Consider the following 50,810-nt stretch of genomic DNA (forward strand, 5'->3'; position numbering starts at 1 on the left):
GGACCCGATGTGGGGGTTTGGGGGGACGGTCCCCCCAAGGCCAACACAGCCGCTTTCGCCGCAGGCCCGCGCAGACCGCTAGCAATATCGGGGGTCTACACCGTCCCCAACAACCCCAACCCCGCTTTCGCCGCCCCCAACCACAGACCACAAACCCCCGGGGGGGTCTACACCCAACCCCCCACCCCACCCCCTCTCTAGCCGATCAGCCGGGGGACCGTCGGCTTCGCCGCCGTCTCGTCCCCGGCCGCGCGGCGTGACTCGTTGGCCGCCCACGTGTAGACGCCCCGGGCCATCAGCGACGATTCGGCGGCGGCCCGTGCCGCGTACACCTCGGCGCGGGCCTCGTGCAGGCTGGTGTTCTGCGGGTCGGCCTGCACCGCCAGCTCCACCAGGTGCGCCGCCACCCGCAGATCGCCGGAGTCGACGGAGTCGACGGCGCGGCGCGCGGCGTCGGCGAGCCGGGCGGCGCCGCCCGCCAGGTCCGCCAGCGCGCGGGCCAGGTCGGCGGCGGGGGCGGGCTTGAGGTGGGCGGGGTCGCCGTCGTACCAGCCGCCGTACAGCCGCCACAGGTTCCGCACGATGAACTCGGGCTCGTCGTACCGGGCCCGCAGGTACACCCGGTCGGCCAGCCGGGCGGGCGGCCTGACGGCGTGCACGATGTCGTCGAGGCGGCGGCCGTCGTTGAGCATGGCGAGGGTCTGGTCGACGATGCTCTCCAGCCATTCGGCGGTCTCGGTGAGCGCCTGGTGGACGCGTTCGGCGCCGAAGACCGGCGAGCCGTGCGACGGGATCATGACCTCCGCGCCGAGCGCGGCCATGCGGCGCAGCGCGTGCGTCCACTCCCGGGGGTAGCGCTGCGCCTTCTGCGGGTTGCCGCAGTTGGGCGCGAGCCAGATGAACAGGTCGCCCGGCAGCAGCAGCCGGTGCTCGGGCACCCACGCCACGGCCGCGTCGTCGGTCTCTCCCTTGGCGTGGAAGAGCTCGAACGTCAGCCCGCCCCGCGTCACCGTCAGCCCGTCCCGGAACGTCACGTCGGGGTACCGGTAGTCGGCCGGCCAGGTCAGCTCCGGGGCCTGGAACTGCCGCCGGTTGACGATCGTGTTGTAGCCGCGGGTCAGCAGGTAGCGGTCGAAGCGGGCCGGGACGTTCTCGTGCGCCACGACCTGCGGCCGGGGCCCCGGCTCGGCGTCGAACGGCGCCATCCCCATCACGTGGTCGATGTGCCCGTGCGAGTAGAACGCCGTGGTCAGCGGCGCGTCGCACCACTCCCGGACGTTCCGGTGCAGCTGCCCGGCGGTGTACTGGTTGCCGGTGTCGAACAGCACCAGCCCGTCGTCGGTCCGGAACGCCACCGCACTCCCGAACCCGGGCTGCCAGCCGAGCCCGTCGGCGACGTCGACGACGCCCGCGTCGGCCATGCCGGTGTGGGTGATGCTGTCGTCCTGCTCGCCGCGCCACACTCGGTCGGCGTGGTCGCGGATGTCGATGGTCACGCGAGCATCCTCTCGGGGTTCTCGGGGTTCTCTGGGGCCTCGGGGGCCTCGGGGATTTCGGAGGTTTCGGAGTCCTCGGAGATCTCGGAGGTCTCGGAGGTCTCGGAGGTCTCGGAAGTCTCGGGGGCCTCGGAGGTCTCGGCGATGCCCAGCGCCGCGCGATCGCGGGCCGGGCGGATCAGCGCGGCGGCCAGCAGACCGCCGACGATCATCAGCAGGGCGCACAGGTCGAAGGCGCGGCCGAAGCCCGCGGCGGCGGATCCGGCGCGTTCGACCAGGGCGCCCGACAGGGCGGGCCCGAACGCGCCCGCCGTGGAGGCCACCGCCGTCACGGTGCCCAGCAGCGCCGCGCGCCGCGCCGCCGGGGCGACCTCGGCCAGCGCCGACGACATCAGCCCGAAGAACGCGTTGCCGACGGTGAACGCCACCAGCATCACCGCCACCAGCGCCGCTCCCCCGCCGACGCGGGTGAGCAGCAGCATCGCCAGGCCCGACGTCAGCACGGCCGCGCCGCCGACCAGGCCGCGCGCCACCCGGCTGGACCGTCCGGCCCGCAGCATCCGCTGCGCCGCCTGCCCGATCGCCAGGATGAACACGATCCCGACGATCTGCGTCCCGGCGGCCATCAGGCTCGCGGCCTCCAGGCCGTGGCCGTGGACGCGCTGGAGGTACTGCGGCAGCCACGTCATCGCCACCGCCATCATCCAGAACGCCGCGAACCCGCAGGCCAGCGAGCCCAGGACCGTTCCCCGGGCCAGCAGCCTCCGGAACGGCGGCGCCGCCCCGTCCGCCGCGGCGTCCCGCCGGCGCGCCGCGTACGGCCCCTCGCCGCCCAGCCGCAGCCAGAACGCCAGCCACACCAGCCCGAGCGCGCCGGTCAGCGCGAACGCCGCACGCCATCCCCACTGCCCGATCACCACGGCCAGCAGCGGCCCGCCGACCGCGACCCCGGCCGCGCCGCCGACGGTCAGCACGCTGCCGGGCAGGGTGCGCTCCCGGTCGGGGAACCAGCCGAACGCGGTGTGGTTGGCCAGCGGGAACGCCGGTCCCTCGGCCGCGCCCAGCACGATCCGGGTGACGACCAGTGTGGCGAACCCGGCGGCCGGTAGCGCGACCACCAGCTGCGCCGCGCTCCACAGCACCACCATCGTGGCCAGCAGCCACCGCGCCGGGACCCGGTCGGCCAGGAACCCGACCGCCACGCCCGCCACGCTGAACAGCAGGAAGAAGGCGCTGCCGATCGTCCCGAACGCGGTGTCGCCGATGCCGAGGTCGTCGCGGATGCGCTGCCCGGCCAGGCCGAGCACGGCCTTGTCCATGAAGTTGACGGCCATGAAGAAGAACAGCAGGACGACGACCGTCCAGGCGCGTCGCGCGGGGGGCCGCGCGGAAGGTTCGGGCATGACGGGCCTCTCGGTTCCTCGGCGGATCGGCCCCTCGACGGGGCAATCCCTCGACCGGACAATCCCTCGGCGGGTCGGTCCCTCGGTGGGGACGACGATCACTTTTCCGCCGGGCACGGCGCCGGACAACCGTCCGGGGGACCACCCCGATCCGCCGCGCGTTGTGACATGTCACAATCCCTGCCACGACCGAGGGAGGTGCGCCATCACCGCACGCCGCGCCGCCGCGGAGATCGCCGCGCGCTGTGAGGGGCAGGTCAACCGGCTGGCCCGCGAGCTGGCCGAGCGCCATTTCGCCGTGCTGCCCGACTACGACGAGCTGCCCGGGGACATGCGCGACCTGGAGATCGCGGGCACCGCGCGGGTGGCGATCCGGCAGTTCCTGCACACCGCGATGGGCGCCCCGGTCGGCGAGGACGACCTGCGCCTGTTCCGCGAGCGCGCCGCCCAGCGCGCCGAGGAGGGCGTCGACCTGGCCGTGCTGGTGCGCACCTACCTGATCGGCGCCGAGGTCGTGTGGGACGCGGTGTGCGCGGCGGCCCGTCCCGGCGAGGAGGAGGCGCTGCTGTGGCTGGCCCGCCACCAGCTGCGCGGCCTGCGGCGGGTGGTCGGCGAGGTCGTCGAGGCGTACCAGAACGAGCGCGCCGCGATCCTGGCCGAGCGCCGCGAGGCGCTACGCGAGGTGGCCCGCGCCCTGCTGACCGGCGAGTCGGCGCGCGCCACCGCCGCCCGGTTCGGCATCCCGCTCGCCCCCGCCTACCTGGTGCTGAACCTGCGGCTGCCGGACGGGGCCGGGCCGGTCGTGGAGCGCCGGGTGCTGCGCCGCGTCCGCGCCCGGCTGGAGGGGTTCGCCGAGGGGACGCCGCTGACGCTGCTGGACGCGCGCGGCGCGCACGTGCTGCTGCCGGCGTCGGCGGCCGGGCGGCGCGCGGAGCTGGACCCGCTGCTGACCGACCCGGGGGCGGGCGGCGAACGCGTCATCGTCGGGGCGGCCGGGTCGCGCGGCACCGCCGACGTCCCGCAGGCCGCCGACCGGGCGGCGCGCATCGCCCGCATCGCGCAGGCGACCGGCCGCCCGCCGGGCGTCTACGAGCTGCCCGACGTGCTGCTGGACTACCACCTCAGCGGGTCGCCCGACAGCGCCCCGCAGGTCGCCGGGCTGCTCGCGCCGCTGGAGGGCAGGCCCGAGCTGCTGGCGACGCTGCGCGCGTTCCTGGACTGCGACCTCGACCGGCGGCGCACCGCGCGGGCCCTCGCCGTCCATCCCAACACCGTGGACAACCGGCTCGCGCGGACCGCCGAGCTCACCGGGGTGGATCCGCGCACCACCCGCGGCACGGTGCTGTACGCGGCGGCCCTCACGCTCCGTCAGCTCGACTGATCACCTCACGTTTCCCCCTTCTCCTGGCAAAGTCGCAGGTGATCTCGGGAATCTTCCTTGACCTGGGTTTACACCCACATGGCACGGGGGTACTTTCCGCAACGAGATCGTGACGTTGGGTGATGGAGAAAGTCTGGAGCCGGTAAAGCCGGCCCGGCTCCGGAACCCTCGGGCCGAGAAGGGGGCCGGGCATGGAGTGGACGCGGCGGACGGGACGGGCGGCGACGCGGACCGCCGTTCCCGCACCGGTCCGCGCGGCCACGCCCGGCGCCCGGCACCCCGGCTCCGTCACCGATCCGGTGGGCCGCCCATCCGACGACCCGGCCCGGACGGCCGAGGGCGCTCCCGGCACGCCGCACCGCATCCCGCACCGCCCCCCGACGGTGCCCGCGGTGACGGCGGCGACCGGTGACACACCTCGGGCCCTCGGCCGCCCCGACCCCGGTCCCGCCCCCAGGGGGACCGGGAGGGTCGTTCGCGATGGGCACGCGGCGGGCCTGTCGTCGCAGGAGCGCGGTGCGGCGACAGGTCTGCGGACGTCACCGGGGCGGCGGGCACGCGTCCGCCGCCCCGGCGGCCCCGCCCGCGGGACGGCGGCCTCCGACCACCACGGGGCCCCGGCGCCGTACGCCCCCGCGGCACCGGAGTCCTTCACCGCCGGGCCGGTGGCGGCACCGAGCACCCGCCGCCGGCCCGGCCCTCCCGCCGTCCGTCAGCGCCGCCAACGCCGGCCCGCGCGTCGGGGAAGGGAGGTGACGCGCTCTCCGACCCGTCTCCCGGGCGGTCCGTCACCCACGTCCTGACCCCCGTCGAGGACCGCCCGGCAAGAAGCGCAGACCCACGGCCCGCGCCGGTCTCCGGACCGCCGCGGGCCGTGGCGCGCCCGGGAACGGCACGACCCGGGAACGGCACAGCCCAGGAACGACACGGCCCTGGGTCAGAGCACACGGCCCAAGGTCAGAGTGCGCGGCGCCAGATCTGGCCGTGGATCTCGTCGCCGAAGCGGCGGGTGGGCGGCTCCTGCTCGGCGAGGACGAACCCGGCGCGCTCGTACAGGCGGTGGGCGGGTTTCTGGAGCGCCGTCGTCCACAGCATGATCTCTTCGTAGCCGTGGTCGGCGGCGAACCGCACGCACCGGTCCACCAGCGCCTGGCCGACGCCCATGCCGCGCGCGGCGGGCTCGACGTGCAGCAGGCGCAGCTGGGCGACCTTCTCCTCGCGGCGGACGCAGAAGACGCTGCCGACGGGTTCGCCGTCCACCTCGGCGATCCAGGCGTTCTCGCGTTCGGGGTCGTGGTGCTCGACGTAGGCGGCGACCACGGACGCGACCAGGGCCTCGTAGCTGCTGTCCCAGCCGCACTCCTCGTCGTAGAGCACGCCGTTGCGGTGCACCACCCAGCCGAGGTCGCCGGGGCGCGGCTCCCGCAGCGTGTGGGCGGCGGGGCGCGGGGCGTCGCCGAGGATGCCGCGGATGGCCTCCATCGCCCCGAGCAGGCGCCGCCGGTCGGCCTCCGAGAGCCCGGCCAGCAGCGCGCGGATCTCACTGGCGGAGCGTTCGTCCAGCATGGCGAACACCTCGCGGCCGCGCGCGGTGAGGCGGGCGACCTGGCGGCGCGCGTCGCCGGGCGACCGGTCGCGGGTGACCAGGCCGTCGGTCTCGAAGCGGGCCAGCATCCGGCTCAGGTAGCCGGGGTCCAGGCCGAGGGCGCGGCGCAGGTCGGCGACCTCGGTGGCGTCGCGCTGCGCCAGCTCGAACAGCAGCCGGGCCTCGGTCAGGCTGTAGGGCGACTGGACCAGGCTGTCGCCGAGCACCCCGATGACGCCGGTGTAGAAGCGGTTGAACGCGCGGACCGTCGTGATCTGGTCGGCATCCGGTTCGGGCACGGCCTTCCTCCCCGCATATGTTTGACTGAGTCAACGATATGCGGGGCGGCGGTGCCCGGTCCAGGGGTCAGGCGCTGTCGGCCTTCACGTTCCCCCGCGCGGCGGTCTCCCTCGCCTCGGCGACGATCTTGCGCTCGACGAAGAACGCCAGGAACGGGATCAGCCCCGCCGACACCATGACCACCATCTTCTGCAGCGGCCACCCCGCCTTGCGCCACAGGTCGTAGGCGAGCGCCAGGTAGACGATGTAGAGCGCGCCGTGGATCGGGGAGATGATCGCCGACGGGGTGCCGTTGCCCCCGATGTAGCGGATCGGCATCCCCACGAAGACGACCAGCAGCAGCATCACGCCCACGATCAGCGCCAGGATGCGGTACCGGTTGATGGCCGCTTCCACAGATCACACCTTTCTCAGCGCGCCCGGCGGGCGCGGTCCAGTACGGGGTCCGGCGGCTCGGTCGCGCCGGCGGGGTCAGTCGCGCCGGTGGGTCTCGGAGTTGAGCCGCGCGAGGTAGCGGTTGTAGGCCGCCAGCTCGGGATCCTCTTCCTCCTGCCGCCGGATGATCTCCCGCTTGACCGACGCCTCGGCGGGCTCCTCGATGACCTTGGGGCCCTTGGTGGTCTCGGTGCCGTTCAGCTCGTCCCGGATCATCTTGATCCACATCACGACCACGAAGATCGCGAAGATCGGCCACTCGAAGGTGTAGGCCCAGCTGCGGTCGTTGCCGGCCTGCGCGCGGTCGAACTGCCACCAGCCGAAGCCGAGGAAGGCGACGACCAGGAAGATGGCGATCGCGTGGAGGCCGAGCCAGCCGGGGGTGAGGAACCTGCGCACGGCATCGAGCGTACCCCGCCTCCGGCCGAACCCGAGCACACCCCCGCTCCAGCGAACATCCCCGCCCTGACCTGCGACGATCACGCGTCCTCGCAGAATGTCGGTGTCCGCGCCTACCTTGTGCGGTATGGCGACGACCGTGTGGGGACAGGCCCGGGCACTGCTCGACGGTGCCGACGTGCCCGCCCTGGTCGCGTGGATCGGCGGTCTCGACCGGTCCACCCGACAGGACGTGGCCCGGGAGCTGCCCGGATATCTGCGCGCGGCGCGCGACCCCGCCGACCGGGGCCGCGCGCTGGCGCTGCTGGTGGCGGGGGCGGGCGTGTTCGACGACCCCGAGGAGGCGGCGGCCTGGCTGGCCCGGCCCGAGCTGCGGCCGTGGTCGGCCGTGCCCGGCCACGCCGACCTGACCGGCCCGGTCGCGGCGGTCACGGCGTCCCGGCCGGCCGAGTGGCGGACCGAGGTGGCCCACCGCGCCGCCGAACGCCTCCGCGCGACCGACCTGACCTGGCAGGACGCCTCGCTGTGGCACCTGGCCGCCGCGCTGACCGGCGACACGCCCCCGCTGGGCGACGGCTTCGTCGTGAACTGGGTGGTGTGGGGCGGACGGCCCGAGCGGCTGGCCGACGACCCGTTCCTGGACGCCCTGCTGCCCCGGATGTTCCGGGTGGAGGGCCTCGGCCGCCGCCTGGTGTGGGACAAGCCGGGCGACGACCGGCAGGCGTCGTGGGCGGACGCGCTGCTCGGCCTGACGCGGTCGGGCCGCCTGGACCGGGGGACGGTCCTGGACCTGTGCCTGGAGCGCTTCCAGCTCGGCGGCCGCCCCCAGGACCTGTACTGGTTCGTGCGGCTGCACGACGCCCTGGAGCCGACCCCCGACGAGACCGCGGCGCGGCTGCGCGCCTACGTCCTGCTGCTGGCCGACGCCCCCGCGCCGGTGGCGGCGGCCGCGTTCCAGCGGGTCCGCCGGATCGACGAGGCCGGGCGCCTGGACGTCGAGCCGTTCGCCGAGGCGGCCGGGCACCTGCTGGCCCGCCCCGAACGCAAGCTGGCGGGCGCGGCGCTGACCTGGGCGGACCGTTCGGCCCGCAAGCGCGACCGGGTGGACGCGACCCTGCTCGCCCTGACCGCGCCGTTCGGCTCCCCCGCCCTGCGCGACCGCGCGGCGAAGGCCGCCGCCAAGCATCTCGCCCTGGCGTCGCAGGAGACCCGCCGCCTCGTCCGGGACGCCGCCTTGGTCCTCCCCGCCGAGCTGCGCGAGCGCCTGACCGCCCCCGAGCCGGAGGAGCCCGTGCCGCCCGCGCCCCCGGCGTACCGGCCGCGCCCCCTGCCTCCGCCGCTGACCACGCCCGCCGAGGCGGTGGCGCTCCACCTGTCCGGCGACCGCTCCTGGCCCGCCGTGGAACGCCTGATGGCGGCCCTGGTCGAGCTGTCGTTCCGCGCGCCCGACCGGCTGCGGGAGGCGTTCGTCCGCGCGCTGCCCGACGCGGGCCGGCCGGGCACGATCACCGCCACGCTGAACATGGGCACCCCCGAGGAGTGGGTGACCTGCGCCGTGCGGGCCGTGCTGTCCCCGGCGCACCGCCAGGACGGCCTCGCGCCGCTCATGCGGTTCCACCGGAAGGCGGCCTGGTACGAGCGCTCCGACGACGAGCCGGTCCCGCACCGCTTCCTGATCTGGCGGATGCGGGAGATCGTCAGCACGATCGGCCGTTCCCCGGTGCTGCTGGCCACCCCCACCGAGTCCAGCGGCCACCTCGACCCCTCCGTCCTGGTCCGCCGGCTGGAACGCCTCGCCGCCGCGGGCGTCGAGCCGGGCCCGGCCGACCTGGTCCAGGCGCTGCTGCGCCTCCCCCGGGGCGCGGCCGCCCCGACCTCCCATCTGACCTCCCGGGCGGCCCGCGCGGTCCGCGCCTGGATGGCGGCGGGCGGCCTCCCCGACCCGGAGGTCACGGTGACCCTGACGGAGGCGGACCGCCCCGTCCCCCTCCTCCCGGCGGGCGCGCCCACCGGCGAGCGCGACGGCCCCCGGCGCCCCCACCGGGGCGGGCCGCCCGACGCCCTGACGGCGACGGTCACGCTCCCGACGGCCGTCCCGCCCGATATGGAACGGCTGTGCTCGATCCAGCACGACGAGCTCTGGCCGCGCCCGCCCGCGTCGTTCTTCGGCCCGCACGACTGGTGGCCCGCCGTGCTGCCGTCCCACCGCGAGATCGCCGCCGCCCACCTGCTGCCCCACCTGGTGCGGTGGGGCGAGGGCGACCACGGCCAGGGGGCGACGCTGCGCGGGCTGGCCGGGGCGGACGGCCCCGCGGGCCCCGCGACGGCGACGGCCCTGGTGTTCGGGCTGGGGTCCCGCTCCCCCGAGGTGCGCCAGGGCGCGGTCAGGGCGCTGCTGACCCTCAGCGCCCGCAACCAGCCCCCGCCGGACCTGGGCACCGCCCTGGCCACCCTGGTCGCCCACGATCAGGTCGTCCTCGGCCGCGTCACCGACGCCCTGGCCGGAGTGGCGGCCGAGGGCGCGCACGCCCACGTGTGGGCGGCGATCCGCGACGCCCTCCCCCACCTGCTGCCGGTCCCCGGCCGCCGGGCCCCCTCCGGCCTGACGGCCCTGCTCACCCTGGCCGTCCGGACGGTCGAGGCCACGGGAGCGACCGGCTCCCTCCCGGAACTGGACGCCCTGGTCGCCCGCCGCGGGGCCAACCGCCTCACCGCCGAGGCCACCCGCCTCCACCGGGCCCTGACCCTCCGCACGGTCCCCCTGGACATCCGCGTCTCCTAGCGGTGTCACAAAAGCCCTGGCCCACGGCCCGCCCCCAGGGAGCCCACGCCTCACCAGGCCTTGGCAAGCGCGACATCGCTCCGCGATCCGCCCGACGGAGCGGATCCGGACATCGGCGCCCCCGACGCCTGCGACGGCCAGCAAGGGCGCCGGCCACCACGCGCATCCGGTGGAGGTTCGGACTTCCTGCCCCGCGCTCCGCCAACGGCGCCCGCACGACCCCGCCCGCCCGAACGGGGCGAGCACCCGTACGCCCCGGCGCACACAGCGAACCGATGACACGCCGGACACCACGCTCACCCGCTCCCCCTGGACGCTCGGGCCTCCTGCCCCGCACTCCGCCAACGGCACCCGCACGACCCCGCCCCGGACGGGACGAGCACCGGTACACCCCGGCGCACACAGCGAACCGATGACACGCCGGACACCACGCTCACCCGCTCCCCCTGGACGCTCGGGTCTCCCCCGCGCCCCCTGGCGGTGTCCGCGCGATCCTGCCCGGACGGAACGGGCTCGGGCGTGGGCGCGCCTCAACGCCCGGCTCTCCTCCAGCCGCATCTCGCCGGGGCCGCTGCTTGACGTGTGATGATGCCGGTGGCCTCCACGCGCGACCCGCACCGGCGCGTCTCGGTGCGTGACACCGTTCCTCGGCGGGAGGGCCGGGTGGGCGACGCGGATGGACACGTGAACGTGCTCATGAGGAGTGCGCTCCGGCCGTCTCCCTGTTCCTCCACCGGTTCCTCGCGCATCGCGGGGCTCGCCCGGCGGGCCAGCGTGAGCCGGGGGCATACGCGTCACATCCGCTCGTGCCGTGGAATCGGCCGGGGCGAAGCAGCCGGTGCGGCCCGACGCCCTCCGGTCGCGCCTCGCCGCCGCTGCCGCGCCGACCGGCCGGGTCGTCAACGTGTCGGGCGAGCCGGGCTCCATGACGCCCGGTGTCCCCTCCGGCCGAGGTCAACGCCGTCGGCCGCGGCCCCGCCGCCCGCGTGTCTCACCCGGCAGGTCGGGATCCGTCGCTCGATCTCCGGGCCGGGTGCGGAATAGATACCCCGGAGGAGTATCTTTACCCGGCATAACATGATTGATACGGGCATTCGCTGATGACGGGATGGAATGGGATGACGGTCGTGGACGACAGGCCCCTGGCCTCCGGGGAGCGGCACCCGGCGCAGCGGAGGGTGCTGGCCGTGCTGACCGCCACCCAGGTCCTCGGCGGGGTCGGGGTGGCGACCGGGGTGGCGATCAGCACGCTCGCCGCCGTCACGCTGTCGGGGTCGGAGGCGGTCGGCGGGGTCGCCCAGACCAGCGCGATCACGGGGGCGGCCGTGCTGGCGGTGCCGATGGCCCGGCTGGCCGCGGGCCGGGGGCGGCGGCCGGCGCTCGCGCTGGCGTACGGGAGCGCGGCGCTCGGCGGGACGGTCGCCGCCGTCGCCGCCGCGCTGGAGTTCTGGCCGCTGCTGCTGGTCGGGCTGTTCCTGTTCGGGGGCGGGACGGCGGGCGGCCTCGCGGCCCGGTACGCGGCCACGGACCTGTCGGCCCCCGGCCGCACGGCGCGCGACCTGTCGGTGGTGGTGTGGGCGACCACGATCGGGTCCATCGCCGGGCCCAACCTGGCCGGTCCCGCCGACCGGGTCGCCCGCGGTCTAGGGCTGGCCCCCTGGTCGGGGCCCTTCGCGCTGGCCGCGGCGATGTTCGCGGTCTCGGCGCTGGGGGTGCTGTTCCTGCTGCGGCCCGATCCGCTCCGGATCGTCCCGGGGAAGGCGGCCGGGACCCCTGCCCCGAAGGGCGGCGGCTGGCGGGAGCTGCGCCGCAACGGGCGGGCGCGGCTCGCCGTCGCCGCCATCGTGGTCAGCCACATGGTGATGGTCGCGGTGATGATCATGACGCCGGTGCACCTGCACCACGGGCACGCCGACCTCACCGTCGTGGGCGTGGTGATCAGCCTGCACATCGCCGGGATGTACGCGCTGTCGCCGCTGCCGGGGTGGCTGGCCGACCGGTTCGGGCGGGTGCCGGTACTGCTGGGCGGCATGGCGATGCTGGCGACGGCGGCGGGGCTGGCGGCGATGTCGGGCCCGCACGACGTGGTCCTGCTGTCGGTGGCGCTGACGCTGCTCGGCGTCGGGTGGTCGTTCGGGCTGGTGGGCGGTTCGGCGCTGCTGACCGAGTCGGTGCGGGCCGCCGACCGCCCGGCAGTGCAGGGCCTGTCGGACCTGCTGATGAACGGCGGCGGGGCGCTCGCCGGGCTCACCGCGGGCGCGGTCGTCACCGCGCTGTCGTACGCGGCGCTCGGCGTGGTGGCCCTCGCGCTCGTCGTGCCCATGACCCTCGCCCTGCTGCTGTCGCTCCGCAACCGGAACGGCCGCGCCGGGGTTCGTATGGATGACGGGACGCCGGTCGACGGTGAAGGATGAGGGATATGAGCGAGACGGTGGCGTTCGGGTCGGTACGGACCGCCCTCGGGAACATCCTGGTCGGGGTGACCGAGGCCGGGGTCGGGTGGCTGGCGTTCGGTGACGGGCCGGAGGAGCGCGAGCGGGCGGAGGCGGCGTTCCGGCTGCCCGTGGTGACCGATCCGGCGCGCACCGGGCCGGTGCTGGCCCAGATCGCGGACTACTTCGCCGGGAGGCTGACGAGGTTCGAGATGCCGATCGACTGGCGGCTCACCTCGCGGATCCAGCGGCAGGTCCTCGGAACGCTGTTCGACGGCGTCGGCTACGGCGAGGTCGTCACCTACGGCCAGCTCGGCACGCGCAGCGGCGCGGGCGTCCCGGCGCAGGGCATCGGGCAGGTGATGGGCAGCAACCCCATCCCGCTGATCGTGCCGTGCCACCGGGTCGTGGCGTCCAACGGCCTCGGCGGCTACAGCGGCGGCTCGGGCGTGGAGGTCAAGCGCTGGCTGCTGACGCTGGAGGGGTCAATCCCCGCGACGCTGGACTGGGACCCCGAACGGGGGCCGTGACCCGCGCGGGCCCGTCCGGGCCGGCGCGGGTCACGGGCCGGCTCAGCGCTGCTTGCGGAACTTCTCGATCATCTGGTCGTACGGCAGCTCGTAGATGGCGTGGACGTCCCAGTTGACCACGTCCATGTACGGCTCCAGGATGTCGGTCAGCTCCTGCGGGTCGTCGGTCTCCACCAGCATGAAGCCCGCGCCGCCGCCGGCTAGGTTGTACCAGCCGCGGATCTTCTCGGGGCTGTTCAGCCCCTTGTCGTGCTGGTCGAGCACGCGGGAGCGGACCTCGTCCGCGCGCGCCCCGGGCTGGTACCGGAATCGGCAGTACCACAGCATGATCGGCCTCCTTGCCGTCGTGAGCCGTGGCCCCCTTCTAGCCCCCTCAAAGACCGTTAAACCGGACAAAAAGTCCCTTTTCTCTCAGTAACCGTCGCGCAGGAGGCCGTCCTCGATCGAGACGGTGCGGTCGGTCAGGTCGAGGGCCCGCTCGTCGTGGGTGGCCAGCAGGACCGCCGCCCCGGTGTCGCGGGCGTGGGCGGTCAGCAGTTCGGTCACCGCCCGGCCCCGGGCCCGGTCGAGGCTCGCCGTCGGCTCGTCGGCCAGCAGCACCGGGGCCCTGGTGAACAGGGCCTGGGCCACGCAGGCGCGCTGGCGCTCGCCACCGGAGAGCCGGTCGGGATAGCGGCCGGCCTTGGCCGCCAGGTCCACCGCCTCCAGCAGGCACCGGGCCTCGGCGCGGTCGGCCGGGGTCGGGCGGCGGCCGGTCACCACCCGCCGGACCAGCAGGTTCTCCTCGACGGTGAGGTAGGGGATCAACGAGCCCGCCTGGAGGACGTAGGCGACCCGGCGGGCGGCCTCGTCGCGGCGGCCCGTCAGCGGGGTGCCCAGCACCGTCACCTCGCCGGAGGTGGGGCGCAGCAGGCCCCCGGCCACCGCCAGCAGCGTCGTCTTGCCCGAGCCGCTGGGGCCGAGGAGCGCGACCGCCTCTCCCCCGCGCAGGGTCAGGTCGATCCCGTGCAGGACCTCGGCCTCGCCGTAGGAGTGGCGGACGCCGCGCAGCACCAGCGGCGCGGCGGGGGCGACGGCGGGCGCGGCGGTCACGCGTTCCTCCCCAGGGACAGCAGCGGGTCGACGGTGAGCAGGCGGTGCAGGGACGCGGCCGACGCGGCCAGCGCGAGGGCCGCCAGCAGCGCGGCCGACAGGGCGGCGGCGGAGCCGGGCAGCGAGAACGCCCCGGCGGGCATCGCCGCGCCCGCCCCGAGCACCACCGCGAAGCCCGCCGCGACGCCGAGGACCGTGGTGACGGCGACCTGGAGCAGGTAGGAGCCGACCAGCAGGCGGGCGCGGGCGCCGGTCGCGCGCAGCACCGCCAGGCTGGCCTCCTTCTGCATCGTGAAGATCCAGAAGACGGTGCCGACCAGCAGGGCCGAGACCGCCAGCAGGAAGCCGCGGATCATGGCGATGGTGCCGGTCTCGGCGGCGTAGCCGGGGACGGCGTCGATCGCGGCCCGCCGGGTGACCGCCTCGGTGCCCGCGACGGCTCCGGTGATCGCGGCGGCGGTGGCGGCGGGGTCGCGGTCGGTGTCGACCAGGTAGACGCCCGTCGCGGGGTGGGCCGGCTGGGTGCGCCGCCACACCGGAAGGGGGACCCGCGCGACGGCGGTGTGCTGCACCGAGCCCAGGTCGGCGAAGCCCGCGACCCTCACCCGGACGCCGCCCGGTTGCAGGGTCACCGTCTGGCCGATCCCGGCCTCGGGCGTCAGGGTCCGGTCGAGGACGATCCCGTCGGCGGCCCCGTCCGTTCCCGTCAGCGCCACCGGGAACGCGCCGTTCGGGCCCTTGGCCTGCGCCATCGTCTGGCCGAGGGGGCGCACGGCCGTCACGCCGGGAACGGCGGCGATCCGCGCGGCGTCGGCGGCGGGCAGCGCGCTGCGCGACAGCACCCGCTCCGCGCCCGCCGAGTAGACCACGACCGCGCCCGGCAGCCGCCGCAGCCCCGACACCCCGGCGTCCCCGAGGCCGACCGCCAGCCCCGTCAGCATGAAGACCAGGAACGCGACCAGCCCCACCAGCGCGGCGGTCAGCCCGAACCGGACGCGGCCGTGGCGGATCTCCCGCCACGCCAGAAACCACACGGCGAACCCCTCTCTTCCCGACATCGCGTAGGCAAAGATACCTACGAAGCGTCGGAAAGCAAAGTTACCGACACCATGTCGGAAAACGTAGAATGGGCGGGTGCCGAGAATCAGCGAGCCCACCGTCGCCGAGCACCGCGCCCGCCAACTGAGGACCCTGCTGGACGCCGCCCGCGCCCTGGTCGCCGAGGAGGGCATCGAGGCGCTGTCGCTGGCCGCCCTGGCGCGCCGAGTGGGGCTGTCCCGGCCGAGCCTGTACGAGTACTTCCGCTCCAAGGACGACCTGGTCGCCGCCATCGTCGAGGAGGAGCTGCCCCGCTGGGCCGCCCACGTCGAACGCGCCCTGGCCGGCCCGCCCGACCTGGTCGCCAAGGTGGACGCCTACATCCGCGCCCAACTGGAGGTCATGACCGACGGACGGCACGCGGCGGCCGTCCAGCTCGTCGAGCACGCCCTGGCCGAGCCCGCCCGCGAACGCATCCGCGACGGCCACGCGCAGCTGCTGCGTCCCCTGGTCGCCGCGCTCGCCGACAGCGGCATCCCCGAGCCCGAGCTACGCGCCGAACTCATCCAGGGCATCGTGGAGGCGGCCGCCGACGCCGCCCAGCGCCGCGCCGACCGCGCCGCGGCCGTCGTCGAGGCGGCCGTCGCGCAGGCCGTCCACGGTCTGGCGGCGCCCGACCCCGGCCCGCGGGATCAGGACTCGTAGACCACGCCCGTCAGGTCCTCCGACACCCGCCACAGGCGCTCGGCCAGGTCCCGCCGGCCCGAACGCGGCGGCGCCGCCACCTTCACCGGCGCGCCCCGGTACTGGAACCCGCGCGGGCCGTACAGCGCGCCGCCCTCGGCGCCCGGCGCGGTCGCCGCGTACAGGGTCGGCAGGGCGCCCATCGCCGCCGACTGCGCCACGAGCGTGTTGGCGTAGGTCATCAGCCGCTCCTCCAGGCGGCGGCCCGTCATCCTCGCGCCCGCGGCCTGGAGGTTGGTGCTGGCGTAGCCGGGGTGGGCGGCGTTGCTCAGCAGGTCGGCGTAGCGGCGGTCGAGCTCCCTGGCGAACAGGATGTTCGCCAGCTTCGACTGCGCGTACGCCAGCCACTTGTTGTAGCGGCGCTCCCCCTGGAGGTCGTCCCAGCGGACGGCGCCCGCCCACGCGAAACCGCTGGTCACCGTGGTCACGCGGGGGGAGCCCGCGGCGCGCAGCGCGGGCAGCAGCAGGCCCGTGAGCGCGAAGTGGCCGAGATGGTTGGTGCCGAACTGCGTCTCGAAGCCGTCGGCGGTGGTGCGGCGCGGCAGGGCCATCACCCCGGCGTTGTTGACCAGCAGGTCCAGCGGCTCGTCACCGTGGCGCTTGGCGAACGCCCGCACCGAGGACAGGTCGGCCAGGTCCAGCGAGCCGAGGACGGCGTCGGCGTCGGGGGCGGCGGCGCGGATCCGGTCGAGGGCCGCCCGCCCGCGTTCGGCGGAGCGGCAGGCCAGCACGACGGAGGCGCCGCGCCGGGCGAGGCCGAGCGCCGTGTGGTAGCCGAGGCCGCTGTTGGCCCCGGTGACGATCGCCCGCCGACCGGACAGGTCCGGGATGTCGGCCGCGCTCCATCCGCCCATGGCGCACCTCCCACGTCATGCCGCCGACCCCAAGCTAGACGTGCCGTCGAATAGCGACAACCGATCCCCGGCGATGTGTCCGACGACACAGTCCCGCCGGGCGTGGGGGGCGAGCATGGGGGAACGCGGAGACCACACGACCTGTCCCACGAGCCGTCCCGTGTGCGCGCCGCCCGCGAAGGACTCCGCCCGGCGAGCCGGGCGGAGTGCCTCGCCCACGGCGCCCTCCGCGCCGGGTGTCGGGGGGTGTCGGGCGGGCGTCAGGCGGGCGTCAGGCGGGGAGGTGCTTCTCGATCGCGGCCACGACCTCGTCGGACTCGGGCCCGACCTGCGGCGCGAAGCGCGCGACGACCGTGCCGTCCGGCGCGACCAGGAACTTCTCGAAGTTCCAGCGGATGTCGCCGGTGTGACCCTCGGCATCGGGGACGTCGACCAGCTCGCGGTACAGGGGGTGCCGTCCCTCCCCGTTGACCTCGACCTTCTCGGTCAGCGGGAAGGTCACGCCGTAGGTGGTCGAGCAGAACGCCTCGATCTCCTCCGGCGTGCCCGGCTCCTGTCCCAGGAACTGGTTGCAGGGGACGCCGAGCACGGTGAAACCGCGTTCGGCGTAGCGTTCCTGGAGCTGCTCCAGGCCCGTGTACTGGGGCGTCAGGCCGCACTTGGAGGCGACGTTGACGACGAGCACGACCTTGCCCCGGTACCGCGCGAGGTCCGCGGAACCGCCACGCAGACCACCGATCTCCACATCGAAGACAGACATGCGGCCGATCTTAGGCGGCGGGCGCGCGTCCTCCCGCCCGGCGTCAGGTGCCGAGCGTGTTCACGAAGGTGGCGAGCTGCTGCCCCGCCCTGCCGAGCTGGTCGAACGCGTTGTTCACCACCCCGGCCGCGGCTCTCGGGGAGGTGAGAAGGTAGAAGATGACGAAGGCGATGGCCACATAGCGGAGGTTCTTCTTCATCCGAACGCCGTCCCTGTTGTAGCGCAGCGACACAACACTGACCCGATCAGATTGTGCCCATCTGCTCCGACCCGCAAAGCGGGATTTTACTGTGACGGCGCGGCAAGCGGATGGTGCCCGGCGCGCGAAGAAGCCCCGCACCCAAGGGGCACGGGGCGGTCACGGAGCCGTCAGGGAATGGCGCTCACGAACTGTGACAGCGACTCGGCGGCGCCGCCGAGACCCCCCAACGCGCTGTTGACCAGGTTGGCCGCGCCCTCGGGGCGGCTGATGACGTACCAGGCGACGAAGGCGATGGCGCCCAGCTTCAGGTGCTTCTTGTTCACGGTCCCCCACCCTATGCAGTCAGTTGCCTACGCAGGGTAGTTCCCCGAGTGACGGCGATCACATACCAACGCGGGGTAAAAAGGCCGTGTCCGCGCCTCAGTCGGCGCCGCCGCGGCGCGTCAGGTAGTCGATGTAGAGGGGGCGCAGCGCCTCGCCGAGCTCCCCCTCGTCGGCGTGGGCGAACTCGTCCAGCAGCGACAGGCCGTGCAGCATGTCGAACTTCGCGCGGTCGACCTCCCCGAGCGCCGCGGCGGCGGCCGGGATGGCGCGCAGCAGCTCCCACAGGAACCCGACGTCGCGCCGGGCCTTGGCCAGTGCCAGGGCGCGGTCGTGGAGGTCCTTCGTCGACAGGGCGTCCAGGTCGGCACCCGCACCAGGCGTCACATCCGTCATGCGACGACTGTAACCGGCGCCCGCGGCCCGTTCGCGGACCCCCTCGGCGACGGGCCGCGCCCACCACCGGTCACCCGGCCACGGACATCACCCGGCCACGCCGTCACACTGTCCGCCGCCACCCGGTCACGACACCACCCGGTCACGACGTCACTTGGTCACGACGTCGGCGGGCACCCGCTGGTCGTTGCGGAGCGCCTCGAACAGCCGTCCCGCGCGGTTCCGGTCCCAGGTGATGTAGGCGCCGACGCCGGGCGCCGAGCCGTTGCCGCCGATCGGGACGGTCGTGGTGACGCCGTCGCCGCCGGTGACGCCGCGCATCGCCCACATCATCCGCACCAGGTCGTACAGGTGGTCGTTCTCGTCGACGGTGAAGTTCTCGGTGGCGTTGAGCGCCAGCGGGACGCTGCGGAACGGGTTGAACATCACCGAGGGGCTGGTGGCGCGCTTCATCAGCGCCCCGAAGAACTGCCGCTGCCGCTGCACCCGGTCCAGGTCGGCGCGGGCCGAGGCGCGGGTGCGGACGTAGCCGAGGGCCTTGGCGCCGTCGAGCTCCTGGCAACCGGGCCGGAGGTTCAGTCCCGCCTTGGGGTCGCGCATCGGCTCCTTGACGCACATCTCCACGCCGCCGATCGCGTCGACGACGCCGACGAACCCGCCGAACCCGATCTCGGCGTAGTGGTCGATCCGCACGCCGGTGGCCTTCTCGACGGTCTGCACCAGCAGCTTGGGGCCGCCGAACGCGAACGCCGCGTTGAGCTTGTTGCTGCCGCGGCCGGGGATCGGGACGTAGGAGTCGCGCGGCAGGCTGACCAGCGTGGTGCCGCCCGCTCCGTAGTGCAGCAGCATCATCGAGTCGGTCCGGCGGCCCTCGGCGCGGCCGGTCGCCATGCGCCTGCGGTCAGCCCGGCTGAGGCCCTCGCGGCTGTCGGAGCCCACGATCAGCCAGTTGGTGCCGGGGGTGTCCGCGACGCGGCCCGCGTAGTCCTGGAGCACCGCCTCGCGCTTCAGCCGGGAGTCCAGGTAGAAGTAGCCGCCGACGCCGACCAGCAGCACCACGGCCACGAGCCCGGCCAGGACCTTCGGCCAGCGGCGGCCCCGCCGGACCGGCGGGCGCCGCCGGCGCCCGCCGTCGTGGTCGTCGTAGGAGGCGTAGGGGTCCCGGTCGTAGGGGTCGTGCCCCTGGGCCTCGTAACCGTGGGTCTCGTGGCTGTAGGGGTCGCGACCGCGCGCGGCGCCGTAGCCCCGTAGCTGGTCCCCGTCATGGGCATAGGGGTCTTCAGCGGGTACGGGAGCGGGCCTGCGCGCCACGGGTCGTCCTTCCTGTACTCGGCCCGGGCGGGCCGACTGCGTGTCCGTTCCGTAGACCTTAGACAAAAGGGGGTGGTGTTCGCGTCCATCCCGCGCATGACGCCGCCGCCCCCGGCGTCACCGCGGCGGCGGAGGGCGCCCGCCCGTCAGATGTAGCCGAAGCCGATGCGCGCCGGGCGGTCCGGGGCCGGCGGCAGGTCCTCGGGGCGCAGCAGGCACACCTCGGCCGCGGTGATCGTCTCGGGGGCCGCGTCGGCGGCGGCGGTGAGCCGCCGCCCCTGCCGGGAGATGGTCTCCTCCAGCAGGTTGCGGACCAGGCGGGCGTTGCCGAACGACTCGTCGCGCGGCTCGGCCGCCAGCCGCCGCGCCACCGCCTCCAGCACCCCGTCGGACAGCGCGAACCCGTGGCCGGTGGCCATGTGCGCGAAGATCTCGACCAGTTCCTCGTCGGTGTAGTCGGGGAAGTGGATCCGCTTGGGGAACCGGGCGGCCAGGCCGGGGTTGGAGCGCAGGAACGCCTCCATCGGCCGGTCGTACCCGGCGACGATCACCACCAGGTCGGCGCGGTGCTCCTCCATCAGGGCGATCAGCTCGGCGACCGCCTCGTGGCCGAAGTCGCGCTGGTCGCCGCCGCCCATGGTGAGCGCGTACGCCTCGTCGATGAACAGCACCCCGCCGAGGGCGCGTTCGACGGCGGCGCGCACGCGCGGGGCGGTCTGCCCGACGTACTCGGCGACCAGCGCGGCGCGGGTCACCTCGACCAGGTGGCCCGACGACAGCAGGCCGAGGTCGGCGTAGACCTCGGCGACGAGCCGCGCGACGGTGGTCTTGGCGGTGCCGGGGTTGCCGGTGAACACCATGTGCCGGGCGGGCTGCGGGACCGGCTGCCCGGCCTCGCGGCGCAGCTCGCCGGAGCGGGCGTCGGCGACCAGGCCCGCGACCTCGGACTTGACCGCCGCCAGCCCCACCAGCCGGTCGATCTCGGTGAGCGGGTCGCCGGGTCCCCGGCCGGTCTCCCGGTCGGGGACCAGGGAGTCGGGGACGTCGGCGGGCAGGATCTCGTCGAGGCGCTCGGTCTCGTCGACCACGCCGTCGGCCAGCACCCGGCGGCCCTGCAGCGCCACCGCCCACTCCAGCAGGTTCGCCGCCAGGCGGGCGTTGGCGAAGCCGGGCCCGCGCGGCGCGGCCCGCAGCAGCGCCGCGACCTTCTCCGCGACGCCGTCGGCGAGCGTGAGCCCCGACGCGGCGGCGCGCCGCTGGAACACCTCCGCCAGCTCGGCGTCGGTGAGGTCCGGGAAGTGGAGGGTCAGGGGGACGTGCGCGGCCAGCTCGGGGTTGGCGCGCAGCAGGCCGTTCAGCCCGTCCTCCGGCCCGGTCAGCACGATCACCAGGTCCTCGGGGTCGCTCTGCGCGGCGGCGACCAGCGCGTCCAGGGACTCGCGGCCGTAGGGGGCGTCGGGCGCGGCGAGGGTGTGCGGGTCGCGGACCACCAGCACGCCGCCCTGGGCGCGGCCGAGGGCCCGCCGCACCCGCATCGCGCCCTCGCCGGGCAGGTCGCCGAGCAGGTCGGCGCGCTCCACCTCGACCAGGTGGCCCGACGACAGCACGCCGAGGCCCGCGTAGACGCGGCCGAGGATCCCGGCGACGGTGCGGCGGCCGGTGCCGGGGTTCCCGGCGAACGCCAGGTGCCGGGGCCGCGCCCCGGCGCGCATCCCCGCCTCGCGGCGCAGGTGGACGGCGCGGGCCTCGGCGACCAGGGCGTGGATCTCGCGTTTGACCGGCGCGATGCCGACGCAGGCGTCCAGGTCGGCCAGGGGGTCGCCGGTGGCGTGGCCGGGCAGCAGCCGGTGCGGCAGGTCCGCCTCGGTGATCGTCGGCGCGTCGTCGTCGGTGTCGGCGGCAGGGTCGGTGGCAGGGTCGGTGGCAGGGTCGGTGGCAGGGGCGGCGGCGCTCTCCCGGGCCAGGGCGCGTTCGACGGCGGCGCTCGCGCACTGGGCGGCCAGGTGCTCGGCCAGCCGCGCGCCGCGCAGGTTCCGCAGCGCGGGGGTGCGGGCCAGCAGCGCCCCGGCGGCGCGCGCGGCCCCGGCGGTGACGTCCACGCCGCGGTCGGCCGCCGCGCGGCGGAACAGCTCCGCGTGGTCGGCCTCGGTGAAGTCGCGGGTCCGGGCCACCTCGAACGCGCGCACCAGCGCCGGGTTGACGTCGAACAGCCGCCGGTCGCCGTCGGCGTGGCACAGCGCGACCACGTCCAGGCCGGGCGACCGGGCCATCAGCCGCCGCAGCTCCTCCACGGCCGCCAGGCCGCAGCGCTCGTGGGCGGCCAGGCGCTCCAGGTCGTCGACCACCAGCAGCAGGCGGCCCTCGACGCAGTCGCGGACGCGCGCCTGGAGCCACAGGACCGCGTCGCTGACGCCGAGCGAGGCGAACACCTGGTCGGAGATCCACAGCGCGTCGCGGATCGCGCCGCGTTCGACCAGCACGCGCTCGGCGAGCCGGACGGCGGTGCCCCGGCCGGTGCCCTCGGGCCCGGCGACCAGCAGCCGCAGCGGGCGCAGCCCGGCCAGCCGCGCGCCCAGGCCGTCCTGGAGCGTCCGGGTCAGCTCCGGCTGCCCGACCAGGGGCTCGCCCTCGCCCTCGGGCTCGGGCCCGGCGGCGGGCCCGGCGGGGGTGACGGGCTCGGCGGCGGTTTCGGCGGGGGGCTCGGCGGGGCGACGGGCGGCCAGCCGCTCGACGATCGGGTTGACGACGCGGCGGCCCGCGAACAGCCGCCGCAGGTCCGTCTGGAACGCCCGGATCGGCACCAGGCAGCGCGGGCTGGCCGCCGGGTCGGGCAGCCCCTGCGCCGCGCCGGTCACGCGTACCGCCATGTCGAGCCAGGCGCGGCAGGCGTCGGCCTCCCCCGCCACCAGGCCGCGCGCCAGCCAGGCGCGCACCTCCTGCTGCCAGGGCTCCACCGCGAAGTCGTCGCGCAGCGCGCGCAGGCGTTCGGTGAGGGTCTGGTGGCCGTCGGCGCCGAGCGGGACCGCCAGCTCGGCCGGGGCGGTCCGCACCTCGGCGGCCAGCAGCAGCCGGGCCAGCGCGTCGGGGAGGCGGTCGCCCTCCCCGACGGCGGCGACGAGGCGCCCGTGCGCGGCGGTCAGGCCCGCGACCGCCCAGTCCAGGTAGCCGACCGGGCCGGACAGCTCCGGCAGCAGCGCCAGCTCCTCGTCGGTCAGCCCGGCGGACCAGAGCTCGTCCAGGCGGTCCAGCGGGGCGGTCAGGTCCTGCTCGCGCAGCGCCGGGTCGGCGGCCCGCCGGTCGAACAGCCCGGCCAGCGCCCGCCGCCGCGCCGCCACCGGCTCCAGCCCCTCGAACACCTCCAGCCCGGCGCGGGCCAGCTCGTACATCACCGCGCGGCGTTCGGGGTCGTCCCCGGCGGGCTCGGGCAGCCACAGCCCCGGCGGGCGCCACCGGCCGCCCTGGGTGAACCAGGCGAACGGGTCGCGCACCGCCCGTTCCGGGGCGGCCAGGAAGTCGCCCAGCACCTCGTAGTCCACGTCGCCGCGCGACCCCGCCCGCACCGCCGAGGCGCCCAGCAGGAACGTCAGCAGCGACCACTGCTCGGCCCCGGTCACGGAGGTGTCGGGGCCGTAGAAGTCGCTGAGCCGCCGGGAGAGCACGGCCGCGCGCGGGTCGGCGTTGAACGCCACCGCGCGCTCCCGCATCCGCTCGTACAGCCCGTCCGGAACGCGCCAGGGCCCGAACGCGTAGACGTCCAGCACGGGCTCGTCGGTCAGCAGCAGTTCCAGATGGTCCGGCAACCGGGGCGCGCTCACCAGCGAGGGTCCTTGTCGTCAGGGGAACGGGTACCTGATGAGCACCCTACGGCGCGGGCCGATCACGCACATCCCTTCCGGCCCGTCCGGCCCGGCGCGCCGGGAAAAACCTCGATGGAACGCTCCGGTGGGCCGGTACCGCTTGGCAGGGCGGGGACCGTCCGCGATAGTTGCCATATGGAAAGCTTTCGCCGGGGCTCCGGCGAGAGCACCCGGAACGGAGGGGGAACCACCCCGTGCTTCCACTGGAGATCACCGCGCGTCGGCATGGTGAGCGCACGCTCGTGAGCCTGCGCGGCGAGCTCGATCTCGCCAACGCCGACGACCTCCGGAAACGGCTGCGCGCCGCCCGCGCCGCCCACGGAGACCATGTGGTGCTCGACCTGGCCGACCTGGAGTTCATGGACTCCCAGGGACTGTCGGTCCTGGTCAACTGCTACAAGGCCGTCACCGCCGCCGGTGGCAGCCTCACGCTCGCCGGTCCCCGACCCATCGTCCGCCGCACCCTGGAGATCACCGGGCTGCACCGCCGCATGCGGATCGTCCGCTCCCTGGAGGAGGCGCTGCCCCCGGTCCACTGAGCGGCACGGCCTCCGGCCGCCGCGCCCCTGACCGCCGTCCCCGCCGCGCCCCCGCGGCACTTCCGCCGCGGGGGACGGCCGTTCGGCCTGCGGTCACAGCGGCAGCGGGGTCGGGCGCTTGGGCTCGCGGCCGTCGCCGGAGGAACGGCCCCGCACCCGGCGGCCGACCCAGGGCAGGAAGTAGGTCCGCGCCCAGTGGACGTCCTCGCGGCGCATCGTCAGCCAGTCCGCCGCCTCCAGCGGCGGCCACGGCTCCCGCCAGCCACCCTCCGCCGGGACGCCGAGCACCTCGGCCACCCGCAGCGCCAGCCGCCGGTGCCCCTCCGAAGACAGGTGCAGCCGGTCCTCGTGCCAGGCGCGCGGGTCCTTGAACACCGACATCATCGACCACAGGTCCACCACGTCGCAGCCGCGCCGGTCGGCGATGGCCCGCAGGTGCATGTTGTAGGTGGCGGCCCGGCCGCGGATGCGGTGCCCCGAACGCAGGTCGCGGGTGTCGAAGCCCGTGAACAGCACCACCCGCGCGCCGGTGGCGCGCAGCCGCCGCACCGCGTCGTCGAACTCCACGGCGAGGGCGTCGGGGTCGGAGCCGGGACGGATGATGTCGTTGCCGCCCCCGCAGAACGTCACCAGGTCGGGGTCCAGCTCCACGGCCTTCGGCACCTGGTCCTCGACGATCTGGCGCAGCAGCTTGCCGCGCACCGCGAGGTTCGCGTACCGCAGCCCGGAATGGTGGGCGGCCAGATGCTCGGCCAGCCGGTCCGCCCAGCCCCGGTACACGTCGTCCCGGCCGGGGTAGGGGTCGTTCATGCCCTCGGTGAAGCTGTCACCGAGGGCGACGTAGGTGCCGATCCGCCCGGCGGCCGGAGTCCCGTTCTGAGTCTCGGTCATCGCGTTTCCCGGAAGAGAACTCTGCTCGATCACGACGAATTATCATGCATCGTGCACACATCCCTACGCGACCGTAGGGACGCCGGATCGGGCCGAATGTGACGCGCGGAACGTCCACCGGGGCCCGTCGGTGACGGTCGGGTCACCGACGGAGCTCCTCGCGCGCCGGACCGGGGTCGTGGCGGACCGGGGTCGGGTCAGACCGGGGCGGGCCCGCCCGCCATGTGCATCTGCATGGCGTGCTTGACCAGCGTGATCAGTACCGCCTTGGTCGACTCGCGGCTGCGCGCGTCGCACTCGACGATCGGCACGTGCGCGCTGATCGACAGCGCCTCGCGGATGTCCTCGACGTTGTACTGGAACTCGCCGTGGAAGCCGTTGACGCCGACCACGAACGGCAGGCCCAGTTCCTCGAAGTAGTCGACGGCCGCGAAGCAGTCGGCCAGCCGCCGGGTGTCGACCAGCACGACCGCGCCGATGGCGCCCTTGACCAGGTCGTCCCACATGAACCAGAAGCGGTGCTGGCCCGGGGTGCCGAACAGGTACAGGATCAGCTCGCTGTCCAGCGACACGCGGCCGAAGTCCATCGCGACGGTGGTGGTCGTCTTGTCCGGCACCGCCGACAGGTCGTCGACCTCGGCGCTGGCCGCGGTCATGACCGCCTCGGTGGTCAGCGGCATGATCTCCGAGACCGATCCGACGAAGGTGGTCTTGCCGACGCCGAACCCGCCGCCCACCACGATCTTGACCGATGTCAGCTCACCGTCGGTGCCGCCGGGGCCGGTGCCCCGGTCAGAGGTTGCGAAGTCCAACGAGAACCCTTTCCAGCAGGCGGAGATCCGGCTGCGTTCCGGCGGGACGCGACTGGTGCAGCCGCAGCAGTCCCTCGAGCGCCATGTCGGCGATCAGCACGCGGGCCACGCCGAGCGGCAGCTTCAGCAGCGCCGACACCTCGGCCACCGACCGCGCCGAACGGCACAGGTCCATGATCGCCCGGTACTCGGGCGTCAACATCGCCACGTCGCGCGGCGGGTGCGGCGCGGCCGACACCAGCGCCTCGATCGCCAGGTCGTACCGTGGTTTGGTCCGTCCCCCGGTGACGGCGTAGGGCCGCACCAGGGAACTGGAGTCTTCCTCGGGCACAGGCTGCCGGGCGGGCGCCGTGTCGTACCCCCAGGGGGGATTGCCGCCCGGACCGGCACCGTAGGGACCGCCTCGATCCATCTCGCCGACCTCCGTCAGAGTCAGTCAGGTCAGTAGCGGGCCGGTCCGGCGCCCATCTCCGGGACCGGCGGTCCCCCGTAGGGCGACTTGTCGGGGGCCCCTCGCAGCGCCGGGGTGAGCACGCGTCCCACCCGCTCCACCAGCAGGGTCATCTCGTAGGCCACCAGACCCAGGTCGCAGTCGGGCGCGGCCAGCACGGCGAACACCGCGCCGTTGGCGATCGACATCACGAACAGCAGCCCGCGGTCCATCTCGACGACGGTCTGGCTCACGCCGCCCGCGTCGAAGATCTTGGCGGCGCCCTGGGTGAGGCTCATCAGACCCGACGCGATGGCCGACAGCTGGTCGGCGCGCTCCGGCGGAAAGCCCGCCGAGTAGGCCATCGGCAGGCCGTCGGAGGAGACCACCACGGCGTGCGCGACCTTCGGGACGCTGTCCGCGAAGTTCGTCACCAACCAGTTGAGATCCTGCCCGTTCACCGGGTTCCTCCCGTCTCTCCGTCGTTCCACGACGACGGACCCTCACCTGTCGTGTCGGCCGGCCCGGTTCCCCGCACCTGGCTGCGGCCACGGCTGACGCCGCGCTGCAAGCTCGCGAAGCGGTTGCGGACGTTGTCGGCCGACTGTTCCCGGGCCGGTTCCCGCGGCGGCGCCGCGGGAGCGGGGCCGGCCTGGGAGCGCTGGGCGCTGACCGCGCCGGGCACCCGGTTCTTGCCGGGGACCCGCTTGGGCAGCCCGACGGCGGTGCGATCGCCCGCCACCGGTTTGGCGGCCGCCTCGGCGGCCTGGAAGCCCGCGTCGGCGGGCGAGGACCAACCCTTCATCGGATCCTCCGCCACCGCGTCGTCGTCCCGGCGCTGGAACCACTCCGACTGCATCGCGTCGAAGATCGGCGAGCGCTGGGGCCGCTGCGCGGCGGGCCGCTGGCGAGGCGGGGCCGGTTCGGCGGGCCGTGTCTGGTCGTTCCGCCGGGTCGGTTCGGTCTGCTGGACGGGCGGCTCGGGGATCGGTTCCTCCAACGTGAACGGCTGGTTCGCGGGCGGACGCTCCCCCCACCGGTCCTGTGGTTCGGCCGGGACCCGGTCCTGCGGCCCGGTGTCCCAGGACACCTGCCGGGGAGGCTCGGGGCGCTGCGGCGCGGGCCGGGGAACCTCCGGCTGGGCCTCGGGCACGACCGGGGTCGGCCGCTCGGGACGCCGTCCGTCGCCCTGCGGCCGGGATCGGCCGGGCAGGTGCGAGCCGGGCTGCCGCTGGGGCAGCCCGCCGGAGGCGGCCTCGTGGCCGGAAGCGTCGTGGTCGGCGGCCGGGTGGTCCGGGTACTCGGGGTACTCGGCGGTCCCGCCCGCCTGCGGGGTCGGTCCGGTGTCGGCGGGCGCGCGGTGCGCGCCGGTGCCGTTCACCGAGCGGAGCTCGCCGGTGTCGCCGAACGCCCGGTGCGAACCGGTGTCGTTCAGGGCGCGGTGCGAGCCGGTGTCGTTCAGGGCCCGGTGCGAGCCGGTGTCGCCGAACGCGCGGTGCGAGCCGGTGTCGCCGAACGCGCGGTAGGAACCGGACTCGCCCGGCCCGCGGTACGCGCCGGAGTCGTCCGCGGCCCGGTGGGAGCCGGACTCGTCCATGGCGCGGTGGGAACCGGACTCGGCGACGGCCGGGAAGCCCCCGGTGTCGCGGCGCGGCGCCGGCCGCCCGAACTCGTCCTCGCGCTGGTACCGGCCGCCGCCCGGGACGGGTGGCCCGTCCGGCGCGGGGGGCTCGGCCAGCGCGACCGGCGCGGCGGCGGTCGGCAGCGGGCCGGACGACGCCTCGGGGAAGGCGGCCATCTCGTGGGGGCGCTGCTCGGGGCCGCCGAAGGCGCGCGAGCCCACCCCGCCCGCCTCGGTCGGGGTGACCAGGGTGTCGGGCAGGATCACGAACGCGGTCAGGCCGCCGCCCTGCGCGGCGCGCAGCTCGACGCGGATGCCGTGCCGGATCGCCAGGCGGCCGACCACGAACAGGCCCATGCGGCGGGCGGCCGAGAAGTCGATGATCGGCGGGTTGGCCAGGCGCCAGTTGGCCTGCTCCAGCTCCTCGGGCGACATGCCGACGCCGTTGTCGTTGATCTGGAGCATCGCGCCGCCGCCGCTGAGCAGCTGGCCCGACACGGTGACCTTGGTGTTCTCGGCGGAGAACACGGTGGCGTTCTCGATCAGCTCGGCCAGCAGGTGGACCAGGTCGTTGACGACGGGGCCGGAGACCCGCATGTCGCCCTGCACGCGCAGCGCGACGCGCTCGTACTGCTCGACCTCCGACAGCGAGGCGCGCACGACGTCGATCAGCGGCACCGGCTGGGTGCGGCGGCGCACCTGCTCCTGGCCGCCGAGGACCAGCAGGTTCTCGCAGTTGCGGCGCATGCGGGTGGCCAGGTGGTCCAGGCGGAACAGGTTGGCGAGCTGCTCCTCGTCGCGCTCGCTCTGCTCCAGCTCCTCGATGAGGCGCAGCTGGCGTTCGATGAGCGACTGGCTGCGGCGCGACAGGTTGACGAACATCGCGTTGATGTTGCCGCGCAGCACGGCCTCGTCGGCGGCCAGCCGGACCGCCTCGCGGTGGACCTCGTCGAACGCCCGCGCCACTTCACCGATCTCGTCGGTGGAGTCGATGTCGATCGGCTCGACCTCGATGCCGCCGGCGGCGGCCTCGGGGTCGCGCAGCCGGTCGACCAGGCCGGGCAGCCGGGTGCCGGCGACCTCCAGCGCGCCGCCGCGCAGCCGCCGCAGCGGGCGCACCAGCGACCGGGCGACCAGCACGGTGGTGAACAGGACGATGATCAGGACCGCCGCCAGCAGCGCCGCGTCGCGGATCGCGCCGGTGGTGGCCTCGTCGCGCAGCTGGGCGCTGCGGTTGGTCAGCGAGCGCGCCAGCGCCGCCTCGACGGTGCGGGCGCGGTCGGTGCGGGCGCCCATGTCCTGGTTCCAGCTGGCGACCTGGCTGGGGCCGAGCGGACGGATCGACAGGTTGGCGTTGGAGCGGGCCCGGACCATCGCGGTGACCCGGGTGTACTCGGCGCGGTCCAGCTCGGGGCCGGTGACGGTGTCCTCGTACAGCTGCCGCTGGGCGGGCGAGGCCGCCGAGCGGAACGTGGTCAGCGAGCTGTCCCACTCCGAGCGCGCCTTGTCCATGGCCGCCAGGTCACCGGCGTTGAACCGCCTGGTCCACAGCGCGATGTTCAGCAGCGACTGCTCGCGGGAGGCGGCGTCCTTGGCGCGCGCCAGCACCGACAGCGCCAGCGCGTTCTGCGCCAGGTCGGTGCGCGGCGCGCCCTGGGCGAGCTGGATGTGGAAGGAGTTCAGGTCGGTGACGGCGTCGGAGTACTTCTCGTTGATGGCGCTGGCGCCCATGCGCTGGGAGAGCAGGCGCAGCGAGTTGAGCCCGTCGACGCGGGTGACGGTGTTGCCGATCACCAGCTTCAGCCGCGGCGCGTCGGTGGTGTCCACCTCGCGGGCGGCGGCGCGGACCCGGGCGGCGGCCTGGTCGACCGCCTGCTGGCTGCGCTCCACCGCCTCCTCGCCGCTGCGGCCGCCCGAAGCGGCGCGCTCGACGAGCGCGGTGCGCTCGGTCTGCAGCTCGTGCGACATCTGGGCCAGCCGCTCACCGAACGTGGCCAGCTTCTCCATCCGCTGGAAGCTCTGCGCGTCCTGCCAGGCGACCGAGACGCGGTAGCCGGCCAGCAGCGCGGCGACCGTCGTGGGGATCGCGATCAGGGCGAAGAGGCGGACCGACACCCGCCAGTTACGCAGCCGGAACCGGCCCGACCGCGTGCCCCCGGGACCGGGGTCTGCGCTGGTCGGCGGGGACGCCTGGGGTGTCTCTGGGGACTCGGGGAGTCCTTGCGCTTTCGGCACTGCCCTCCGCTACCTCTCACCGCGTTCTCTGGTTCCCGGCGCGACCGTGATCTCGCTCCTCGTCGCGCGGTGCCCGTGTGGCCCGCGCCCGACGAGCGCGGAACATTGCAACACAGAGCGACCGCCAGAGCCAACCCGAACGATCACAATGACGGTATTTTCGGTGTGGACCACCGCAAGGTACGGCACAACGCCGGTCGGCTCGACAGGGGGAGCCTCGGGCGGAACGGCCCGCCAGATGGGGCCCGGAGGGGCCACACCGGCACACCGTACTCCCGGATCCCCCGATCATTACACACGGCGGTGGCCGCATACGTCACAATTGGCCCCAATTGATCCATGCAGCCCCTCCCTCACCGGAGTCGGTAATGGACCGATCGCGGCGAGTATCCCTCCGGGAGGGATGCTCGAAATCTTCGTCAGAAGGACATCAACATGTGATCTTTCCGGCCGATCTCCCCGGTCACAGGCCGGTTGGGGGTGCGCTACGCTCCCGCACTGGTTGAAAGATCACTTTCATCTCTCGTCATCCCCCGCAAGCTGGAGCAGACATGCCTGCCATCCGTCGCCGTTCCGCCGTCCTGAGCGGAGTCCTCGCCCTTGCGGTCGCGGCCACCGCCACCGCCTGTGGTGGCGATGACAAGCCCAAGTCCGCCAACGGGCTGGAGAAATCGGAGATCACGGTCGGCACGATGCCGGTCGGTGACACCGCCCCCCTGCAGCTCGCCATCAGCAAGGGCCTGTTCAAGGCCGAGGGCCTCACCGTCAAGACCAAGATCATCGCCGGTGGCCAGGTGGCCATCCCGCAGCTCAAGGGCGGCCAGCTCGACGTCTCCTTCACCAACTACGTCTCGCTGTTCTCGGCCGCCGCCAAGAACGACTTCAAGCCGCGGATCGTCGCCGAGGCGTTCCAGAGCGGCCCCAAGACGCACGTGCTGCTGGTCCCCAAGGACTCCGACATCCGCTCGGTGAAGGACCTGGCGAACAAGAAGATCGGCGTCAACACCAAGCGCAACGTCTCCACGCTGCTGGTCCGCGCCGCCGCCAAGCCCAACGGCGTCGAGCTGGACGAGGACAAGAACTTCGTCGAGATCCCCCCGCCCCAGATGGAGCTGGCGCTGAAGAACAAGAGCGTCGACGCCGTCCAGGCGATCGAGCCGTTCGGCACCCAGATGCAGAGCTCGATCGGCGCCCGCGTGCTGACCGACCTGTCCTCCGGCCCGACCGCCGACTTCCCGATCGCCGGTTACGCCTCCACCGACCAGTTCGCCACCAAGAACCCCAAGACGGTGGCGGCGTTCCAGCGCGCGATGGCCAAGGCCCAGGCGATGGCCGCCGACCGCAAGATCGTCCAGGACGTCCTGCCGACCTACAGCAAGGGCATCACCGCCCAGATCGCCTCGACGATGAACTTCGGCAGCTACCCGACCTCCCTCAGTGACACCCGCCTCCAGCGCGTCGCCGACGTCATGCAGCAGTTCGGCTACATCACGAGCCGCCTTGAGGTGAAGCCGCTGCTGGTCACGGGCTCATGAGGCCGCGCCGGCTGCTGCTGGGCGCCGGCGGCGCGCTCGGCGTGATCGCCGTCGCCGAACTGGCCAGCCGCACCGGCCTGGTCGACCCCGCCGCGCTGCCGCCCGCCTCGACCATCCTCGGCCGGGCGGCCGGCCTGACCGTCGACTCCGAGTACCTCACCGACCTGACCGTCACGCTGCGCGTGTGGGCGGGCGGCCTGCTGCTGGCGGTGCTGGTCGCGGTGCCGCTGGGCGTGGTGCTCGGGTCGGTCCCGGCGCTGGGCACCGCCGCCCGGGTGCTGGTGGAGCTGTGCCGCCCGATCCCGTCGGTGGCGCTGATCCCGCTGGTGATGGTGCTGTTCAGCTCCGCGACCCAGATGACGATGTCGCTGGTGTTCTACGCCTCGCTGTGGCCGATCCTCGTCAACACGCTGTACGCGCTGCGCGACGTGGACCCGGTCGCCAAGGAGACGCTGGCCTCGTTCGGGTTCGGGCGCCTGTCGGTGCTGTGGCGGGTGTCGCTGCCCAGCGCCGCGCCGTTCATCGCGACCGGAGTGCGCATCTCGGCGTCGGTGGCGCTGCTGGTGTCCATCAGCACCGAGCTGCTGGCGGGCGGCGGCGACGGGCTGGGCGTCTACCTCAACGAGACCCAGACCGGCAGCGGGCAGGTCGACGTCATGCTGGCCGTGGCCTGCTGGGCGGGCCTGCTGGGGCTGCTGATCAACGCGCTGCTGGTCGGCGCCGAACGGCTGGCGTTCCGCTGGAACACGGCCCGGGTCGAGGGGGTCTCATGAGGGCGTTGCGCTGGTCCGTGGAGCGGCTGTGGCTGGTGGCGGGCCTGATCGCCCTCTGGGAGGTCGGCACCCGCGCCGCGGGCGCCAGCGACTTCCCGCCGCCGTCGCAGATCGTCAAGGGCCTGTACGAGCTGTGGTTCTCCGGCCCGGCCTCCCGCGGCTTCCTCACCGAGCAGGCGGTGGACGACTTCTCCACCAGCCTGGGCAACCTGTTCGTCGGGTGGATCCTGGCGGGCCTGGTCGGGGTGCTGCTGGGCGTGCTCGTCGGCCGGTCGGCGGTGCTGAACGAGCTGCTCGACCCGGTCATGCAGTTCGCGCGGGCGATCCCGCCGGCCACCCTGCTGCCGTTCTTCATCGTGGTGTTCCAGCTCGGCACGACCATGCAGATCGTCACGATCGCGTTCGGCGTGGTCTGGCCGGTGCTGCTGAACACCACCGACGGCGTCCGCTCGGTGGAGCGGCTGTACCTGGAGACCGCGCGGGTCTTCAACATCTCCGCCGCCCGCCGGATGACGACGATCATCCTGCCCGCGGCGGCCCCGAAGATCTTCGCGGGGCTGCGGGTCAGCCTGTCGTTCGCGCTCATCCTGATGGTGCTGGCCGAGCTGACCGGCAGCACCTCCGGGCTCGGCGCCCGCATCATCAACGCCCAGCGGGCCTTCGAGATGACCCAGCTGTGGGCGGGCATCGTGATGCTGGGCGTGCTGGGCTGCCTGTTCAACGGGCTGTTCGCGCTCCTGGAGAAGCGGCTGCTCGCCTGGCACTCGGGCATCCGGAGGCTCACCACCTGACCCGGCGGGGCGGCGGCGCGGCCGCCGCCCCGCCCGTTCCCGAACGCTTTGGAGAGATGTGACATGCGCGTCCTCATCGCCGGAGCGGGCATCGGCGGGTTGACCACCGCGCTGAGCCTGCACGCCGCCGGCATCGAGGCGGCCGTCGTCGACGCGGCGACCGAGCTGCGGCCGCTCGGCGTCGGCATCAACCTGCTGCCGCACGCCGTCCGCGAGCTCACCGAGCTCGGCCTGGGCGACGCGCTGGCGGCCACCGGCGTCGCGACCGGCGAGATGGTCCACTTCGACCGGCACGGCGGCCGGATCTGGGGCGAGCCGCGCGGCCGGGCCCTCGGCTACGACTGGCCGCAGTACTCGGTGCACCGCGGCGAGCTGCAGATGATCCTGCTGACGGCGGTGCGGGACCGGCTCGGCGCGGACGCGGTCCGCACCGGCACCCTCTGCGAGGGCTTCGAGCAGGACGGCGCCGCGGTGCGGGTGCGGCTGCGCGACCGGGTGTCGGGCGCCGTCGAGATCGTCACGGCGGACGCGCTGGTCGGCGCGGACGGGCTGCACTCGACGATCCGCCGCGCCCTGCATCCCGACGAGCCCGCGCCGCTGTGGAACGGCATCCGCATGTGGCGCGGCACCGTCGAGGGCGAGCCGTTCCTGACCGGCCGGACCATGGCGGTGGCGGGCAGCAACACCGCCGCCAAGCTCGTCGTCTACCCGATCGCCGAACGCGGCGACAAGGTCCTGCTCAACTGGGTCGCCGAGGTCAAGCTCACCGACGGCCGCCCGGTCGGCCCGGCCGACTGGAGCCGCGCGGGACGCCTGGCGGACGTGCTGCCGCACTTCGCCGACTGGCGGTTCGACTGGCTGGACGTCCCGGCCATGCTGGCGGCCACCGACGAGATCCTGGAATACCCGATGGTGGACCGCGACCCGCTGCCGTCCTGGGGCGAGGGCCGGGTGACGCTGCTGGGCGACGCCGCCCACCCGATGTACCCGATCGGCTCCAACGGCGGCTCACAGGCCGTCATCGACGCCCGCGTCCTGGCCTGGGAGCTCGCGCGCGCCGCCGACCCGGCCGCCGGGCTGGCCGCCTACGAGGCCGCGCGCCGCGAGACCGTCAACGCGATCGTGCTGGCGTGCCGCGACATGCCCGCCGACCGCGTCCTGCACACCGTCGGCGAACGCGCCCCCGGCGGTTTCGACCGCGTGGAGGACGTGCTGACGTCCGAGGAGCTCGCCACCATCACCGGTGCCTACCGGCAGACCTCGTTCTCCGACGCGGCGGCCCTCAACGCCCGCCCCTCCCTCACCCCGACCCTCGCCGACCGCTAGCCGTCCGGCGTTACGGTGACTCCCACACGCACGGCCCCCACGGACGCATCCCCCACGGACGAACCCCCACTGACATCCCCTCGACAGCCCTGGGCACGGTGACACGAATGCTGGAGATCAAGGACCTCACCCACAGTTACGGCGACCACGTCGTGCTGGAGAAGCTGAACCTGGAGGTGGCGCAGGGCGAGCTGGTCAGCATCGTCGGCCCCTCCGGCTGCGGCAAGTCCACCCTGCTGCGCAACATCGCCGGTCTCATCGCCCCGACCAGCGGCTCGGTCGTCCTCAACGGCACGCCCATCCAGGGCGTCCCCGACGACCTGGCGGTGGTGTTCCAGGACTACAGCCGGTCGCTGCTGCCGTGGCTGACCGTCCGCGACAACGTGGCGCTGCCGCTGCGCCGCAAGGGCGGCTCCAAGGCCGAGCGCCGCGCCCAGGCCGAGACGGCGCTGGAGTCGGTCGGGCTGGCCGACGCGGGCAAGAAGTACCCCTGGCAGCTGTCGGGCGGCATGCAGCAGCGCGTGTCGATCGCCCGCGCGCTGGCCTACCGGCCGTCGCTGCTGCTGATGGACGAGCCGTTCGGCTCGGTGGACGCCCAGACCCGCGAGGACCTGGAGGACCTGGTCCTGAAGGTGCACCGGGAGGAGGGCATGACGATCCTGCTGGTCACCCACGACATCGACGAGAGCGTCTACGTCGGCGACCGGGTCGTGGTGCTGGGCCGCAACCCCGGCCGCGTCCGCGCCGAGCTGCCGGTGGAGCTGCCCGCCGACCGCGACCAGATCGGCACCCGCGCCGACGCCGAGTTCGTGCGGCTGCGGGCCGAGGTGGGCAAGCTGGTGCGCGGCGCGGCCGCCGCCGACCCCATGCCCGACGAGCACGAGCCCGCCGCTGGTACCGCCAGGGACGAGAAGCCGAAGGGCGCCGGAAAGACCAAGCGAGTCAAGAAGGTCAGGAAGGCCGACGCGGCCAAGGCGGACGAGGCGAAGGACGAGCGCGAGGACGGGCTCGAAACCGGGTCCGTGGCGGAGGGTGAGAACGCCGATACGGCCGAGGACGAGGCCGCGAAGGCAGTCAAGAAGACGGTCAAGGACGGCGACGAGACGACCGCCGAGGCCGGGACCAGCGACGACGCCGAGGGTGGGACCGCGCGCGGGAACGGGGACGAAAGCGCGGAGCAGACGGCGGAGAAGGCCGAGGACAAGCCCGCGGACAAGGCCGAGGGTGAGGCCGAGGGCGACGTCGCGGACGAGGCCGAGGAGGTCCCGAAGGACGCCGAGGCGGCGAAGGGCGACAAGCCGACGGGCGTGATGTCAGCGGCCAAAGTCAAGAAATGAATTTGAAAACGTGATCATCTCGTCATCACGGTCCTCCTGACGCCCGCCCCCGCTGCGCTACAGTCCCGGTGATCTTTTCCTGACAGCTTGACCCCTTCTTCCCCCCAAGGAGCGTCAATGCCTTTCAGTTTCACCCCGACCCGGCGCGCCGCACTGGGCGCACTCCTCGCCGCCGCGCTGCCGCTCAGCGCCTGCGGCGGCGGCGAGGAGAAGCCGAAGAACGGCCTGGAGAAGTCCGAGATCACGGTGGGCGTCATGCCCATCACCGAGGGCGCGGCGATCCAGATCGCCCAGTCCAAGGGCTTCTTCAAGGCCGAGGGCCTGACCGTGAAGGTGCGCCGGATCACCGGTGCCGCCGAGGCGCTGCCGCAGCTCAAGGGCGGCAGCCTCGACATCGCCCACGCCGGGCACGTGGGCGTCATCCAGGCCCACGCCCAGGGTGCCCACAAGCTGCGCATCCTGGCCGAGGCGTCGGCCATGACCAAGAACCTCACCTGCATCCTGGTGCCCAAGGACTCCAACATCCGCTCGCCAAAGGACCTCGCGGGCAAGAAGATCGGCACCAACGCCCGGGGCAACCAGACGAGCCTGCTGATGCGGGCCGCGCTGGCCCCCTACCAGGTGAAGATCGACGAGCAGAAGGACGTCGTCATGGCGCCCTTCCCCAACCAGGAGCAGCTCCTCAAGAGCGAGCAGGTCGACGCGGTCGTGGTGCCCGAGCCGTTCGTCACCCAGATCCAGCAGTCCACCGGCGCGCGGATCCTGACCGACTTCTCCACCGGCCCGACGACCGACTTCCCGATCACGGGCTTCACCTCGACCGAGCAGTTCGCCGCCCAGAACCCCAAGACCGTCGCGGCGTTCCAGCGGGCGCTGGTCAAGGCGCAGAACCTGGCCGCCGACCGGGCGGTGCTCAAGCAGGAGATCCCCAAGTTCACCCAGCTCAGCCCGCAGATCGTCGACACGATCAGCATGAACGCCTTCCCCACCTCCACCCGCGCCCAGCGGATCCAGAAGGTGGCCGACGTCATGAAGCAGTTCGACTACCTCAAAGAGCCGTTCGACGTGAAGTCGATCGTCGTCGAGAACTGATCGGGGACCGATGGCTCTCACGCGTACCGCCCGGCTCGCCCTCGGCGCGGCCGGAACGGTGGGCGCGGTCGTCACGGCCGAGCTGGTCACCCGCCTGATCGGCGATCCGTCGCAGGTGCCGCCCGCCACCACCGTGCTGTGGCGGGCGGCCGTGCTGGCCGCCGACGGCGGATACCTGACGCAGGTCGCCGACACGCTGCGGGCGTGGTTCGGCGGCCTGCTGCTGGCCACGCTCGGCGCGGTCGCGCTGGGCCTGGTGCTCAACGCGACGCCGTGGCTGAACGACGCCGCCCGCCTGGTGGTGGAACTGCTGCGGCCGATCCCATCGCTGGCGCTGATCCCGCTGGCCATCGTGGTGTTCGGGATGCCCAGCCAGAGCAAGACGGCGCTGGTGTGCTACGCCGCGACCTGGCCCATCCTGATCAACACGCTGTACGCGCTGCGGGACGTGGACCCGGTCGCCAAGGACACGCTGCGCAGCTTCGGGTTCGGCCCGGTGTCGGTGCTGGCGCGGGTGTCGCTGCCCAGCGCCGCGCCGTTCGTGGCGACCGGCGTGCGGATCTCCGCGGCGGTCGGGCTGGTCGTGGTGGTCAGCACCGAACTGGTCGCCGGAGCCGGGGAGGGCGTCGGCGGCTACCTGATGGACGCCCAGTCCGGCGGCGGACGGCCCGACCTGATGCTGGCCGGGGCCGTGTGGGCCGGGCTGCTCGGGATGCTGGTGAACGCCGCGCTGGTGGCGGCGGAGCGGCGGGCGTTCCGCTGGCACACCGCCCAGACCGGGGAGGCGACGCCGTGACGGTGCTGCGCAGGACCTGGCTGGCGGTGCTGCTGGCCCTGGTGTGGGAGGCGGCCTCCCGCGCCGCCGCCGACGACTTCTTCCCTCCGCCCTCCCGCATCGTGGCGGCGCTGCACCGCATCTGGCTGACCGGCCCGGCCGACCGGCTGTTCCTCACCGACAAGGCCCTGGACGACTTCGGCCCGAGCCTGCGGAACCTGTTCCTCGGCTGGGGGCTGGCCACCGTGCTCGGGGTGGTGCTGGGCGTGCTGCTGGGCCGCTCCGAACGCGCCCGCGCGGCGCTGGACCCGGTGCTGCAGTTCGGCCGCGCGGTGCCGCCGCCGACGCTGATCCCGTTCCTGCTGGCGGTGCTGGACCTGGGCATGCAGTTGCAGGTCGCCACCATCACGTTCGGCGTGCTGTGGCCGGTGCTGCTCAACACCGCCGACGGGGTGCGGGGCGTGGACCGGCTGCAGCTCGACACCGCCCGCGTGTTCGGCATCACCGGCGCGACCCGGCTGACCCGGATCGTGCTGCCCGCCGCCGCCCCCAAGATCTTCGCGGGGCTGCGGATCGGGCTGGCCTTCGGGCTGATCCTGGTGGTGGTCTCCGAGCTGGTCGGCGCGACCACCGGGATCGGCGCGCACCTGATCAACGCCCAGCAGAGCTACCAGATGTCCGAGATGTGGGCCGGGATCGTGCTGCTGGGCGTGCTGGGCTGCCTGTTCAACCTGCTGTTCCACCTGGTGGAGCGGCGGACGCTGGCCTGGCACCACGCCGCGCGCGGCTGACCGGCGCGACCCGCACGACCGACCCTGGAGGAGTGAGCATGCGCGTTCTGATCGCGGGCGCCGGGATCGGCGGCCTCACCGCGGCGCTGTCGCTGCGCGCCGCCGGGCTCGACGCCCGGATCGTGGACTCGGCGCGGGAGCTGCGGCCGCTCGGCGTCGGCATCAACCTGCTGCCGCACGCCGTCCGCGAGCTCACCGGGCTCGGCCTGGGCGACGCCCTGGCCGCCACCGGCCTGCCGGCCGAGGAGCTGGTGCACTTCGACCGGCACGGCAACCGGGTGTGGGGCCAGGCGCGCGGGCGGCGCCTCGGCCACCGGTACCCGCAGTACTTCGTCCACCGCGGCGAGCTGCAGATGCTGCTGCTGGCGGCGGTGCGGGAGCGGCTCGGCGCGGACGCGGTCCGCACCGGCACGGCGGTGACCGGGTTCGAGGACACCGGGACCGGCGTCCGCGTCCGGCTGCGCGACCAGGCCACCGGCGCCGAACGCGAGGAGACCGCCGACGTGCTGGTGGGCGCGGACGGGCTGCACTCGGCGGTGCGGCGCGCCCTGCACCCCGGCGAGGGCGGGCCGCTGTGGAACGGGGTGCGGCTGTGGCGCGGCGTCACCGAGGCCGACCCGTTCCTGACCGGCCGCACCATGGCGGTCCTGGGCACCCGGTTCCGGGCCAAGTTCATCTGCTACCCGGTGTCGCGGGAGGCCGACGGGCGGGGCCGCGCGCTGGTGAACTGGCTGGGCGAGGTGCAGGAGCCGACCACCGAGCTGACCGAGATCGCCGACTGGGACCGCACCGGGCGGCTGGCCGACGTGCTGCCGTACTTCGCCGACTGGAAGGTGCCGTGGCTGGACGTGCCGGGACTGATCCGCGGCGCGGACCGGATCCTGGAGTACCCGATGGTGGACCGCGACCCGCTGCCGTTCTGGAGCCGGGGCCGGGTGACGCTGCTGGGCGACGCCGCCCACCCGATGTACCCGCTGGGGTCCAACGGCGGCTCGCAGGCCGTCGTGGACGCCCGTGTGCTGGCCTGGGAGCTGGCGCGCGCCGACGGCGCGGTGGAGGGGCTGGCGGCCTACGACGCGGCCCGCCGGGAGGAGGTGAACGCGATCGTGCTGGCCAACCGGACCAACCCCGGCGACGCGATCCTCGACGCGGTCGCCGAGCGCGCCCCGGACGGCTTCGACCGGATCGAGGACGTGCTGACGCCGGAGGAGCTGGCCCCGCTGGAGGGCGGCTACCGGCAGATCACCCACACCGACGCGGTCGACGGGGACTCGCCCTGGACGGTGCGGCCGGACGGGGTCACCTCCGGCGTCTGAGCCGGGCCCGGCGGCGGTCCGGCGGGGCGTCGCGCCACCGGTAGCGGTCGCCGGACCAGGCCGCCGCCTGCTCGGCGACGTCGAGCGGCGCGGCGTGCAGGACGCGGCGGGAGACGTCGAACTCCTCGAACAGGCCGGTGTCCAGCAGCGCGTCGCCCAGGGCCCCGTCCAGCGCCGTGAGCGCGGCCAGCGGGCTCGCGCCCTCCAGCACGGCACGGACCAGCACGGTGTTGCCGGGCCCCTCGGCGACGTCCAGGGAGTCGGTCACGCGCCGCCGGGACAGCGCGTCGGCCAGCGCGGCGCGGGCGCCGTCGCGCTCGTCGCGCTGCCCTCCCGTGTAACGGATCTCGATGAGCCCGGCGTACATCACCATGACGGCATTGTGCGCCCCTACTTGGCGTCCGCGTAGGCGTCGACGACCGCGATCTCCATGGGGAACACGACCGGGGTCCGCCCGAACAGCAGCCGTCCCGCCTCCTCGGCGGCGGCGCGGATCTCCCCGGCGACGCGGTCGGCCAGCCCGGCGGGGGTGTGCACGATGACCTCGTCGTGCTGGAAGAACACCAGGTGCGGGGGGCCGAGCGCGCGCAGCCGCAGCCGCAGGGTCGCCAGCAGCACCAGCGCCCAGTCGGCGGCGGTGGCCTGGACGACGAAGTTGCGGGTGAAGCGGCCCCGGCCGCGCAGCGCCGACGCCGACCGCTCGTCGCCGGTCGCGGTCAGCGCCCGCCAGTCCGCCGAGGGCGGCGGGCAGGTGCGGCCGAGCCGGGAGCGGACGAGCTGGCCGCGCTCCCCCGCCCGCGCCGCCGCCTCCACGTACCCGAACGCGTCGGGGAAGCGCCTCTTCAGCACCGCCAGCAACTGCACCGCCTCCCCGGTGCCGCCGCCGTACATCGCCGACAGCAGCGCGAGCTTGGCCTTCTCCCGGGCGGTCAGCTCCCCGCCATCCGGGAACGCGTCCGACAGCGCCGCGTACAGGTCGCCCTGCGCGGCCGCGTCGGCGAACGCCCGGTCCCCCGCCAGCGCCGCCAGCACCCGCGGCTCCAGCTGGGCGGCGTCCGCGACGACCAACGACCATCCCGGATCGGCGACGACGGCCCGGCGCAGCACGCGCGGGATCTGCAGCGCGCCGCCGCCGTTGGTGGCCCACCGCCCCGACACCACGCCGCCGACCACGTACTCGGGCCGGAACCGCCCGTCGCGCACCCACGTGTCCAGCCACGTCCATCCGTGCGCCGTGTACAGCCGCGCCAGCTCCTTGTACTCCAGCAGCAGCGGGACCGCCGGATGGTCGACCCGCTTGAGCACGTGCGCCCGCGTGGAGGCGACCGGCAGCCCGGCGGCGGCGAACGCCTTCACGATCTGCGCCGGGGAGTCGGGGTTGACCGGGGTCCGCCCGCCGAACGCGGCGTTGATCCGGTCGGCGAGCTCCTGGAGCCGGCGGGGCCGCAGCCCGCCGCCCGGCCGGGGGCCGAGCATCTCGGTCAGCAGCGCGTCGTGCCGCTCGGCCGACCACGGCAGCCCGTCGTGGCCCATCTCGGCCGCGACCAGCGCGCCCGCCGACTCGGCCGCCGCCAGCAGCGTGAACCCCTCGATCCCGGCGACGCGCCGCAGCTGCTCGGCGTACACGCCCGTGACCTTCGCGATGTCGTCGCCCGCCGGGGCCCCCTCACCGGGCGGGGCGCCGTCGAACAGCGCGTCGTCGAACAGCGACGCCTGCGGCGGCGCCTCCTCCGGCCGCCGGTCCTCGGGCACGGGCTCGCCCCGCATCCGCGCCCAGGCCGCCGCGACCGACCGGGGCTCCCCGTACCGACCCGCGTGCCCCGACAGCAGGCTCTCGACGAGCTCCAGGTCGTGGCAGCGCGCCACCCGGACCCCGGCGCGCAGCAGCGCCGGGTACACCCGCGCGGTCGAGGCCCACACCCAGCGCGGCGCGTCGGAACGTTCCCGCGCGGCGACCGCGGCCACCAGGTCGGCGACGGTCTCGGGCTCCCCCGCGGGCGCGCCGTCCTCGGCGAGGGCCTGGAGCGTGCCCCCGCCGCCGGCTCCGACGGCCACCGCGATCCTCACCGGATCATTCTCGCGCCCGCCACCGACAGAACGGAGAAACCCCTCCGCGCCCGGGCAGGGCGCGGAGGGGCGGCGCGGTCAGGGGGAGGGGACGCGTGGGAAGGGGACGCGTCAGGCGGCGAGCGGGACCTGCTGGCCGGCCGGGGCGCCCTGGTAGCGGTCGACGACCTTGTTCAGCTCGATCTGGTAGTACAGGACGCCGAAGCCGAAGATGCCGAGCAGGAAGCCGAGCGCGGCGTTGCAGCTGCCCGGCAGGCCCGCGGCGCGCTGCGCCTGGGAGATCCGTCCGGCCAGCTTCACCCACATCACCAGCGGCCAGATGCCGAGCGTGATGAACCCGAACAGCAGCGACAGCAGCGCGTTGACCGCGGAGTTGCCGATGCGGCGGTCGTAGCCGTGCAGTTCCTCGTGCACCTTGTAGAACCAGACCAGGCCGTAGATCCCGAGCGTGATCATCGGCAGGCCGAGCCAGGCGCCCAGGGGGTTGCGGCGCTTCATCTGGTAGCCGGCGCCGACCGGCTGGGGCGCGTGCTGGGGCGCGTGCTGCGGCAGCGGGGCCTGGGCGTGTCCGGCCTGGGCGTGCTGCTGCTGGTAGGGCTGTCCCTGGCCTTGCTGGGGGTAACTCATGGCGGACGAATCTACGGGAGGAACACCCGCCGAACTGACCAATCCCCCTTCTTGTTACCCAACTGTCAGGTTCGCGGTCGATCAGGTGTCACCGGACGGGCTCCGCAAGGGGATCGTCACCTCGTCCTCGCACGGCGGATCGGTCTCCTGGTCGCCGCAGCCGGTGACGGCGAAGCAGCGGATCCGCAGCTCGGTCCCGGTGACGTCGATCCGCAGGAAGCTCTTGAAGAACGGCGGCCGGTCCCAGTCGGCCAGCTCCGACCGGAACCGCTGCGGCAGCCGCTTCACCGGCAGCCGCAGCCTGCGCCGCCCTCCCCCGGCGCGCGGCACGCCCAGCAGGGCGGCGACCAGCAGCGCCCGCCGCGACGGCCGCGAGGCCTCCCCGTCCCCGTAGGACCGCGCCGGGGTGATCCCGAGGCGGTGCCGGACGGCGGCGGTCGCCTCCCGCGGCGTCAGCTCGAACAGCCCCGGCAGCCGCAGCACCCGCCCGTACAGCCTGCTGTAGCGCGACAGCGAGTCCCCGCGCAGCGGGTAGCAGCGGAACGCGTCCTCGTCCACCAGCCGCGTCCTGGGGATCGTGTGGGTGGCGTGCATGAAGGCGCCGCCCCCGCCCGCGACCACGTACTGGATGACGCGGTCGCCGACCCGGACCGGGTAGCGCTGGTAGTTGTGGATGTCGCCGCCGATCGCCGCGACGTAGTGGTGGGCCGGGTCCGCCACGATCTCGTCGACGGTCCCGCCGCCCTCGATCGGGCACGGCCTCACCCGGTCGTCCACCCGCAGCGGCTTGCCGGTGATCAGCAGTTTCGGCTTGGGCCCGGCCGACACCCCGCGCAGCCAGCGGCCCTGGTCGGCGTCGATGGTCCCGGTGATGCCGGTGTCGATGCCGACGATCCGCAGCGACGGGGTGTCGATCGTCCAGTACGGTCCGGGCTGCGTCGCCCGCTGCGCGGGCGCGCCCCGGTGCTCGCGCCGCGCCCGCGCCAGCGCGGCCTCGTCGACCGCGCCGGGCCGCCGCCACAGCAGCCTCGGCACCAGCCCCAGCGGCCCCTGCCACCGGTCGGGCAGGCAGTCGGCCGTCAGGTCGCAGAACACGTGCAGGAAGCCGCGCAGCCCGTCGTACCAGTCGTGGTTGCCGGGCACCGCGTAGATCGGCCCCGGGTAGTCGCGGTAGGGCCGGAAGAACTTCTCCGGGTAGTCGGCGGCGTCGCCGGCGGGGTAGATGACGTCGCTGGCGATCACCATGAAGTCGGTGTCGGCGCCGGCGTTCAGCAGCGGCGGCACCACCGCGTACTGGGACCGGTCGCCCTCGCCGGTGTCGCCCGTCAGCAGGAACGAGAACTCCGCCGCCTGCCGGTGCATCGTGAACCCGGCGGGGGTGCCGCGCTCGGTGAGGGCCGCCACGCAGCGGCGGCGGATGGCGTTGGAGGGGTCGCCGAACAGGTGCGCGACCACGTCGTTGCGCGACCGCCACAGCACCAGCGGGCGGCGCCAGGAGAACGCCGACACCCGTTCGGGCAGCAGGTCCTCGAAGCTGCCCGGCGTCCGGCAGCTCCATCCCGCTCCCGCCTCCGACTGCCGCGAGTTGCCCGAGGCGGGGGACGCGGGACGGTCTCCGGACACAGAAAACCTCCGGGGGGTAGGGGGTGGTCTCACCCTTCCCCGGAGGTGATCTGCGCGTCAAGCCGTTCGGCGCGCCCCCGCGCGAAACGGTTTTCCGGTCAGTGCGCGCCGGTCCCGGTGAGCGCCCGGACCTCCAGTTCGGCGAACTTGTCGTCGGTCCTCTCCTTGGACAGGACCGTGCCGAGGTAGGCGCACAGGAACCCGACCGGGATGGAGATCAGGCCGGGGTTCTGCAACGGGATCATCGCGACGACCGTGTCGCTGAACAGCGCGGTCGGGTTGCCCGCGGGCAGGGTGGAGGACTTGCCGCCCCAGCAGATCGGGCTGAGCAGCACCACGCCGAGCGCCGAGATCAGGCCGCCGTAGATGCCCGCGACCGCGCCGACGGTGTTGAACCGCTTCCAGAACAGCGAGAACAGCAGCGTCGGCAGGTTCGCCGAGGCGGCGATCGCGAAGGCCAGGGCCACCAGGAACGCCACGTTCATCCCGCGCGCGAAGATCGACAGCACGATCGCCACCGCGCCGATCACCAGCGCGGCGATCTTCGCCATCTTCACCTCGTCGCGCTCGGTGGCGTTCCCGCGGCGCAGCACGTTGGCGAAGATGTCGTGGGAGAACGAGGAGGACGAGGCGAGGGTGAGCCCGGCGACCACGGCCAGGATCGTCGCGAACGCCACCGCCGCGATGATCGCCAGGAACACCGCGCCGCCGGTGGAGCCCGCGCCGCCGCCGAGGGTCTCGGCCAGCTGTGGCGCGGCGGTGTTGCCGCCCTTGTCCTGCGCGGCGATCGCCTTGCCCCCGACCAGCGCCGCCGCGCCGAACCCGATCACCAGGGTCATCAGGTAGAACGCGCCGATGATGCCGATCGCCCAGTTCACCGAGGTGCGCGCGGCGCGCGAGTTCGGCACGGTGTAGAAGCGGATCAGGATGTGCGGCAGGCCGGCGGTGCCCAGCACCAGCGCCAGGCCGAGCGACAGCAGGTCCAGCTTGGACCACATGTCGGTGGCGCCGTACCGCAGGCCCGGCTGCAGGAACGCGTCGCCCTTGCCGCTCTTGGCGGCGGCGTCGCCCAGCAGGCTCGACAGGTTGAAGCCGTACTTGGACAGCACCCAGACCGTCATGATGAACGCGCCGGTCATCAGCAGCACGGCCTTGACGATCTGGACCCAGGTGGTGCCCTTCATGCCGCCGACGGTGACATAGAAGATCATCAGGGCGCCGACGATGACGATGGTCCAGATCTTGGTGGCCTCGCTCTGCGAGCCGAGCAGCAGGGTCACCAGCGAGCCCGCGCCGACCATCTGCGCCAGCAGGTAGAAGATCGACACGACGATGGTCGAGATGCCGGCGGCCGCGCGGACCGGGCGCTGCCGCATCCGGAACGCCAGCACGTCGGCCATGGTGAACCGGCCGGAGTTGCGCAGCAGCTCGGCGATCAGCAGCAGCGCCACCAGCCACGCGACCAGGAACCCGATCGAGTAGAGGAAGCCGTCGTAGCCCGACAGCGCGAACATGCCCGCGATGCCGAGGAACGAGGCGGCCGACATGTAGTCACCGCCGATCGCCAGGCCGTTCTGCATGGCCGAGAACGACCGGCCGCCCGCGTAGTAGTCGGCGGCGGTGCGGGTCTGCCGGCTCGCCCACACGGTGATGTAGAGGGTGACCGCCACGAAGAGGGCGAACAGCACGAGGGAGAACGTGCGGTGCTCGTTCTCGGCCGCCGCCAGCACCGGCGCGGCCAGCGTCTGGCGGATCATCGCTCGTCCTTCCGGGGGGCCTGGTCCTCGGGACCGTTCTCGGGGGTGGTCTCAGGGCCGTTCTCGACGGCGGCCCGGTCGGCGCTCGCGGCGACACCGGAGGTGTCGACGGAGGCGGCCAGGGGTTCCAGCTTCCGGCGGGCGTACCGCTCGTACAGCACCGCGATGGCGAACGTCGAGACGAACTGCAGCAGGCCGAACACCAGGGCGACGTTGATCTCGCCGACCACCTTGGTGCCCATGAACCCGCGCGCGTACGCCGACAGCACCACGTACAGCAGGTACCAGACGAGGAACGCGACCGTCATCGGGAAGACGAAGCGGCGGAACGCCGCGCGGAGCCGTTGGAACTCCACGCTCTGCTCGATCCGCAGATACGCGCCGTTGTCGTCGCCGCCGCCACCTGCGGGTCCGGGTCCGGATGCCTTTGTTGTCACATGCACCTCCGGCAAATGATCACACCCCCGAATGGTCTCTGTCCGTGAACGGCGGCCACGATGCCCCACGGAAGTGGCCGGTGAAGGCCATTTGACCAAAAGCTTGGTTGGGGTGGAGAGGGGGGAGATCCAGTCGATGCGGTGCCGATGCCGGAACGAGATCTATGCCACAGTTCGCACCGCGATCGGGTGATCACGCTCCGTCCGGGGACCGGCGGCTCCGCCCGGACGGCGCCGGTCAGCGCACCCCGAACGTCGCCCGGTCGCCGGTCGGCACGATCTCGCGGCCGAGCGGTGTCAGCGACACCGGGATGAGTTTGAAGTTGGCGATCCCGAGCGGGATCCCGATGATCGTCACGCACAGCGCGAGCCCGGTGAGCAGGTGGCCGATCGCCAGCCAGATCCCGGCCACCAGGAACCAGATCACGTTGCCGACCGCCGACCCCGTCCCGGCGTCCGGGCGGCGCGCGATGGTGTTGCCGAACGGCCAGAGCGCGAACAGCGCGATCCGGAACGAGGCGATGCCGAACGGGATCGTGATGATCAGGACGCAGCAGACGATCCCGGCGATCCCGTAGCCGATGGCCAGCCAGAGACCGGACAGGACCAGCCAGACGACGTTCAGCAGGGTGCGCACGGGGCCTTACCCTACGGCCGCGGGCGGCCGGGGACCAGACATGGCGGCGGGGCGTGTTCCCGGCGCGCGGGGCGGACAGCACGAGGACCCGGCCGCTCTGGAGCGTCCGGGCCCGGTGGCTGGTCATCTCAGGTCACGCTGCGCACCGGAACGGGTCGGAACCGGGCGGCCGCGACCGCGCGGGTCGGGGGACCGTCCGCAGCGCCCCCGACAAGCGTGGTGGACGCCGGCGCCACCCCCGTAGACACCGGCGCCACCACGGCGAGGGTGCCTGCGGTCATCATGAGTCCCCCCAGAACGGCGAGCTGTCGCCTTCCCATGATGCCTCCACAGACGACCCTGTAGATCCCTCAATCGGGACTAAACACGACGCTATCGGCCTGCCTGTAATGCCTTCGTAAACCAACCCAAATGGAGTGATCAAAAGTCGGACGGTTACGCCGGGGTCCGGTAACGCCCCCTCCGGGGCCCCCGTCTAGGGGGCGAGGACCCGCAGCGCCCCCGGCATGACGCGGGCGGTCACCGGCAGCGTTCCGGGCAGCTCGCCGTCGGCCCCGTAGGGCAGGACGCGGCCCGCCATCGCCGGGGTGTCGGCCAGCTCGATGCGGACCTCCCGGCCGCGCAGCACCTCCACCTGCGGACGGCGCACGTGCGACCCGTCCGACAGCTCCCGCATGACGCCGAAGAACAGCGACCTCGGCCCGTGCCGCACGATCACGACGTCGAGCAGCCCGTCGTCCACGCTCGCGCCGGGCGCGATGTGCCGTCCGAAACCGTAGAAGCCGGAGTTGGCGGCGACGACCGTGTAGCCCCGCCGCCGGTACCCGGTCCCGTCGACGGTCACGACGTAGTCGGCGGGCCTCCAGGACAGCACGGCGCGCAGCGCGCCCACGTAGTAGGAGGCCGAGCCGCGCAGCAGCCGCGTCCGGTTGGCGTTGTCGTTGGCGACGGCGTCCACGCCCGCGTAGACGCTGCCGAGGACGGGGGTGCCGTCGGCGTCGATGGCGTCCACGGCGCGGGGCTCGCCCTCCAGCAGCAGCGCGGCGAGCGCGGCCGGGTCGCGCGGGACGCCGAGCTGGCGGGCGAAGTCGTTGCCGCGCCCGGCGGGCACGATGCCGAACACCGCGCCGGTGCCCGCCAGCGCGCCGCCGACGCAGCCGACCATGCCGTCGCCGCCGACGCCCAGCACGACGTGCCCGGCGTCGGCCGCGCCGCGCGCCAGCGCCCTGGCGTGCTCCAGGCCCCGGCTGTACTCCACGACGACCTCGGCCCCGGCCTCGCGCAGCAGCCGGGCCAGCGGGACCAGGGTGGCGGCCGAGGTGGAGCCGCCGGAGGTGGGGTTGACGACCGCCGTGAACGTGCGCACGGGCTACTCCTCGGGGGAAGCGGGGGTGATCAGCACACCGGGGTTGAGGATCCCGGCCGGGTCCAGGCCGTTCTTGACCGCGCGCAGCACGTCCACGCCGAGCGGGCCGATCTCGCGGGCGTACCAGTCGCGGTGGTCGGTGCCGACGCCGTGGTGGTGGCTGATGGTGCCGCCCGCCGCGAGGATCGCGTCGTTGGCGGCGTGCTTGGCCTTCGCCCAGTGCGCGACCGGGTCCTCGCCCTGGGCGGACACGACCGTGAAGTAGAGGGAGGCGCCGGTGGCGTACACGTGCGAAATATGGCACATCACCAGCGGCGGGGTGCCGGCGGCGCCGAGGGTGTCGGTGAGCGCCGTCCGGACGGCCGCGTACAGCCCCGGGATGTCGGCCCAGAACGCGGCGGTCTCCAGGGTCTCGGCGAACGCGCCGACGTCCAGCAGCGCGTCGCGCAGGTAGGGGGCGTTGAAGCGGCCGTGCTCCCACTTCTCCCCCGGCCCGGCGCCGAGGGGCTCGCCGCCCGCGCCGGCGAGGACCGCGCGGACCTTCTCCCGGCGTTCGGCGATCCGGCCCCGGGCGCCCTCGAAGCCGATGACCGCCAGGCAGCCCGAGGCCGCCGACAGGCCCGCGCCGACCGCCGCCGGGTCGGCCAGGCCGATCATCGTCTCGGTCTCGTCGGACAGCCGCAGCACCGCCGGCAGCGGCCCGTCCTGGGCGACCCGGCGCAGCGCCGCCGCGCCGGCCTCGAACGAGGGGAACCGCCAGCCCTCGTAGGCCGACTCCTCCGGCACCGGGTGGATCCGCACGCGGACGGAGGTGATGACGCCGAACGCGCCCTCCGACCCCAGCACGAGCTGGCGCAGGTCCGGCCCGGCGGCCGACCGCGGCGCGCGGCCCAGGTCGAGGGTGCCGCGCGGGGTGGCCACGGTGAGGCCCACCACCATCTCGTCGAAGCGGCCGTACCCGGCCGACGCCTGCCCGCTGGAGCGCGCGGCGGCGAACCCGCCGATGGAGGCCCACTCGAACGACTGCGGGAAGTGGCCGAGGGTGTAGCCGCGCCCGTTCAGCAGCGCCTCGGCCCGCGGGGCGCGCAGCCCCGGCTGGAGGACGGCCGTGCGGGAGACCTCGTCCACCTCGACCAGGGCGTCCAGGCGGCGCAGGTCCAGCGCGACGAACGCCGCGACCCCCCGCGGGGCCAGGCCGCCGACCACCGAGGTGCCGCCGCCGAACGGGACCACGGCGATCCGCCGCTCGGTGCAGGCCGCCAGGACCGCCAGCACCTCCTCGTGCGAGCCGGGCAGCACCACGGCGTCGGGGGCGTCGGAGGTCTCGCCCGCGCGGATGCGCAGCAGGTCGGGGGTGGACTTGCCGCGGGTGTGCCGCACGCGGGCCTCGGCGTCGGTGCGCACGTGCTCCCCGCCCGCCGTGCCCCCCACCGCGTCGCGCAGCGCGGCCAGGTCGGCCTCGGACAGCCGGGGGTCGGCGAGGGTGATCTCGTGCAGCCCGGCGGGCCGCGCGTCGCCGGGCCGGACGCCCAGCAGGTCGCGCAGCAGCCCGGTCACCGGCTCGGGCAGCGGGGTCGCCTTGGCCGGATCTCCCCAGCCGCTCCAGAGCATGTCCCGCGTCTCCACACCGTCTCCCTCTGTCGTCACCCGGAACGTGTGGCTTACACTGTGACATATGACGTCGAATCGTCACAACAGGACCGATGACGACAGCGTGCTGGACGCCGCCCGCGACTGCGTGCTGGCCGTCGGGGTGCGCCGGACCACGCTGACCGACATCGCCCGCCGCGCGGGGGTGTCGCGGATGACGCTGTACCGGCGCTGGCCGGACGTGCGCACGATCGTCGGCGATCTGATGACCCGGGAGTGGACGGCGCTGGCGACCGCCGCGCAGCCGCCCGACGACGGCCGCCCCACCCGGGAACGCCTGGTGGAGGGTCTGGTCGCCGGGGTGCGGACGTTCCGCGACCACCCGCTGCTGCGCAAGATCGTCGAGGTGGACCCCGAGCTGCTGCTCCCCTACGTGCTGGACCGGCGCGGCGCGAGCCAGGAGGCGTTCCTGGCGATCCTGGAGGCGGCGGTGCGCGCCGGGCACGCCGACGGCTCGGTCCGCCCCGACCACCCGGTGCGGCAGGCCCGCGCGGTGCTGCTGGTCATCCAGTCGTTCGCGCTGTCGGTCCCGACGATGACCGAGGCCGCCGACCCCGAGCTGTCCCCCGACGCGTTCGACGCCGAACTCCGCCACACCCTGGAGAGGACCCTCGCCCCATGATCTCGCCCGCCCGTTCCTCGCTGAACGCCGAGCGCCGCGCCCGCGAGCTGGACGCCCTTCCCGACGAGGTGGTGGACGTGCTGGTGGTCGGGCTGGGCGCGACCGGCGCGGGGGTCGCGCTGGACGCCGCCGCGCGGGGGCTGTCGGTGGCCGCGATCGACGCGCACGACCTGGCGTTCGGCACCTCCCGCTGGAGCTCCAAGCTGATCCACGGCGGGCTGCGCTACCTGGCGTCCGGGCAGGTGGACGTCGCCCACGAGAGCGCCGTCGAACGCGGGTTCCTCATGGCCCGCACCGCCCCGCACCTGGTGCGCGCGACGCCGTTCGTCCTGCCGCTGACGCCGATGGTGTCGCGCGGGCAGGCGGCGCTGACGTTCGCGGGGCTGCGGGCGGGCGACGCGCTGCGGGCCGCGGCCCGCACGCCGCGGGCGCTGCTGCCCGG

At 74.1% G+C, this 50,810-nt stretch carries 45 protein-coding genes and 1 pseudogene; 17 read left to right on the plus strand and 29 right to left on the minus strand.

Annotated elements, in window-relative coordinates; translation table 11 throughout:
- Nucleotides 1–197 precede the first annotated feature (197 nt).
- Together AKI01S_RS25395 and AKI01S_RS25400 are read right to left on the minus strand one after the other, a co-directional pair.
- Entirely contained in the window at nucleotides 198–1,496 is a 1,299-nt protein-coding gene (locus tag AKI01S_RS25395) for an alkyl sulfatase dimerization domain-containing protein (protein WP_245681772.1), read from the minus strand.
- Complete coding sequence (locus AKI01S_RS25400; RefSeq protein ID WP_067823037.1) at nucleotides 1,493–2,899, minus strand: MFS transporter; 1,407 nt, start codon at nucleotides 2,897–2,899, stop codon at nucleotides 1,493–1,495. Before AKI01S_RS25400 ends, AKI01S_RS25395 begins: the two co-directional genes overlap by 4 nt.
- Nucleotides 2,900–3,062: 163 nt before the next feature.
- Here AKI01S_RS25400 and AKI01S_RS25405 point away from each other — a divergent pair, with 163 nt between their 5' ends.
- Nucleotides 3,063–4,280: a PucR family transcriptional regulator gene (locus tag AKI01S_RS25405; RefSeq protein ID WP_084000234.1), complete on the plus strand. Its 1,218-nt coding sequence runs from the start codon at nucleotides 3,063–3,065 to the stop codon at nucleotides 4,278–4,280.
- A 957-nt stretch (nucleotides 4,281–5,237) separates the two neighbouring features.
- Here the strand turns inward: AKI01S_RS25405 and AKI01S_RS25410 are convergent.
- From AKI01S_RS25410 to AKI01S_RS25420, 3 genes are all read right to left on the minus strand, one after another.
- On the minus strand, nucleotides 5,238–6,164 hold the full coding sequence (locus AKI01S_RS25410; RefSeq protein ID WP_067823040.1) for a bifunctional helix-turn-helix transcriptional regulator/GNAT family N-acetyltransferase: 927 nt from the start codon (nucleotides 6,162–6,164) through the stop codon (nucleotides 5,238–5,240).
- Nucleotides 6,165–6,231: 67 nt separating this feature from the next.
- Nucleotides 6,232–6,561 (minus strand): DUF3817 domain-containing protein, encoded by a 330-nt coding sequence (locus AKI01S_RS25415; RefSeq protein WP_067823043.1) that lies wholly within the window; start codon nucleotides 6,559–6,561, stop codon nucleotides 6,232–6,234.
- 75 nt (nucleotides 6,562–6,636) lie between these two features.
- Nucleotides 6,637–6,999 (minus strand): hypothetical protein, encoded by a 363-nt coding sequence (locus AKI01S_RS25420; RefSeq protein ID WP_067823046.1) that lies wholly within the window; start codon nucleotides 6,997–6,999, stop codon nucleotides 6,637–6,639.
- Between the two features lie 127 nt (nucleotides 7,000–7,126).
- On the opposite strand from AKI01S_RS25420, the gene AKI01S_RS54345 reads away from it, so the two are divergent.
- The 3 genes from AKI01S_RS54345 (at nucleotide 7,127) to AKI01S_RS25435 (ending at nucleotide 12,743) form a co-directional block, all read left to right on the plus strand.
- Nucleotides 7,127–9,781, plus strand: coding sequence for a DUF6493 family protein (locus AKI01S_RS54345; RefSeq protein WP_067823050.1), 2,655 nt, complete (start codon nucleotides 7,127–7,129; stop codon nucleotides 9,779–9,781).
- 1,118 nt (nucleotides 9,782–10,899) lie between these two features.
- Nucleotides 10,900–12,195 (plus strand): MFS transporter, encoded by a 1,296-nt coding sequence (locus AKI01S_RS25430; RefSeq protein ID WP_067823053.1) that lies wholly within the window; start codon nucleotides 10,900–10,902, stop codon nucleotides 12,193–12,195.
- Nucleotides 12,196–12,200: 5 nt separating this feature from the next.
- A complete protein-coding gene (locus AKI01S_RS25435; protein WP_067823056.1) occupies nucleotides 12,201–12,743 on the plus strand; it encodes a methylated-DNA--[protein]-cysteine S-methyltransferase in 543 nt (180 codons plus the stop codon).
- Nucleotides 12,744–12,785: 42 nt separating this feature from the next.
- On the opposite strand, the gene AKI01S_RS25440 is transcribed toward AKI01S_RS25435, so the two are convergent.
- The 3 genes from AKI01S_RS25440 to AKI01S_RS51815 form a co-directional block, all read right to left on the minus strand.
- Complete coding sequence (locus AKI01S_RS25440; RefSeq protein ID WP_067823059.1) at nucleotides 12,786–13,070, minus strand: DUF3303 domain-containing protein; 285 nt, start codon at nucleotides 13,068–13,070, stop codon at nucleotides 12,786–12,788.
- Nucleotides 13,071–13,154: 84 nt separating this feature from the next.
- On the minus strand, nucleotides 13,155–13,835 hold the full coding sequence (locus tag AKI01S_RS51810) for an ABC transporter ATP-binding protein (protein WP_067823063.1): 681 nt from the start codon (nucleotides 13,833–13,835) through the stop codon (nucleotides 13,155–13,157).
- Nucleotides 13,832–14,869, minus strand: coding sequence for an FtsX-like permease family protein (locus AKI01S_RS51815; protein ID WP_067823066.1), 1,038 nt, complete (start codon nucleotides 14,867–14,869; stop codon nucleotides 13,832–13,834). The genes AKI01S_RS51810 and AKI01S_RS51815 overlap by 4 nt, the downstream gene beginning before the upstream one ends.
- Nucleotides 14,870–14,969: 100 nt before the next feature.
- Between AKI01S_RS51815 and AKI01S_RS25455 the strand changes: the two genes are divergently transcribed.
- Nucleotides 14,970–15,578, plus strand: a complete 609-nt coding sequence (locus AKI01S_RS25455) for a TetR/AcrR family transcriptional regulator (protein ID WP_067823071.1) — start codon at nucleotides 14,970–14,972, stop codon at nucleotides 15,576–15,578.
- On the opposite strand, the gene AKI01S_RS25460 is transcribed toward AKI01S_RS25455, so the two are convergent.
- The 7 genes from AKI01S_RS25460 to AKI01S_RS25485 form a co-directional block, all read right to left on the minus strand.
- Nucleotides 15,566–16,471, minus strand: a complete 906-nt coding sequence (locus AKI01S_RS25460; RefSeq protein ID WP_067823074.1) for an oxidoreductase — start codon at nucleotides 16,469–16,471, stop codon at nucleotides 15,566–15,568. The genes AKI01S_RS25455 and AKI01S_RS25460 overlap by 13 nt on opposite strands.
- A 271-nt stretch (nucleotides 16,472–16,742) precedes the next feature.
- A complete protein-coding gene (locus AKI01S_RS25465; RefSeq protein WP_067823077.1) occupies nucleotides 16,743–17,231 on the minus strand; it encodes a glutathione peroxidase in 489 nt (162 codons plus the stop codon).
- Between the two features lie 43 nt (nucleotides 17,232–17,274).
- Complete coding sequence (locus AKI01S_RS51820) at nucleotides 17,275–17,430, minus strand: hypothetical protein (RefSeq protein WP_169814014.1); 156 nt, start codon at nucleotides 17,428–17,430, stop codon at nucleotides 17,275–17,277.
- 170 nt (nucleotides 17,431–17,600) lie between these two features.
- The gene (locus AKI01S_RS51825) at nucleotides 17,601–17,756 is read right to left on the minus strand and encodes a hypothetical protein (RefSeq protein WP_169814015.1); all 156 of its coding nucleotides are present in this window, start codon (nucleotides 17,754–17,756) and stop codon (nucleotides 17,601–17,603) included.
- Nucleotides 17,757–17,853: 97 nt separating this feature from the next.
- A complete protein-coding gene (locus AKI01S_RS25475; RefSeq protein ID WP_067823083.1) occupies nucleotides 17,854–18,150 on the minus strand; it encodes a hypothetical protein in 297 nt (98 codons plus the stop codon).
- A gap of 150 nt (nucleotides 18,151–18,300) precedes the next feature.
- The gene (locus AKI01S_RS25480) at nucleotides 18,301–19,461 is read right to left on the minus strand and encodes an LCP family protein (RefSeq protein ID WP_067823086.1); all 1,161 of its coding nucleotides are present in this window, start codon (nucleotides 19,459–19,461) and stop codon (nucleotides 18,301–18,303) included.
- Nucleotides 19,462–19,607: 146 nt separating this feature from the next.
- A complete protein-coding gene (locus AKI01S_RS25485; protein WP_067823087.1) occupies nucleotides 19,608–23,276 on the minus strand; it encodes an AAA family ATPase in 3,669 nt (1,222 codons plus the stop codon).
- 236 nt (nucleotides 23,277–23,512) lie between these two features.
- Between AKI01S_RS25485 and AKI01S_RS25490 the strand changes: the two genes are divergently transcribed.
- The gene (locus AKI01S_RS25490; RefSeq protein WP_067823090.1) at nucleotides 23,513–23,857 is read left to right on the plus strand and encodes an STAS domain-containing protein; all 345 of its coding nucleotides are present in this window, start codon (nucleotides 23,513–23,515) and stop codon (nucleotides 23,855–23,857) included.
- A gap of 93 nt (nucleotides 23,858–23,950) precedes the next feature.
- Here the strand turns inward: AKI01S_RS25490 and AKI01S_RS25495 are convergent, their stop codons facing one another.
- The 5 genes from AKI01S_RS25495 to AKI01S_RS25515 form a co-directional block, all read right to left on the minus strand.
- Nucleotides 23,951–24,748 (minus strand): SGNH/GDSL hydrolase family protein, encoded by a 798-nt coding sequence (locus tag AKI01S_RS25495; protein WP_067823095.1) that lies wholly within the window; start codon nucleotides 24,746–24,748, stop codon nucleotides 23,951–23,953.
- A 197-nt stretch (nucleotides 24,749–24,945) separates the two neighbouring features.
- Nucleotides 24,946–25,506 (minus strand): GTP-binding protein, encoded by a 561-nt coding sequence (locus tag AKI01S_RS25500; RefSeq protein ID WP_067823172.1) that lies wholly within the window; start codon nucleotides 25,504–25,506, stop codon nucleotides 24,946–24,948.
- Nucleotides 25,507–25,540: 34 nt separating this feature from the next.
- On the minus strand, nucleotides 25,541–25,972 hold the full coding sequence (locus AKI01S_RS25505; RefSeq protein ID WP_067823100.1) for a DUF742 domain-containing protein: 432 nt from the start codon (nucleotides 25,970–25,972) through the stop codon (nucleotides 25,541–25,543).
- Between the two features lie 29 nt (nucleotides 25,973–26,001).
- Nucleotides 26,002–26,451, minus strand: a complete 450-nt coding sequence (locus AKI01S_RS25510; protein WP_067823107.1) for a roadblock/LC7 domain-containing protein — start codon at nucleotides 26,449–26,451, stop codon at nucleotides 26,002–26,004.
- A complete protein-coding gene (locus tag AKI01S_RS25515) occupies nucleotides 26,448–29,726 on the minus strand; it encodes a sensor histidine kinase (protein ID WP_067823112.1) in 3,279 nt (1,092 codons plus the stop codon). The genes AKI01S_RS25510 and AKI01S_RS25515 overlap by 4 nt, the downstream gene beginning before the upstream one ends.
- 671 nt (nucleotides 29,727–30,397) lie before the next feature.
- Between AKI01S_RS25515 and AKI01S_RS25520 the strand changes: the two genes are divergently transcribed.
- From AKI01S_RS25520 to AKI01S_RS25560, 9 genes and pseudogenes are all read left to right on the plus strand, one after another.
- Nucleotides 30,398–31,381, plus strand: coding sequence for an ABC transporter substrate-binding protein (locus AKI01S_RS25520; protein WP_067823115.1), 984 nt, complete (start codon nucleotides 30,398–30,400; stop codon nucleotides 31,379–31,381).
- Entirely contained in the window at nucleotides 31,378–32,154 is a 777-nt protein-coding gene (locus tag AKI01S_RS25525) for an ABC transporter permease (protein ID WP_067823118.1), read from the plus strand. Before AKI01S_RS25520 ends, AKI01S_RS25525 begins: the two co-directional genes overlap by 4 nt.
- A complete protein-coding gene (locus AKI01S_RS25530; protein WP_067823121.1) occupies nucleotides 32,151–32,945 on the plus strand; it encodes an ABC transporter permease in 795 nt (264 codons plus the stop codon). The genes AKI01S_RS25525 and AKI01S_RS25530 overlap by 4 nt, the downstream gene beginning before the upstream one ends.
- Before the next feature lie 63 nt (nucleotides 32,946–33,008).
- Complete coding sequence (locus AKI01S_RS25535) at nucleotides 33,009–34,271, plus strand: flavin-dependent oxidoreductase (RefSeq protein WP_067823124.1); 1,263 nt, start codon at nucleotides 33,009–33,011, stop codon at nucleotides 34,269–34,271.
- A gap of 107 nt (nucleotides 34,272–34,378) precedes the next feature.
- Nucleotides 34,379–35,128: pseudogene (locus AKI01S_RS54855) on the plus strand (ABC transporter ATP-binding protein); the annotation flags it as partial.
- Between the two features lie 597 nt (nucleotides 35,129–35,725).
- Nucleotides 35,726–36,700 carry an ABC transporter substrate-binding protein gene (locus AKI01S_RS25545; RefSeq protein ID WP_067823127.1) on the plus strand — a complete coding sequence of 325 codons (975 nt, stop codon included), beginning with the start codon at nucleotides 35,726–35,728 and terminating at the stop codon, nucleotides 36,698–36,700.
- A gap of 10 nt (nucleotides 36,701–36,710) precedes the next feature.
- The gene (locus tag AKI01S_RS25550; protein WP_067823130.1) at nucleotides 36,711–37,496 is read left to right on the plus strand and encodes an ABC transporter permease; all 786 of its coding nucleotides are present in this window, start codon (nucleotides 36,711–36,713) and stop codon (nucleotides 37,494–37,496) included.
- On the plus strand, nucleotides 37,493–38,266 hold the full coding sequence (locus AKI01S_RS25555; RefSeq protein ID WP_157420136.1) for an ABC transporter permease: 774 nt from the start codon (nucleotides 37,493–37,495) through the stop codon (nucleotides 38,264–38,266). The genes AKI01S_RS25550 and AKI01S_RS25555 overlap by 4 nt, the downstream gene beginning before the upstream one ends.
- A gap of 38 nt (nucleotides 38,267–38,304) precedes the next feature.
- The gene (locus AKI01S_RS25560) at nucleotides 38,305–39,582 is read left to right on the plus strand and encodes a flavin-dependent oxidoreductase (RefSeq protein WP_067823133.1); all 1,278 of its coding nucleotides are present in this window, start codon (nucleotides 38,305–38,307) and stop codon (nucleotides 39,580–39,582) included.
- Here AKI01S_RS25560 and AKI01S_RS25565 read toward each other — a convergent pair.
- From AKI01S_RS25565 to AKI01S_RS25605, 9 genes are all read right to left on the minus strand, one after another.
- Complete coding sequence (locus AKI01S_RS25565; protein WP_067823136.1) at nucleotides 39,566–39,955, minus strand: hypothetical protein; 390 nt, start codon at nucleotides 39,953–39,955, stop codon at nucleotides 39,566–39,568. The genes AKI01S_RS25560 and AKI01S_RS25565 overlap by 17 nt on opposite strands.
- A 17-nt stretch (nucleotides 39,956–39,972) precedes the next feature.
- Entirely contained in the window at nucleotides 39,973–41,649 is a 1,677-nt protein-coding gene (locus tag AKI01S_RS25570) for a bifunctional 3'-5' exonuclease/DNA polymerase (protein ID WP_067823139.1), read from the minus strand.
- Between the two features lie 111 nt (nucleotides 41,650–41,760).
- Nucleotides 41,761–42,276, minus strand: a complete 516-nt coding sequence (locus tag AKI01S_RS25575) for a DUF4234 domain-containing protein (RefSeq protein ID WP_067823142.1) — start codon at nucleotides 42,274–42,276, stop codon at nucleotides 41,761–41,763.
- A gap of 81 nt (nucleotides 42,277–42,357) precedes the next feature.
- The gene (locus AKI01S_RS25580) at nucleotides 42,358–43,899 is read right to left on the minus strand and encodes a metallophosphoesterase family protein (protein WP_067823145.1); all 1,542 of its coding nucleotides are present in this window, start codon (nucleotides 43,897–43,899) and stop codon (nucleotides 42,358–42,360) included.
- A gap of 98 nt (nucleotides 43,900–43,997) precedes the next feature.
- Entirely contained in the window at nucleotides 43,998–45,656 is a 1,659-nt protein-coding gene (locus AKI01S_RS25585) for a monocarboxylic acid transporter (RefSeq protein WP_067823149.1), read from the minus strand.
- Nucleotides 45,653–46,093 (minus strand): DUF485 domain-containing protein, encoded by a 441-nt coding sequence (locus AKI01S_RS25590; protein WP_084000238.1) that lies wholly within the window; start codon nucleotides 46,091–46,093, stop codon nucleotides 45,653–45,655. Before AKI01S_RS25590 ends, AKI01S_RS25585 begins: the two co-directional genes overlap by 4 nt.
- A gap of 238 nt (nucleotides 46,094–46,331) precedes the next feature.
- Complete coding sequence (locus tag AKI01S_RS25595; RefSeq protein WP_067823153.1) at nucleotides 46,332–46,730, minus strand: YccF domain-containing protein; 399 nt, start codon at nucleotides 46,728–46,730, stop codon at nucleotides 46,332–46,334.
- 475 nt (nucleotides 46,731–47,205) lie between these two features.
- Nucleotides 47,206–48,096 (minus strand): diacylglycerol/lipid kinase family protein, encoded by an 891-nt coding sequence (locus tag AKI01S_RS25600; RefSeq protein WP_067823158.1) that lies wholly within the window; start codon nucleotides 48,094–48,096, stop codon nucleotides 47,206–47,208.
- Nucleotides 48,097–48,099: 3 nt separating this feature from the next.
- On the minus strand, nucleotides 48,100–49,707 hold the full coding sequence (locus tag AKI01S_RS25605) for an FAD-binding oxidoreductase (protein WP_067823179.1): 1,608 nt from the start codon (nucleotides 49,705–49,707) through the stop codon (nucleotides 48,100–48,102).
- A 64-nt stretch (nucleotides 49,708–49,771) separates the two neighbouring features.
- Between AKI01S_RS25605 and AKI01S_RS25610 the strand changes: the two genes are divergently transcribed.
- Together AKI01S_RS25610 and AKI01S_RS25615 are read left to right on the plus strand one after the other, a co-directional pair.
- Complete coding sequence (locus AKI01S_RS25610) at nucleotides 49,772–50,368, plus strand: TetR/AcrR family transcriptional regulator (protein WP_067823163.1); 597 nt, start codon at nucleotides 49,772–49,774, stop codon at nucleotides 50,366–50,368.
- On the plus strand, nucleotides 50,365–50,810 hold a 446-nt coding region (locus tag AKI01S_RS25615; protein WP_157420137.1), incomplete at its 3' end, for an FAD-dependent oxidoreductase. The genes AKI01S_RS25610 and AKI01S_RS25615, both read left to right, overlap by 4 nt.

This window comes from Actinomadura kijaniata NBRC 14229, assembly GCF_001552175.1.
GTDB classification, from domain to species: domain Bacteria; phylum Actinomycetota; class Actinomycetes; order Streptosporangiales; family Streptosporangiaceae; genus Spirillospora; species Spirillospora kijaniata.

Coding starts and splice junctions, on each gene's coding strand:
- AKI01S_RS25400 (WP_067823037.1), bottom strand. CDS start 2,899: ATGCCCGAACCTTCCGCGCGGCCCCCCGCGCGACGCGCCTGGACGGTC.
- AKI01S_RS54345 (WP_067823050.1), top strand. CDS start 7,127: ATGGCGACGACCGTGTGGGGACAGGCCCGGGCACTGCTCGACGGTGCC.
- AKI01S_RS25430 (WP_067823053.1), top strand. CDS start 10,900: ATGACGGTCGTGGACGACAGGCCCCTGGCCTCCGGGGAGCGGCACCCG.
- AKI01S_RS25435 (WP_067823056.1), top strand. CDS start 12,201: ATGAGCGAGACGGTGGCGTTCGGGTCGGTACGGACCGCCCTCGGGAAC.
- AKI01S_RS25440 (WP_067823059.1), bottom strand. CDS start 13,070: ATGCTGTGGTACTGCCGATTCCGGTACCAGCCCGGGGCGCGCGCGGAC.
- AKI01S_RS25460 (WP_067823074.1), bottom strand. CDS start 16,471: ATGGGCGGATGGAGCGCGGCCGACATCCCGGACCTGTCCGGTCGGCGG.
- AKI01S_RS25465 (WP_067823077.1), bottom strand. CDS start 17,231: ATGTCTGTCTTCGATGTGGAGATCGGTGGTCTGCGTGGCGGTTCCGCG.
- AKI01S_RS51820 (WP_169814014.1), bottom strand. CDS start 17,430: ATGAAGAAGAACCTCCGCTATGTGGCCATCGCCTTCGTCATCTTCTAC.
- AKI01S_RS25475 (WP_067823083.1), bottom strand. CDS start 18,150: ATGACGGATGTGACGCCTGGTGCGGGTGCCGACCTGGACGCCCTGTCG.
- AKI01S_RS25495 (WP_067823095.1), bottom strand. CDS start 24,748: ATGACCGAGACTCAGAACGGGACTCCGGCCGCCGGGCGGATCGGCACC.
- AKI01S_RS25505 (WP_067823100.1), bottom strand. CDS start 25,972: ATGGATCGAGGCGGTCCCTACGGTGCCGGTCCGGGCGGCAATCCCCCC.
- AKI01S_RS25520 (WP_067823115.1), top strand. CDS start 30,398: ATGCCTGCCATCCGTCGCCGTTCCGCCGTCCTGAGCGGAGTCCTCGCC.
- AKI01S_RS25525 (WP_067823118.1), top strand. CDS start 31,378: ATGAGGCCGCGCCGGCTGCTGCTGGGCGCCGGCGGCGCGCTCGGCGTG.
- AKI01S_RS25530 (WP_067823121.1), top strand. CDS start 32,151: ATGAGGGCGTTGCGCTGGTCCGTGGAGCGGCTGTGGCTGGTGGCGGGC.
- AKI01S_RS25535 (WP_067823124.1), top strand. CDS start 33,009: ATGCGCGTCCTCATCGCCGGAGCGGGCATCGGCGGGTTGACCACCGCG.
- AKI01S_RS25545 (WP_067823127.1), top strand. CDS start 35,726: ATGCCTTTCAGTTTCACCCCGACCCGGCGCGCCGCACTGGGCGCACTC.
- AKI01S_RS25550 (WP_067823130.1), top strand. CDS start 36,711: ATGGCTCTCACGCGTACCGCCCGGCTCGCCCTCGGCGCGGCCGGAACG.
- AKI01S_RS25560 (WP_067823133.1), top strand. CDS start 38,305: ATGCGCGTTCTGATCGCGGGCGCCGGGATCGGCGGCCTCACCGCGGCG.
- AKI01S_RS25565 (WP_067823136.1), bottom strand. CDS start 39,955: ATGGTGATGTACGCCGGGCTCATCGAGATCCGTTACACGGGAGGGCAG.
- AKI01S_RS25575 (WP_067823142.1), bottom strand. CDS start 42,276: ATGAGTTACCCCCAGCAAGGCCAGGGACAGCCCTACCAGCAGCAGCAC.
- AKI01S_RS25585 (WP_067823149.1), bottom strand. CDS start 45,656: ATGATCCGCCAGACGCTGGCCGCGCCGGTGCTGGCGGCGGCCGAGAAC.
- AKI01S_RS25605 (WP_067823179.1), bottom strand. CDS start 49,707: ATGCTCTGGAGCGGCTGGGGAGATCCGGCCAAGGCGACCCCGCTGCCC.
- AKI01S_RS25610 (WP_067823163.1), top strand. CDS start 49,772: ATGACGTCGAATCGTCACAACAGGACCGATGACGACAGCGTGCTGGAC.